53 protein-coding genes and 1 riboswitch (1 of these 54 running past the window's edge) are annotated in these 57,671 nt (G+C 36.5%); of the genes, 18 read left to right on the top strand and 35 right to left on the bottom strand.

Annotated features, from left to right (window positions below; translation table 11 throughout):
- The 6 genes from DFR57_RS14835 to DFR57_RS14810 all read left to right on the top strand — a co-directional run.
- Window positions 1-312, top strand: the 3' portion of a protein-coding gene (locus tag DFR57_RS14835) for a bifunctional homocysteine S-methyltransferase/methylenetetrahydrofolate reductase (RefSeq protein WP_281270505.1). The gene continues 1,545 nt to the left of window position 1, outside the view; the window shows 312 of its 1,857 coding nt (coding positions 1,546-1,857); its start codon lies off the left edge, out of view; its stop codon occupies window positions 310-312.
- A 57-nt stretch (window positions 313-369) separates the two neighbouring features.
- A complete protein-coding gene (metE, locus tag DFR57_RS14830; RefSeq protein WP_114354000.1) occupies window positions 370-2,661 on the top strand; it encodes a 5-methyltetrahydropteroyltriglutamate--homocysteine S-methyltransferase in 2,292 nt (763 codons plus the stop codon).
- Window positions 2,662-2,827: 166 nt separating this feature from the next.
- The gene (locus DFR57_RS14825) at window positions 2,828-4,006 is read left to right on the top strand and encodes a galactokinase (RefSeq protein WP_114353999.1); all 1,179 of its coding nucleotides are present in this window, start codon (window positions 2,828-2,830) and stop codon (window positions 4,004-4,006) included.
- Window positions 4,007-4,008: 2 nt separating this feature from the next.
- Window positions 4,009-5,004, top strand: coding sequence for a UDP-glucose 4-epimerase GalE (gene galE / locus DFR57_RS14820; RefSeq protein WP_114353998.1), 996 nt, complete (start codon window positions 4,009-4,011; stop codon window positions 5,002-5,004).
- A gap of 2 nt (window positions 5,005-5,006) precedes the next feature.
- Window positions 5,007-6,521 (top strand): UDP-glucose--hexose-1-phosphate uridylyltransferase, encoded by a 1,515-nt coding sequence (galT, locus tag DFR57_RS14815; protein WP_170132997.1) that lies wholly within the window; start codon window positions 5,007-5,009, stop codon window positions 6,519-6,521.
- Window positions 6,522-6,535: 14 nt separating this feature from the next.
- Window positions 6,536-7,579, top strand: a complete 1,044-nt coding sequence (locus tag DFR57_RS14810) for an aldose epimerase family protein (protein ID WP_114353997.1) — start codon at window positions 6,536-6,538, stop codon at window positions 7,577-7,579.
- A 75-nt stretch (window positions 7,580-7,654) separates the two neighbouring features.
- Here the strand turns inward: DFR57_RS14810 and DFR57_RS14805 are convergent, their stop codons facing one another.
- The 5 genes from DFR57_RS14805 to ade all read right to left on the bottom strand — a co-directional run bounded on the left by DFR57_RS14805 (window position 7,655) and on the right by ade (window position 13,508).
- Window positions 7,655-8,227: a hypothetical protein gene (locus DFR57_RS14805; protein ID WP_114353996.1), complete on the bottom strand. Its 573-nt coding sequence runs from the start codon at window positions 8,225-8,227 to the stop codon at window positions 7,655-7,657.
- A 187-nt stretch (window positions 8,228-8,414) separates the two neighbouring features.
- Window positions 8,415-9,611, bottom strand: coding sequence for an ROK family protein (locus tag DFR57_RS14800; protein WP_114353995.1), 1,197 nt, complete (start codon window positions 9,609-9,611; stop codon window positions 8,415-8,417).
- 69 nt (window positions 9,612-9,680) lie between these two features.
- Window positions 9,681-10,664 carry an aldo/keto reductase gene (locus DFR57_RS14795; RefSeq protein ID WP_114353994.1) on the bottom strand — a complete coding sequence of 328 codons (984 nt, stop codon included), beginning with the start codon at window positions 10,662-10,664 and terminating at the stop codon, window positions 9,681-9,683.
- A 76-nt stretch (window positions 10,665-10,740) separates the two neighbouring features.
- A complete protein-coding gene (locus tag DFR57_RS14790) occupies window positions 10,741-11,589 on the bottom strand; it encodes an NAD-dependent epimerase/dehydratase family protein (protein WP_114353993.1) in 849 nt (282 codons plus the stop codon).
- A gap of 137 nt (window positions 11,590-11,726) precedes the next feature.
- On the bottom strand, window positions 11,727-13,508 hold the full coding sequence (gene ade / locus DFR57_RS14785) for an adenine deaminase (RefSeq protein WP_114353992.1): 1,782 nt from the start codon (window positions 13,506-13,508) through the stop codon (window positions 11,727-11,729).
- Between the two features lie 194 nt (window positions 13,509-13,702).
- On the opposite strand from ade, the gene DFR57_RS14780 reads away from it, so the two are divergent.
- Complete coding sequence (locus tag DFR57_RS14780; protein ID WP_114353991.1) at window positions 13,703-14,347, top strand: YesL family protein; 645 nt, start codon at window positions 13,703-13,705, stop codon at window positions 14,345-14,347.
- Between the two features lie 127 nt (window positions 14,348-14,474).
- Here the strand turns inward: DFR57_RS14780 and DFR57_RS14775 are convergent, their stop codons facing one another.
- The 10 genes from DFR57_RS14775 to DFR57_RS14730 all read right to left on the bottom strand — a co-directional run bounded on the left by DFR57_RS14775 (window position 14,475) and on the right by DFR57_RS14730 (window position 25,861).
- Window positions 14,475-16,604: a glycoside hydrolase family 52 protein gene (locus tag DFR57_RS14775; protein ID WP_114353990.1), complete on the bottom strand. Its 2,130-nt coding sequence runs from the start codon at window positions 16,602-16,604 to the stop codon at window positions 14,475-14,477.
- A gap of 83 nt (window positions 16,605-16,687) precedes the next feature.
- Window positions 16,688-17,548: a carbohydrate ABC transporter permease gene (locus DFR57_RS14770; protein WP_114353989.1), complete on the bottom strand. Its 861-nt coding sequence runs from the start codon at window positions 17,546-17,548 to the stop codon at window positions 16,688-16,690.
- Window positions 17,549-17,567: 19 nt separating this feature from the next.
- Window positions 17,568-18,446: a carbohydrate ABC transporter permease gene (locus DFR57_RS14765; protein WP_114353988.1), complete on the bottom strand. Its 879-nt coding sequence runs from the start codon at window positions 18,444-18,446 to the stop codon at window positions 17,568-17,570.
- A 157-nt stretch (window positions 18,447-18,603) separates the two neighbouring features.
- A complete protein-coding gene (locus tag DFR57_RS14760) occupies window positions 18,604-19,956 on the bottom strand; it encodes an extracellular solute-binding protein (protein ID WP_245937485.1) in 1,353 nt (450 codons plus the stop codon).
- A 102-nt stretch (window positions 19,957-20,058) separates the two neighbouring features.
- Window positions 20,059-20,838, bottom strand: coding sequence for a response regulator transcription factor (locus tag DFR57_RS14755; RefSeq protein WP_114353987.1), 780 nt, complete (start codon window positions 20,836-20,838; stop codon window positions 20,059-20,061).
- Window positions 20,838-22,586 (bottom strand): sensor histidine kinase, encoded by a 1,749-nt coding sequence (locus tag DFR57_RS14750; RefSeq protein ID WP_114353986.1) that lies wholly within the window; start codon window positions 22,584-22,586, stop codon window positions 20,838-20,840. The genes DFR57_RS14755 and DFR57_RS14750 overlap by 1 nt, the downstream gene beginning before the upstream one ends.
- Window positions 22,587-22,707: 121 nt before the next feature.
- The gene (locus tag DFR57_RS14745; protein ID WP_114353985.1) at window positions 22,708-23,493 is read right to left on the bottom strand and encodes a DeoR/GlpR family DNA-binding transcription regulator; all 786 of its coding nucleotides are present in this window, start codon (window positions 23,491-23,493) and stop codon (window positions 22,708-22,710) included.
- A 31-nt stretch (window positions 23,494-23,524) separates the two neighbouring features.
- Complete coding sequence (locus DFR57_RS14740) at window positions 23,525-23,839, bottom strand: L-rhamnose mutarotase (RefSeq protein WP_114353984.1); 315 nt, start codon at window positions 23,837-23,839, stop codon at window positions 23,525-23,527.
- A 127-nt stretch (window positions 23,840-23,966) separates the two neighbouring features.
- Window positions 23,967-24,839 carry a Cof-type HAD-IIB family hydrolase gene (locus DFR57_RS14735; RefSeq protein ID WP_114353983.1) on the bottom strand — a complete coding sequence of 291 codons (873 nt, stop codon included), beginning with the start codon at window positions 24,837-24,839 and terminating at the stop codon, window positions 23,967-23,969.
- A 59-nt stretch (window positions 24,840-24,898) separates the two neighbouring features.
- The gene (locus DFR57_RS14730; RefSeq protein WP_114353982.1) at window positions 24,899-25,861 is read right to left on the bottom strand and encodes a ring-cleaving dioxygenase; all 963 of its coding nucleotides are present in this window, start codon (window positions 25,859-25,861) and stop codon (window positions 24,899-24,901) included.
- Window positions 25,862-26,005: 144 nt separating this feature from the next.
- Window positions 26,006-26,121, top strand: a riboswitch (TPP riboswitch).
- Between the two features lie 105 nt (window positions 26,122-26,226).
- Here DFR57_RS14730 and thiW point away from each other — a divergent pair.
- Window positions 26,227-26,727 (top strand): energy coupling factor transporter S component ThiW, encoded by a 501-nt coding sequence (thiW, locus tag DFR57_RS14725; protein WP_114353981.1) that lies wholly within the window; start codon window positions 26,227-26,229, stop codon window positions 26,725-26,727.
- Window positions 26,728-26,774: 47 nt separating this feature from the next.
- Here thiW and DFR57_RS14720 read toward each other — a convergent pair whose 3' ends face one another.
- The 5 genes from DFR57_RS14720 to DFR57_RS14700 all read right to left on the bottom strand — a co-directional run bounded on the left by DFR57_RS14720 (window position 26,775) and on the right by DFR57_RS14700 (window position 34,524).
- Window positions 26,775-27,011 (bottom strand): ferredoxin family protein, encoded by a 237-nt coding sequence (locus tag DFR57_RS14720; RefSeq protein WP_114353980.1) that lies wholly within the window; start codon window positions 27,009-27,011, stop codon window positions 26,775-26,777.
- A gap of 263 nt (window positions 27,012-27,274) precedes the next feature.
- Entirely contained in the window at window positions 27,275-28,114 is an 840-nt protein-coding gene (locus DFR57_RS14715; protein WP_114353979.1) for an aldo/keto reductase, read from the bottom strand.
- Window positions 28,115-28,589: 475 nt separating this feature from the next.
- Entirely contained in the window at window positions 28,590-30,953 is a 2,364-nt protein-coding gene (helD, locus tag DFR57_RS14710) for an RNA polymerase recycling motor HelD (protein ID WP_114353978.1), read from the bottom strand.
- A 33-nt stretch (window positions 30,954-30,986) separates the two neighbouring features.
- Complete coding sequence (locus DFR57_RS14705) at window positions 30,987-32,810, bottom strand: ABC transporter ATP-binding protein (RefSeq protein ID WP_114353977.1); 1,824 nt, start codon at window positions 32,808-32,810, stop codon at window positions 30,987-30,989.
- Window positions 32,800-34,524 carry an ABC transporter ATP-binding protein gene (locus DFR57_RS14700; RefSeq protein WP_114353976.1) on the bottom strand — a complete coding sequence of 575 codons (1,725 nt, stop codon included), beginning with the start codon at window positions 34,522-34,524 and terminating at the stop codon, window positions 32,800-32,802. The genes DFR57_RS14705 and DFR57_RS14700 overlap by 11 nt, the downstream gene beginning before the upstream one ends.
- Before the next feature lie 242 nt (window positions 34,525-34,766).
- On the opposite strand from DFR57_RS14700, the gene DFR57_RS14695 reads away from it, so the two are divergent.
- The 4 genes from DFR57_RS14695 to phnE (DFR57_RS14680) all read left to right on the top strand — a co-directional run bounded on the left by DFR57_RS14695 (window position 34,767) and on the right by phnE (DFR57_RS14680) (window position 38,095).
- Window positions 34,767-35,642, top strand: coding sequence for a phosphate/phosphite/phosphonate ABC transporter substrate-binding protein (locus DFR57_RS14695; RefSeq protein WP_114353975.1), 876 nt, complete (start codon window positions 34,767-34,769; stop codon window positions 35,640-35,642).
- A 92-nt stretch (window positions 35,643-35,734) separates the two neighbouring features.
- Window positions 35,735-36,511 carry a phosphonate ABC transporter ATP-binding protein gene (phnC, locus tag DFR57_RS14690; protein ID WP_114353974.1) on the top strand — a complete coding sequence of 259 codons (777 nt, stop codon included), beginning with the start codon at window positions 35,735-35,737 and terminating at the stop codon, window positions 36,509-36,511.
- On the top strand, window positions 36,504-37,295 hold the full coding sequence (gene phnE, locus DFR57_RS14685; RefSeq protein WP_114353973.1) for a phosphonate ABC transporter, permease protein PhnE: 792 nt from the start codon (window positions 36,504-36,506) through the stop codon (window positions 37,293-37,295). Before phnC ends, phnE (DFR57_RS14685) begins: the two co-directional genes overlap by 8 nt.
- The gene (gene phnE, locus DFR57_RS14680) at window positions 37,292-38,095 is read left to right on the top strand and encodes a phosphonate ABC transporter, permease protein PhnE (RefSeq protein WP_114353972.1); all 804 of its coding nucleotides are present in this window, start codon (window positions 37,292-37,294) and stop codon (window positions 38,093-38,095) included. The genes phnE (DFR57_RS14685) and phnE (DFR57_RS14680) overlap by 4 nt, the downstream gene beginning before the upstream one ends.
- 126 nt (window positions 38,096-38,221) lie before the next feature.
- Here phnE (DFR57_RS14680) and DFR57_RS14675 read toward each other — a convergent pair whose 3' ends face one another.
- Window positions 38,222-39,136 (bottom strand): phosphatidate cytidylyltransferase, encoded by a 915-nt coding sequence (locus DFR57_RS14675; RefSeq protein WP_114353971.1) that lies wholly within the window; start codon window positions 39,134-39,136, stop codon window positions 38,222-38,224.
- A 99-nt stretch (window positions 39,137-39,235) separates the two neighbouring features.
- On the opposite strand from DFR57_RS14675, the gene DFR57_RS14670 reads away from it, so the two are divergent.
- A complete protein-coding gene (locus DFR57_RS14670) occupies window positions 39,236-39,787 on the top strand; it encodes a hypothetical protein (protein ID WP_114353970.1) in 552 nt (183 codons plus the stop codon).
- A gap of 37 nt (window positions 39,788-39,824) precedes the next feature.
- On the opposite strand, the gene DFR57_RS14665 is transcribed toward DFR57_RS14670, so the two are convergent.
- The 4 genes from DFR57_RS14665 to DFR57_RS14650 form a co-directional block, all read right to left on the bottom strand.
- Window positions 39,825-40,427: a histidine phosphatase family protein gene (locus DFR57_RS14665; protein WP_114353969.1), complete on the bottom strand. Its 603-nt coding sequence runs from the start codon at window positions 40,425-40,427 to the stop codon at window positions 39,825-39,827.
- A gap of 115 nt (window positions 40,428-40,542) precedes the next feature.
- Window positions 40,543-41,445 carry a DUF1002 domain-containing protein gene (locus DFR57_RS14660; RefSeq protein ID WP_114353968.1) on the bottom strand — a complete coding sequence of 301 codons (903 nt, stop codon included), beginning with the start codon at window positions 41,443-41,445 and terminating at the stop codon, window positions 40,543-40,545.
- Between the two features lie 130 nt (window positions 41,446-41,575).
- Window positions 41,576-42,529 carry an aldo/keto reductase gene (locus DFR57_RS14655; RefSeq protein WP_114353967.1) on the bottom strand — a complete coding sequence of 318 codons (954 nt, stop codon included), beginning with the start codon at window positions 42,527-42,529 and terminating at the stop codon, window positions 41,576-41,578.
- Between the two features lie 172 nt (window positions 42,530-42,701).
- A complete protein-coding gene (locus DFR57_RS14650; protein ID WP_114353966.1) occupies window positions 42,702-43,079 on the bottom strand; it encodes a RidA family protein in 378 nt (125 codons plus the stop codon).
- Between the two features lie 104 nt (window positions 43,080-43,183).
- On the opposite strand from DFR57_RS14650, the gene DFR57_RS14645 reads away from it, so the two are divergent.
- Window positions 43,184-43,585 carry a secondary thiamine-phosphate synthase enzyme YjbQ gene (locus tag DFR57_RS14645; protein WP_114353965.1) on the top strand — a complete coding sequence of 134 codons (402 nt, stop codon included), beginning with the start codon at window positions 43,184-43,186 and terminating at the stop codon, window positions 43,583-43,585.
- 61 nt (window positions 43,586-43,646) lie between these two features.
- Here DFR57_RS14645 and DFR57_RS14640 read toward each other — a convergent pair whose 3' ends face one another.
- The 5 genes from DFR57_RS14640 to DFR57_RS14620 form a co-directional block, all read right to left on the bottom strand.
- Window positions 43,647-45,866 (bottom strand): alpha-galactosidase, encoded by a 2,220-nt coding sequence (locus tag DFR57_RS14640; protein WP_114353964.1) that lies wholly within the window; start codon window positions 45,864-45,866, stop codon window positions 43,647-43,649.
- 138 nt (window positions 45,867-46,004) lie between these two features.
- Window positions 46,005-46,391 (bottom strand): SET domain-containing protein, encoded by a 387-nt coding sequence (locus tag DFR57_RS14635; RefSeq protein WP_114353963.1) that lies wholly within the window; start codon window positions 46,389-46,391, stop codon window positions 46,005-46,007.
- Between the two features lie 154 nt (window positions 46,392-46,545).
- Window positions 46,546-47,124: a DUF4256 domain-containing protein gene (locus tag DFR57_RS14630; protein WP_114353962.1), complete on the bottom strand. Its 579-nt coding sequence runs from the start codon at window positions 47,122-47,124 to the stop codon at window positions 46,546-46,548.
- A gap of 114 nt (window positions 47,125-47,238) precedes the next feature.
- A complete protein-coding gene (locus DFR57_RS14625; protein ID WP_114353961.1) occupies window positions 47,239-47,646 on the bottom strand; it encodes a hypothetical protein in 408 nt (135 codons plus the stop codon).
- An 86-nt stretch (window positions 47,647-47,732) separates the two neighbouring features.
- Window positions 47,733-48,140: an Lrp/AsnC family transcriptional regulator gene (locus tag DFR57_RS14620; protein WP_114353960.1), complete on the bottom strand. Its 408-nt coding sequence runs from the start codon at window positions 48,138-48,140 to the stop codon at window positions 47,733-47,735.
- A 118-nt stretch (window positions 48,141-48,258) separates the two neighbouring features.
- Here DFR57_RS14620 and DFR57_RS14615 point away from each other — a divergent pair, with 118 nt between their 5' ends.
- Window positions 48,259-49,017: an MBL fold metallo-hydrolase gene (locus DFR57_RS14615; RefSeq protein WP_114353959.1), complete on the top strand. Its 759-nt coding sequence runs from the start codon at window positions 48,259-48,261 to the stop codon at window positions 49,015-49,017.
- Between the two features lie 98 nt (window positions 49,018-49,115).
- Here DFR57_RS14615 and uxaC read toward each other — a convergent pair whose 3' ends face one another.
- Entirely contained in the window at window positions 49,116-50,537 is a 1,422-nt protein-coding gene (gene uxaC / locus DFR57_RS14610; protein WP_211315373.1) for a glucuronate isomerase, read from the bottom strand.
- A 145-nt stretch (window positions 50,538-50,682) separates the two neighbouring features.
- A complete protein-coding gene (locus tag DFR57_RS14605; protein ID WP_114353957.1) occupies window positions 50,683-52,173 on the bottom strand; it encodes a tagaturonate epimerase family protein in 1,491 nt (496 codons plus the stop codon).
- A 378-nt stretch (window positions 52,174-52,551) separates the two neighbouring features.
- On the opposite strand from DFR57_RS14605, the gene DFR57_RS14600 reads away from it, so the two are divergent.
- Window positions 52,552-53,538, top strand: a complete 987-nt coding sequence (locus tag DFR57_RS14600; protein ID WP_114353956.1) for a LacI family DNA-binding transcriptional regulator — start codon at window positions 52,552-52,554, stop codon at window positions 53,536-53,538.
- A gap of 177 nt (window positions 53,539-53,715) precedes the next feature.
- Here the strand turns inward: DFR57_RS14600 and DFR57_RS14595 are convergent, their stop codons facing one another.
- The 3 genes from DFR57_RS14595 to DFR57_RS14585 form a co-directional block, all read right to left on the bottom strand.
- Entirely contained in the window at window positions 53,716-54,045 is a 330-nt protein-coding gene (locus DFR57_RS14595) for a hypothetical protein (protein WP_114353955.1), read from the bottom strand.
- A gap of 157 nt (window positions 54,046-54,202) precedes the next feature.
- Window positions 54,203-54,475, bottom strand: coding sequence for a YesK family protein (locus DFR57_RS14590; protein ID WP_114353954.1), 273 nt, complete (start codon window positions 54,473-54,475; stop codon window positions 54,203-54,205).
- Between the two features lie 507 nt (window positions 54,476-54,982).
- On the bottom strand, window positions 54,983-55,771 hold the full coding sequence (locus DFR57_RS14585; RefSeq protein WP_114353953.1) for an SDR family NAD(P)-dependent oxidoreductase: 789 nt from the start codon (window positions 55,769-55,771) through the stop codon (window positions 54,983-54,985).
- 181 nt (window positions 55,772-55,952) lie between these two features.
- Here DFR57_RS14585 and DFR57_RS14580 point away from each other — a divergent pair, with 181 nt between their 5' ends.
- Together DFR57_RS14580 and DFR57_RS14575 are read left to right on the top strand one after the other, a co-directional pair.
- Window positions 55,953-56,570, top strand: a complete 618-nt coding sequence (locus DFR57_RS14580; protein WP_114353952.1) for a TetR/AcrR family transcriptional regulator — start codon at window positions 55,953-55,955, stop codon at window positions 56,568-56,570.
- Window positions 56,571-56,940: 370 nt separating this feature from the next.
- The gene (locus DFR57_RS14575; protein WP_114353951.1) at window positions 56,941-57,552 is read left to right on the top strand and encodes a pyridoxamine 5'-phosphate oxidase family protein; all 612 of its coding nucleotides are present in this window, start codon (window positions 56,941-56,943) and stop codon (window positions 57,550-57,552) included.
- Window positions 57,553-57,671 lie beyond the last annotated feature (119 nt).

The following is a 57,671-nucleotide window of genomic DNA, read 5'->3' as shown; positions in this document are numbered from 1 at the left end:
ATTGAAACACCTATCTTTATTGGAATTATGCCATTAATTTCCTATAAAAACGCAGAATTTTTGCACCATGAAGTACCAGGTATGAGGCTTTCTGACGATGTTAGGGATAGAATGCAACAAGCGAGCCACAACCGGGCTACAGGCTTCAGACAGGGTATCGCAATTGCTAAGGAGCTCATTGATACAGCAATTGAATATTTTAATGGTGTCTACTTAGTTACACCGTTTATGTACTATGAGTTAACGGTAGAACTAACAGATTATATTCATGAACAAACCTTAAAGAAACAAACGCAAACACTTAATAGTTAAGCTACTCTCCATTATTAATGGAAAGCTATAAATTAAAAATTAAAGGAGCGGAAAAACATGACAAAATTTATTAGTTCAAATTTAGGTTACCCAAGAATCGGAGAAAAAAGAGAATGGAAAAATGCATTAGAAGCATACTGGAGCAAATCAATTACAGAAGAAACGCTATTAGAAAGAACTACTGCATTGCGTTTAGAAAATTTAAAAAAGCAACAAGAATTAGGAATAGATCTTATTCCAGTAGGTGATTTTTCCTTTTATGATCACGTATTAGATACAGCAGTAATGTTTGGTGCCATTCCGGAAAGATTCCAAACGAATCATAATGCGACAGACTTAGATACCTATTTCGCAATTGCGCGTGGTGAGAAAAATGCTGTTGCCGCTGAAATGACCAAATGGTTTAATACCAATTATCACTACATCGTACCAGAATTAAATAACGTCAAACCAACCCTTGTCCAAAACCGTGTGCTCCATTATTACAACGAAGCAAAAGAGGAGTTAGGGATTGAAGCCAAGCCTGTTTTACTAGGACCTGTAACCTTTATTAAACTATCAAAGGGTTATAGTGAAGCACAATTAAACGATTTAATCGATGCCTTTACCCCACTTTATATTCAAGTTTTACAAGAATTAAGTGCAGCGGGTGCCGCATGGATCCAAATTGATGAGCCGATTCTAGGAACAAACTTATCTGAGAAGGAATTAGAATTAGTAAAAGATACGTACAAAAAGCTAAAAGAAGCCGTACCAAAAAGCAAAATCATTTTACAAACCTATTTTGAAACAGTTCAAAATTATAAAGAGGTTATCCAGTTACCAGTAGATGCTATAGGCCTTGACTTTATCCACGGAGATAACCTTGAGCAAATTAAAAAATATGGTTTTCCAAAAGATAAAGCTTTAGCAGCAGGTGTTATCAATGGTAGAAACGTATGGCGTGCCGATTTGGAAAAGAGCTTAGAGCTTGTAAAGAAAATTGAAGCATCAGTGGAAAGTGAAACAATTATTATTCAGCCATCCTGCTCCCTTTTACACGTACCGGTGACAACTAAATCGGAAGCTAATATTGATAAAGTTATTTTAGATGGATTAGCGTTTGCAGATGAAAAGATAAAAGAAATATATGCTATCACGCACGCAAGTGAAAATGGCATCGAACAGGTGCAAGCAATATTCAATAAAAACAAGGAAAGTCTTCATGCTCTAAATACATCAACTTATCGTAATAATGAAAATGTAAAACAAGAGCTTGAAACACTTGATCTTGAAAATACTTATCGTTCTTTAAGCTTTAGTGAACGAATCAAAAAACAACGTGAGCTTTTACAATTACCACTATTACCGACAACAACAATCGGAAGCTTGCCACAAACACAGGAAGTTAAGCAAACAAGAAGAGCATGGCGTCAGGGTGACATTTCAAACGAAGAATATACTACATTTGTTCAAAATGAAACAAAAAAATGGATTCAAATTCAAGAAGATTTAGACCTTGATGTACTTGTGCATGGGGAATTTGAACGCACAGACATGGTGGAATACTTTGGTGAAAAGCTTGCAGGGTTTAATGTGACGGAATATGGCTGGGTTCAGTCCTATGGTTCTCGTTGTGTAAAACCACCATTAATTGTTGGTGATGTAGCTTTTGAAAAAGCAATCACAGTTGAGGATATCACCTATGCACAGTCGTTAACTGATAAGCCTGTAAAAGGAATGTTAACCGGACCGATTACCATTTTAAACTGGTCATTTGTACATGACGGACTACCTCGCTTTACTGTATTAAATCAAATTGCTCTTGCATTAGAGAAGGAAGTATTAGCGCTAGAAGAAGCTGGTATTAATATTATCCAGGTTGATGAACCAGCACTTCGCGAAGGGTTGCCTTTAGATAAACAAAAGTGGAAAACCTATCTAGATGCAGCAGTCGAAGCATTCCGTTTAGCTACCGCTACTGTTAAACCTGAGACACAAATTCATACCCATATGTGTTATTCGGAATTCGGAGAAATATATGAAGCGATTGATGAATTGGATGCAGATGTAATCTCTATTGAAACATCACGTAGCCACGGTGAGCTTATCAGCACCTTCGAGGAAAATAATTATGAAAAAGAAATTGGATTAGGTGTTTATGATATTCACAGCCCACGTGTGCCAAGTGTGGAAGAATTAAAGAAAAACATTTCACGTGCACTTGAAACAATCTCGATTGAAAAGTTTTGGATTAATCCAGATTGCGGATTAAAAACAAGACAAGAGCCTGAAACGATCGCAGCATTAGAGAATATGATAACTGCCGCAAAAGAAGTACGTAAGTTAGCCCTTACCGAACAAAAATAGTATCTCCAACTCCTTAAAACAGCCTATCCCTTAAACGGGTTAGGCTGTTTTTTATCTTTAATGGGAAACTCACCTCTTGTTAGACTTGTAATTTCTATTTGTATCGCTTAAAATAAAGTTAATAAATTAATTTAATTAAGTCTATAATTCTAGGAGGTTATTAATCATGCATACAACTCAACTAAAACAGAAATTTGATCAAGTTTTTAAAAGTACAGCTACTACACAATCCTTTTTTGCACCTGGCAGGATAAATTTAATCGGTGAGCATACAGATTATAATGGAGGTCACGTTTTCCCTGCTGCCATTTCATTTGGAACATATGCAATAGCAGCAAAAAGAGATGATCGCACCTTGCGTTTTTACTCTGATAACTTTCCCGAAAAAGGTATAATAGAAGTGTCGTTAGATGATTTAAGCTATAAAAAAGAAGATGATTGGACGAATTACCCGAAAGGAATGCTACATTACTTCCTTGAAGAAGGCTTTGAAATCAAGCAAGGTTTTGACGTTCTATTCTATGGTAATATTCCAAACGGCGCAGGTTTATCTTCATCTGCTTCAATCGAGCTTGTAACTGGAGTGATGCTTGAGCATTTATTTGGTTTAGATATTGATCGTATTCGCATGGTTCAAATCGGTCAATTGGTTGAAAATAAATTTATCGGTGTTAACTCTGGAATTATGGATCAATTCGCAATTGGTAAAGGAAAAAAAGATCACGCCATGCTGCTTGATTGTGACACATTAAAATATGAATATGCACCAATTGAGCTTGATGATCATTCGATTGTTATTATAAATACTAATAAAAGACGCGAGTTAGCAGACTCTAAATACAATGAACGACGCTCAGAATGTGAACGTGCGTTAGCAAACTTGCAAGAAACATTATCGATTCGTTCCCTAGGAGAACTCACACCTGAACAATTCGAGCAGCACAAAGATAAAATTAAAAATAGCACAGACCAAAAGCGCGCAAAACACGCCGTTTATGAGAATGCACGCACAATCGAAGCCTTGAAAAAATTAAAAGCAGGAGAGCTTGAAGCTTTTGGCGAACTTGTCAATCAATCACATATTTCGTTAAGAGATGATTACGAGGTGACAGGCACCGAATTAGATACGATCGCCGAAACCGCTTGGGAGCTTCCTGGAGTATTAGGAGCCCGCATGACCGGAGCAGGATTTGGCGGATGTGCGATTGCCATTGTAGAGAAACAAAAAGCAGATCTTTTTAAAGAAGAAATTAAGTCTGTATATGAAACTAAAATTGGGTATGCACCTACCTTTTACGAAGCAGCGATTGGTGACGGGGCAAAATTATTAACAGAGGAGGAATAAGAATGAGTATTTTAGTATTAGGCGGTGCCGGTTACATTGGTTCGCACGCCGTATATCAACTGATTGACCAAGGAAAAGATGTCGTGGTAATTGATAGCTTAGAAACTGGACACGAAGATGCTGTCCACGAAAAAGCCAGCTTCTACCGTGGTGATATTCGTGATATTGAATTTTTAAGAGAAGTGTTTAGTCATGAAAATATTGAAGGTGTTGTGCATTTTGCGGCTAACTCCCTTGTTGGAGAATCGATGGAGGTTCCATTAAAATATTTTGATAACAATGTATACGGAACACAAGTATTACTGCAAGCAATGACAGAATTCGATGTGAAAAATATTGTCTTTTCTTCTACTGCCGCTACTTACGGGGAGCCAGAACAAGTACCAATCACTGAAGCAATGCCAACATTACCTACAAGCACGTATGGTGAAACCAAGCTTACGATGGAAAAAATGATGAAATGGTGTGAGATTGCCCATGGAATCCGTTATGTTTCTCTTCGTTATTTTAATGTTGCTGGTGCACGCCAGACGGGAGAAATTGGTGAGGATCATCGTCCAGAATCACATTTGATTCCAATTGTTCTTCAGGTCGCTTTAAACCAACGTGAGCATATTTCAATTTTCGGCGAAGATTATGATACGCCAGACGGAACCTGTATCCGTGATTACGTACATGTGGAAGATTTGATTGACGCCCATGTATTAGCACTTAACTACCTCCAAAACGGTGGAGAAAGTAACATTTTTAATCTAGGAAGCTCGCAAGGATTCTCTGTTAAAGAAATTATTGATACAGCACGTAAGGTAACAGATCATGAAATTCCGGCTAAAGTAGCACCAAGACGCGCAGGTGATCCAAGTACATTGATCGCATCATCTGATAAAGCACAAAAAACGTTAGGCTGGAAACCAAAAAGAACGGATATTACTCGAATTATCGAAGATGCCTGGAATTGGCATCAAGCACATCCAGATGGCTACGGAAAGGATGCATAAACATGGAAGAAAAAATTTCCGCATTAGTGGAAGCATTTGTTCAAAAGACAATCGAATTAAATTTAATTGAAACTAGTGATCACATTTATGTCCGAAATCAAGTTCTAGGGCTACTTCAACAAGCAAGCTTTGATGTAAATGCTGTGGAGGATTTTCCGGAGTTTAAAGAGTTAGATCTACCAGATATTTTGGATGCTTTACTTTCTGCTGCGGTGGAAACAAATGTTGTAGAGGATATCTTAGACGAAAAAGAAATACTGTCATCAAAAATAATGGATGTATGCCTACCCTTACCATCTAGGGTGAATGCTTTGTTTTATGAAAAATATCAAACAGCACCGGAAGCTGCAACTGATTATTTCTATCGCTTAAGCCAGGATATTAATTACATTCAAACAAAACGAATTGCAAAAAACATTCACTATAAAACACCTTCACCATATGGCGCTCTTGATATTACAATAAATCTATCGAAGCCTGAGAAGGACCCTGAACAAATAAAACGTGAACGTGCGATGAAGCAAAATGTCAGCTATCCAAAGTGTTTGCTTTGCGCTGAAAATGAGGGATATGTTGGTCGTATTGGCCATCCTGCTCGCTCTAATCACCGCATTATAGAAGTTCCATTAGAAGGTGAGCCTTGGTTTTTCCAATACTCTCCATACGTTTATTATAATGAGCACAGCATCATTTTTGCACGTGAGCATCGACCAATGAAAATAGACCGAGGTTCATTTGCTAGATTAACTGCTTTTGTAGAAAAATTCCCACATTATTTTATTGGCTCTAATGCTGATTTACCTATAGTTGGTGGCAGTATTTTATCCCATGACCATTATCAAGGTGGAAGATATACCTTTGCAATGACAGAAGCAGATGAAGAGTTCTCTTTTACACTTGATCAATTTGCTAGCGTGGAAGCACATATAGTGAAGTGGCCACTTTCGGTTATCAGGCTTCGTAGTGAGAACCGTGAGGAGCTAGTTAATGCCGGTGAATCTATTTTAAATAAATGGCAGTCTTACAGTGACGCGGATGCTGGTATTTTTGCCTATACGGACGATACACCGCATAACACGATTACACCAATTGCTAGAAAGCGCGATGAAAAGTTTGAATTAGACCTTGTCTTACGAAACAATCGTACGTCAGATGAACATCCACTTGGGATCTTTCACCCACATGCAGATGTTCACCATATTAAAAAAGAAAATATTGGTCTAATTGAAGTTATGGGTCTTGCAGTATTACCTCCTCGCTTAAAAGATGAAATAGAAACGATTAAAAAGTATCTACTTGGGGAATCGGTTAACGTTGCAGAATATCACCAAGATTGGGTACAATCAATAGTAGAAAGAAACGCTAACGTAACGAATGAAAATGTCGACCAGTTATTAGAAGATGAGCTCGGCAAAAAATTCACCCGTGTATTAGAAGACGCCGGTGTCTATAAAACGGATGACAAAGGCCGAGCAGCCTTTAAGCGTTTTCTTGCTTATGGAAACGAAGCAAAATAGGAGGTAACAATTCAATGCAGATTAACACAGAAGCACTGACAGTTAAAGAGCAACAATGGAAAGAATTCACACTTGTAAACGATAATGGAATGGCCGTATCCATTCTTGATTTTGGTGGTATCATTACGAAAATATTAACACCAGATCGTGAAGGCAAGCTTGAAAATGTTGTCGTTGGTTTTAAGGATTATGCGGACTATTTAGTTAATCCTGGTTTTTTCGGAGCTCTGATTGGTCGCGTAGCAGGGAGAATCGAAAAAGCTCAGTTTGAAATTGACGGGAAAAGCTATACCGTTCCAAAAAATGAAGGAGAGCACCATTTACATGGTGGTAATCCAGCTTTTCATAATTCCATTTGGAAGGTTGTACCGTTTGAAAATGCACATGAAGTAGGACTTACCTTGTCACTTAATAGTGCAGATGGTGATAATGGCTATCCAGGAAATCTTCAAATGACTGTAACGTATACATTAAATAACAACAATGCGTTTACCATTACTTATGAAGGTCTTGCGGATCAAAAAACAGTCTTAACGACCACAAATCATTCCTACTTTAATTTAAGTGGGAATTTAAAAGAAGATATTCAAAATCATGAAATCACACTTGATAGTGATCAATTCGTTGAGCTTGATGAGGAATTAATTCCTACTGGTCAAAAGCTAGATGTAGCAAATAGCACGTATGACTTCAGAAATGGCCGTCTAATGAAAGATGGAATTGATTCAGATGATAAACAAAATCTAGTCGCAAATCATGGCTACGATCACTATTTTATTTTCAACCATAATAAACCAGTAAGCGCACAGGTTCGCGAAGAAAAAAGTGGGCGTGAATTAAAAGTTACGACAGATCAGCCTGGTGTTGTGATGTACACGTCTAATAATCTACCAGAGGACTTAAACTTGCGAGAACGTGAATCAGCCAAGTATTTAGGGCTATGTTTAGAGACACAAGCTTCACCTGCTTCTATTCATCATGACGGATTCCCTTCCGTTTGGTTAGAAAAAGATGAAAAGTATTTTACTAAAACAACTTTTACTTTTGGAACTTTTTAAGCTCACATTTTTAGTTGAGTGATAGGATATAAAGAAGGACTTCCGAATTGGAAGTCCTTTTTTTGATGGGGAGATTTATATGGAATCAGCAATTTTAATCAATTCTTTTTTTAATTTTTCTTTATCATTGTTAAAATTCCTTAAAACAATATTATATTCCTTCCCTTCATGAAACCAATGTAATGCTGCGCCATTCGATTCTAAAATATACTGAATTAATCCTTTTGTGTTATTCGAAATTTCAATTTCTCTATATTCACTTTTATTGGCATATCTACTAAAATATCTATCAAAATTTGCGATTGTATAACGCACATGGGGAATTACTGGTTGAACGAAAGAATCTTTTTTCCATTTAGCATCTTCTTCTGTGGAAGCATAAGTAAGAGAAGCTACAACCTTTTCCTTATCCTTTTCCCAAGCCGTTATAACCACTTTTGCTTCTTCACTATCAAAAGGTATATAGGTAGGGTACTTTATTTTAAAGGGAACAGCTTCTGCTGCAATATCTTTTTCAACAGCTTCATAATTAATATTAATATCATCTTTTTCTACTATTAGATTATCAGTTTCAAGCGCTGAACTATTAGAGGAACAAGCACTAAGGATAAGAAAAATAAGGGTAACTAATACGCCTTTTTTTAACAAAACTCCACCTCGCGATTGCATACTGAGAATTTTCACCAATTCGCATTTTAGTATATCTTGTAATTGGCAGTGAATACATAAGTACGATTACCATTAATTCTTAAAAGAAATAATAATTGCACACAAAAAGCTGCCTATTATTTCATTAGCAGCTTCTTGTGTGTGTTTGTGCACTATTATTCTATCATTAGTTGTTGAGATTAGGCTCAAACATTTCACTTAGAATGAGTGCAACAGCACCCATTGCAGATCCATATTCCCCTAATTCTGAAATTTGGACCGAGGTTTGTTGCGCTTCTTGTGATATTACCTTTGTTTGAATCATCTCTCGAATTGGCTCTAGGATATAATCTCCTGCTTTTGACACACCGCCACCAATTATAATCTTACTTGGATTGCAGATGTGAATAAGGTTTGTTAACGCAATTCCTATATATTGCCCAGCTTCATATAAAACTTGGGTAGCTAGTACATCCCCTTTTTTAGCGGCACGGTGAACCATTTCACCTGTTAAATCCTCTAGACTCCATTCTGCAAGAAGACTCGATTGCCCTTGACGAATTAATTCGTTGGCACGTTCTGCGATAGAAGGGCCAGCAGCTATAGTTTGTAAGCAGCCATCATTTCCACAGGAACATCTTTTTCCGTTTGGATCAATTGTCATATGACCAATCTCCCCAGCAATTCCATGCTCACCATGATACAGCTTACCATCAATAACAATTCCCGCACCAATTCCTCTACCAATATTGACAGCAATCATATTCTTATCTGGGGTCTCATTTTTTAGCCAAGCTTCGCCTAATGCTAAAGCCTTTGCATCATTTTCTACCTTAACATTTTGATTATATTTCTCTTCTAAATATTGCTTAATTGGGATATTACGTAGCTGTAGATTTGGAGCAAAAACCGCCACTCCTTCACTAGCATCAACAATCCCGTGCATAGCTACACCAATTCCCATTAATTCCTTTGAGGGGTGCTTCGCTATCAATCCATCGATTCCATTCGTCAATAAAGCTAAGAAGCTTTTTCTCTTCAATGCTTCCGTAATCGTTTGGGTATCCTCATCGATTACTTCACCTGATAAATCTGATAAAATAAATAAAATATCCTCAGGACCTACATCTATACCTAAAATATAAAATGCTTTTGTATTTAGAATTAACATCGTTGGTTTTCGTCCACCTTGCGAGGTTCCTAACTGACTTTCTTTCACCAGGTCTTGCTCCAACAATTCCTTTACAATTGAACCTACTGTAGGAGGCGTCAATTCTGTATCTTTTGCAATTTGGGCCCTAGAAATAGGTCCTTCTGTTCTTATTTTATTTATAATAATCGATTTATTAAGTGATTTCATCCACTGAAAGCTACCTCGTTGCATCCTGTTCTCCTCAACTTCCTTTTCATTCTGCAACCATTATATCATTTTCTAGCTAGTTACACAGGCTTTTTAATAAGGTCCACGGATATTATCATGAACTTTTTCTTGATAAAAATCACGTAAGCGCGCCAGTTCTTCTTCACTATATTCAGGAACCTTAACCGCAGCTAAATTATCTTCTACTTGCTTCACATTTTTAAAGCCTGGGATAACCGCAGAAATTGCATCATGATTTAGTATCCATTTAAGAGCGGCCCTTGTCATATTTCCACGACCCTCTGCTATCCATTCTAATTCCTTGCTGAGCTCTACCCCTTTTTCAAACGGGAGTCCAGCAAAAGTTTCACCGACATTAAAGGCTTGCCCATCTCGATTAAATTTACGATGATCATCCTTTTCAAATGTGTGATTCGTTGAGAATTTTCCAGTTAAAAGACCACTTGCTAGCGGAACACGTGCTAATATACCAACATTCTTTTCTATAGCCGTTGGGAATAATTCTGTGATTGGCTTTTGACGGAACATATTAAAAATAACTTGAAGAGCAGCTACATTTGGATTCTCCATGGATAGTAATCCTTCTTCCACCGTTTCCACACTAACTCCATAATGACGAATTTTCCCTTGTTGCTTTAGTTTATCTAGTACTTCAAAGACAGCTCCATCACGAATAATTTCAATTGGTGGGCAGTGAATTTGAATTAAATCTAATTGCTCACGCTCTAATCTTTTTAAACTATTCTCTACATAATTTGTCACCGATTTTTCAGAATATGTTTCTGGATCATTTATATCTCCAGCACGGCAAAATTTAGATGCTATGTAGATTTCAGATTCTTTTCCTTTCGTTGCTTTTGCAAGGAGCTCCTCACTATGACCATCGCCATAAACGTCAGCAGTATCAAAGAAGTTTACCCCTTCATCCATTGCACGTGCTAGAGCATTTAAGGATTCTTTATCGTTAGTTTGCCCCCACGCACCACCGATTGCCCAAGTACCAAAGCTCAACTCACTAATTTTCATATCTGTTTTTCCAAATTGACGATATTGCATAATCATTCTCCTTTTTTATTAATCAAATTATGTTGAAAGAAAGCGAAAGGATTCTCCTTTCGCATTTCTAACTATCTTATTGTTTTACGTAATCGCGCCAGTTATGAACTGGTTGCCAGCCTAATACTTCTTTTGCTTTTTTATTGCTTAGTAAGGTTTCAAAGCCTTCTAATGGCTCGCGGAAATCTGCTACTTCTGGAAATACTTCTTCCATTAAATCTTTACTTTTAATATCCATACTTGAATTATCTGCTGCTAAGTTTAATGCAACCGAACCTAATCCGTCTTTTTCAACTGCTAAACGATAGGCAGCTCCAGCATCCCTCGCATCAATATAGCTCCATAAAATAGGTTTGCGCAATTCTGGTTTATGGATAAAGTCTGGGAAGTTTTCATACATGTGTGGTGCAATTACATTACCTACACGCATCGAGACTACTTGCATTCCTGTGCGTCTATGAATCATATTAGCTGTTTCTTCATTTACAATTTTACTCAGTCCGTAGCTGTCCTCAGGCATTTGTGGATGTTCTTCATCAACAGGCACATAAAGTGGCTGTAAATTTTGTTTTGTAAATACTAATCCATACGAAGACTCACTAGAAGTAATAACTGCTTTTTTGATCCCTAAACTTCCAGCTGCTTCTAAAATATTATACGTGGACATCGCATTATTTCTAAATGTAACTTCGTTGGGATGTGAATAAGCAACAGGAATAGCTGCCAAATGAACGACTGCATCTGCCCCTTCTAACACACCATAGACTTGTCCTAAATCTGTTAAGTCAGCAATAACTGTTTTACAGATTGGGTTTTTAGGGTGCTTTTGATCTACGTTTACAACTTCATAACCGTGTTCTACGAATTCTTGTACAACAGAAGGGCCTAATAAGCCGCTTCCTCCAGTAATAACAACTTTTGTCATGTTGTGCACCATCCTTTTATTGATTACGCTTTCACAAACATTATACTCCTTGTTAAGCTTTAAGAAAAACAATCCGCTCATGCTGTAAACAACTGGTAGAATAAGATTTTCAGCATGAGCATTTTTCATAATTTTGCTTATTTTTCTATTACATCAATGAGTTGGAATTTGGTTACATCTACTAAACCTCGATTTGAAATTCGAATTTCTGGTATCACTGGTAAAGCAATGAGAGAGAATGTCATAAATGGTGCGTGGATTTTGCAGCCGAGCTTTTTCCATGCCACTTCAAGCTCTGTTACTTGATCTACTACGACATCTAACTTCGCATCAGACATTAATCCTGCAATTGGCATAGGTACATGAGCTAGTATTTGTCCATCCTTTACAACAACCATTCCTCCATTAGATTCGGCTAATGTATTGCCTGCAAGCGCCATGTCTTCTGGATTTGTTCCCATCACCAATAAATTATGACTATCGTGTGCGACAGTAGAAGCAACAGCTCCACCTTTTATATCAAAGCCTTTAGCGAACGCCAATGATATTTGACCCGACTGATGATGGCGATCAATACACGCAAGTAAAAGAATATCGTTTTCCACATCTGGCTGGACAACTCCATCATTTACCGCTAGCTTCGCCTTCATTTTTGCCGTGCGCGCATTATTTTCAATAACATGAATGCCATTAATATTTACTTCCTCTTTATTTTTATCCACTTTTAGTAGAAAGTCTTCTGCTTGAAGTTTTTGTTTTAACTTCACTGTATTTTTCGCATGATCCGGATACGTAAACGTCGGAATATCGGTTACTATTTTTCCTTTTTCAGCTATAAGCTCCCCATCTACTACGACCACTTCAGGTGTCATTTCCTCAAGGTCTTCCATTAATAAAATATCTGCTACTTTACCTGGAGCAATACTTCCAACATCTTTATCCATATGATAGTATCTGGCCACATTAATGGTTGCTAAGCTAATTGCTACAACTGGATCGACACCTTCTTCTATCGCTCTTCTTACTACATGATTTAAATGCCCTTTTTCCACAAGCGTTTGAGGATAAACGTCATCCGTTACTAGTGTTATATTCGTTGGATCAACATGATCCTCTGTGATAATTTTGATGACTTCTTTTACATCATGCCAAGCGGAACCTTCACGAATCATAATGTGCATGCCTAATCTTGCTTTTTCTAAGCCTTGTTCCCTTGTTACTGTTTCATGGCACGAATCAACGCCTGAAGCAATGTATGCTTGCAACTCTTTATCTGTTCCATCAGGGAAATGACCTGTCACAGCTTTTTTGTGACGCAGTGTTGCTTCTATTTCACCAATCATTTTCGGATCATCATAAACAACACCTGGAAAGTTCATTACTTCTCCTAAACCAACAACACCATCCCAATTTAAGCCTTCTTCAATATCCTTCACACCCAGCGCTGCTCCTGCGTCTTCAAGTTCTTCTGTTGCTGGAACACATGATGGATAAGTAGTGAAAACTTTTAATGGGAGATTCTTCCCTTCTTCATGCATGAGACGCACACCTTCTGAACCGAGTACATTTGCAATTTCATGCGGATCCATAAAAATTGATGTCGTACCTTTTACAAGTGCCGCCTTTGCTAATTCCGTCACAGAAAGCATGGTGCTCTCTACGTGCATATGACCTTCCATTAACCCTGGTGAAATATATTTACCTTTTGCATCGATCACTTTTGTCTCTTCACCTATTAGGTGAGATGCTTCTCCAACGTAAGCAATTCTCCCTTTCTTAATAGCTACATCAATATTCGGCTGTAGCTCTTTTGTCATTACATTAACAAGTGTGCCGTTTTGAATAATCATATCTGCTTTTGTTTCACCTAAAGCTACTTTTCGTAGTTCCTTACTTACTTTATATAATGGTTGATGCATGTGACATCTCTCCTATTTTAAATTTACGTTTTTACTCCGTTAGCCAATATAATAAGTTTCTCTTTTATTTTTCCTGTAGTCAATGGTTTTGCCTTTTAGATGTTCGAAAAAACTAGCAATAACAGTGTGTTAAGCCTCTATTTTTCATCAATCTATGGTACGATAGAAGTATCTTATAATTAGGAGAAATAGACATGCGACAATCTTTATTTGGAATGACAGAATGGGTTACCAGGTTTGCTTATGTGAATATACTCTGGTTAGCATTTACACTTTTAGGACTTGTATTATTTGGTTTTTTCCCAGCTACAATCGCTATGAATGCAATGATTCGACAATGGCTGCTTGGAAACACAGATGAGCCTGTCTTTAAATTTTTTTGGACGACTTATAAACAAGAATTTATTAAAGGGAATTTATTAGGACTCACACTCGTGCTAATAGCCCTATTATTCTACGTGGATCTTCAGTTTATTCAAATGAACCAGGGTGGGGTGTTCGATATTATTCAAATCCCCATTTACTTATTTATGCTAGCAATTACATTAACAGCTTTTTATGTCATCCCAACCTACGTGCATTTTAATTTGTCTATTTGGGGCATTTGGAAAAATTCTTTCTTGGTGATGCTCATTCACCCGTTTCATAATATTGGGATGGTTTTAGGTGCTTTTGTTATCCTATACATACAATATATCATTCCAGGAACTTTCTTTTTCTTTGGTGGAAGCATGATTGCCTTTGTTATCATGGGAACTTGCTTACAGGCATTTCAAAAAGTAGAGAAAAAACAAAAAGCCCAGCGTGAAGAAAATGGTACAGATAATTTAGAAAAATAGATTTATATATTTTGTAACTATTACAGTTTGTTCGTTGATGATAGCGGCATGACTATCTCTACTCAACCTCTTGCTACTCTAGTATTTTTTAATTACTGAATTCATAGTGCGTTTTCTCTACGATATTTTATTTAAAATTCTCCTCTTTCTCATCTAACCATAAAATACTAGTTACACCCCTTGGATAATATTTACTTCCAATAATTTCACCAGCTAAAATTTGATCACTCCAGCTCCAGATCGATAACTCAGGATGGGTTAACCACTCTACGTGAGCGTGATCTGCCTCTAAGCCTGCTTGGTCCCATTTAAAACCAAGGATCTCCCTAGCAATAAATTGATTGAGGTAAATCTTACTTAACCATGAATTATTACTTGTGGATGAAAGCTTCCAGCCCCCATCATCAAAAATACAAACACCTTTTTTAAGCACTGCTTGATAGTGGGTCTTTAAGACATCTAGATAAGCTTTAAAGCGACCATTTGGGTCTAACGCTTCTTTTGTATTGGTATAGTAAGGATAGACTAGCCCTTCGATTGCTGGGATAATTTTAGAATCATTGCCTTCGCCTATCACTGCCGGCACATAGCCATCTTCCGTTACATTTGCGACAATGGTTTCCGCACATTTCTCCGCTTGACCTCCTGCTTGTTTTGAAAGCTCTTCTTTTCCAGCTTCCTTCAGAATTTTCTCAAGTGCAAGATAAGCTGCCCAACTTTTACCGGCTAAATATATATTATTCCTTGCTTGTCCTAAGGATACATCTAAGCTATCATATGTCGTAATTTCTGCCCCACCCATTACCCGCGTGGAGTCTAGGCCCATTACGCCATTTCTTTTGTCCGGCTCAGGATGATCTCTATTGACCATACTTTCTAATGTTGCTTCAAAGATAGCTAAATTTTCCCCAAGCCAGGTTTTATCACCTGATTGCTCCACGTAAACACTTGCTGTTAGGATAAAATTCACAAGCTGTTCATGCGTCATATGGGAAAAGCAATCATCTAAACCATACATTTCATAGGAGGAATAATGCGGTCGTGAAATTGTATTTGCCACACCCATATCATGCGTGAAGCTTATTCCACCAGGATACTCTGTCGTATCATTTGGAAATCGTACCTTATCTGTGTAGCTAAACCGTTTAATAAAATACTCCAGCTCATTTTTTACGGTCCACGGATTCATTTTCATTTCAAAGAATAGCTGATCTACGGTCAGATCAAAGGTATTCATCATTCGGTATTCCCCTTCATTCACAATCCAGAATGGTTCTCCGTCTGTTGTTTGCATTAGTTGTGTAGAACCATAATAACTTCTTATCGCGTGTGCAAGCATGAATCGTTGATCCTCAGATAAATGATCTGCCTCAAGCATTTCATTCGAAACAAGTGCTCTTGTCTTTATTGCTTCAAAATTATCCAGCGTGAATTTCCCGACATCCTCTATATCTTTAAAATATTTCGTATAGTAATAACTTGTATCTAATCCTGCAGTAACCATTCCATCACGGAAAAAGCTCATGGCAAATTGGTACGTTTTCTTCTCACCTGCAGGAACATCCATAATTAAAGCACCAAGTGGCCCGAGACCAAACGTCCAGTTTTCCTTAAATTTATTTGCTAGAATTTTTTCCATGCTAAAATTCATAGCAGATTCTATACTAGGATCTTTTGTCGTTAGTGCTGTAATACGACCTTGCCCAATCCCACTCGCAGTTTCCATCGTGTCGTCCATTCTTCGCATTGAACTGTACACATCACTGCCTTCATAACCAAAAAAAGCACGTCTTTTGCGTTTGCCTGTTGTGTTATCAATCGTTAATTCAGCGATCACAGAAGGCACAAGGGTAAGCATCATTTCTTTATCATCCGCTGTACCCGGCTCTTGTACACTTTGGACCTGCGAATAAATGGTGAAGGTAATATCCCCTGCACGCCAGGTGTCTGTTCCTACTTTAAAATCACGTTCCACCTCTTCTTTTGAAAATGGATGGATGATTTTTTCTGTTTCCGGATTTGGATCAATATTTTCAACATCATACCTGGAGCTTTCATCTTCTCCCGCATCAAAAAAGGGTAAGGCTTGATATATTCCTTCTTCCTCTTTTGTCTCCACACCAATATAAACGCTTTTCTTAGGAGATCGACCTAATTCAAGGTCAAATCCTCCTCCTGCTCCAGGAAAACCCAACGTAAAACTTGAAAATGCACCTATTGGGGAGTGATGTGCATTAAAAAAATTATTTTTCGGCATATTATTCTTCCTTTCTTTATTTTAATATACACAAAAGCGAAAGCGTCATGTTAGAACGCTTTCACCTGTTGTTCCTATTCACTTTATCCTTTTACAGATCCTGCTGCAATTCCTTCAACGATACGGTTACTTAAAATTAAGAATGCAATCAAAATCGGGATAATACTGATCATTAAAGTGGCACCTATTGCACCCCAATCCGTTAAGTATTGACCAATGAAATTTTGAATGCCCACTGTCAACGTTTTATACTTATCGGAACTAATAAATGTATTAACAAAAACAAATTCATTCCAGTTATAAATCATATTAATAATCGCAGTTGTTGCAATAACAGGAGATGTCATTGGCAATGTAATTTGAAAGAAAATCCGGTGTACCGAACATCCATCGACAACCGCTGCTTCTTCAATTTCTCTTGGAAGTGTGTAATAAAAGCCTAATAGAATCATGATGGTAAGCGGCAGGTTAAATGCCGTATACGATAAAATAATGGATAACGGGTGATCCACTAAGCCTAATTTCAAGAAGAAATCAAATAGTGGAATTAACGCTGAGTGAATCGGAATCATTAACCCTACCATAAAAAGTCCTAACACAAGCTTGTTAAATTTCCAATGCATCCTAGTGATTGCAAACGTTACAAAGCTTGCTAGTAACACTGTTAATAATACGGACGCAAGCGTTATCCAAACACTATTAAAGAAGTAAAGATTAATATTTCCGTCTGTCCACACCCTTGCGTAGTTTTCCCATTTTGGATCTTCTGGAAGAGCAAAAGGGGATAACCCAAATACTTCTGAATTACTTTTTAACGAGAACATGAGTAACCACACAAGTGGATAGATTTGAAAAATCGCAACAATAGTTAAAACGAGATATAAAAGACCCATACCAAGCTTTTTTGCGATAGATTGGTCTGTCTCTTGAATTTTTTTTGCCATCGTGACCGATCCTTTCTATTTAGTATTGGACTTCATCTTCTGAAGCAGTTAATTTACGTATCAGCCAAGTAACAATAAGCGTAATGATCAATAAGAAGAAGGCTACAGCGCTTCCGTAACCAAAGTTATAGCTACCAAATGCTTGACGATACATATAAGAAGCAATTACCTCACTAGCTCCATTCGGTCCTCCACCTGTCATTACATAGATTAAATCGAAGTACTTTAAGGAACCCACGATTGCTAGAACAATTGTTACTTTAATTACCCCTGCAATTAAGGGAACTTTAATTTTATAAGCAATTTGTATAGGATTTGCACCATCGATTTTTGCCGCTTCTACCAATGATTCTGGGATTCCTTTCAGCGCTGCATAGTAAATAATGATGTAAAACCCCGCATACTGCCACAATATAGCTACAAAAATTGCATATAAAACTAAATCAGGATCAGCAAGCCATGTCGGTGTATTCTCTACACCTAAAACCTCAAGTAAGCTGTTTAATATCCCGTTATTCGGGTCGTATATTTTTAACCATAGTTGCGCAATAGCAACAGAGGATAAAAGCATCGGAATTAAATAAATCTTACGAAGCAAATTTGCTCCTTTAATTTTTCCTGCTAATACTAATGATATTAATAGATAAATAATTAAGCTTAAGGATGAAAACAAAGCTAGTAAAAAGGAATGTTTAGCACTCTGCCAAAATTTAGCGTCTTGCAGTAGCTCTGTATAATTTTCTAATCCAATAAAGGTCATTGCACCAATACCATTCCAGTCCATTAGCCCGTAATAGCCTGTTAAAATAATTGGAACATAGATAAGTGCTACAATTAGTATTAATGCTGGTAACACATATAAAGCAATGACTAGTTTATTTGACATTACTTTGTTCATGGTAAAGCTCCTTCCCCGTGGTGGTAAGATTAAGAATGAGTGGCTTAGCACTTTTCAATGTGGTATAAGCCTATGATTTTTTCTGCTCTAATCGAAATAAAGTGTAAGAAAAGGACATATCTGAAGAAAATATGTCCTTTTCATTCACATTCTTTAATTATTCTTCATCTGCTAATGCTTGTTCTTGTTCGCTTGCAAATTCCTCTGGGGTTGCAGCATCACCAAATAGTGCTTGAATCATATCTAGGTGAACCTCTGCCACACTTGGGCTCATTTGCACATCAGCAAATAATGTAATATTAGATGCATCGTTTAAATCATTTAAGATATCAATGTACATTTGTGGTAAGTCTGTGCCTTCTGTATCAACTTTTGTTGCTGGAATAACACCGGCTTTTGTTACAGCCTGTTGACCCCATTGTTCTACAAAGAATGAAACAAATTCTTTTGCTTCTGCTTGAACGTCAGAATCTTCTGCAACAAATAGTCCGACACCAGGACCACCTACAAAGCTATCAATATCCCCTTGTCCACCTTCTACAGTAGGGAACTTCATGTATTCGATTGAATCTCTGAATTCTTGTGGATTATCTTCATTTGTTGTCCATTCTGGTAAATCCCATGTACCCATTAGATACATTGCCGCTTGTTCATTGATGAAGTAACCTTTAGCCTCATCATTTCCAAGTCCATTAAATCCTTTTAAGAATGCATCCATTTCAACTAAATTTTTAATTTCTTCTGCTGCTTCTACTAATGCAGGATCTTCAAATGTTCCTGAGCGATTAATAGCATTTGTTAATACTTCTGGTCCGCCAAAACGGTCAGCTAGATACATGTACCACATTGAACCAGTCCAGCGGTCTTTATTTCCTAGTGCGATTGGTGTAACACCATTGTCTACTAACGTTTTTACTACTTCTTTAAATTCGTCTAACGTTTCTGGAGCTTCTAATCCATGCTCATCGAAAATTGCTTTATTGTAATATAAAGGCGTAATATTAAGCTCTAGTGGTAAACCATACGTAGTTCCTTCTAGTGCATATGCTTCTGCGGTTCCTGGAACAAATTGATCATTTAATGGTCCCTCTAATAAATCATCTAACGAAGCAAACATATTACCGCTTACATAAGGCTCCAAAAATCCAGCAGCCCAAGTCATTCCTACGTCTGGTAATTCATTTGAAGTAGAAAGAACTTTTAATTTTTCCTTATATTGTTCATTCCCTAAGATTTCAACCTCAACGGTTACATTAGGATTATCTGTTTCATACTGATCAATAATGCTTTCTACGATTTCATAGTGTTGCTTTGAACTTCCTTCTGGCCATAAATGCATGAACTCAATTGTTTTTTCTTCACCTTCACTTGAACCGCTTTCATTTTCTTCAGTTTCTCCACCTGAATTTGAGTCTGAACCAGCTTCTTCTTCATCGTTACCACAAGCAGCCAGTGCTAAAAGTGCAATAAGTGCGAATGCCATGAATACTTTATACCATTTACTTTTCACAATTTTACCCCCTAATATTTTTAATATCGCTTACATTTTTAATTCTAGCATCGCACTAGTCATCCTGTAAGGTAACGCTGATTGGGTAAAATGCCACTTATTTTAGAAATCGCTTTCATATTTTTTTCGATAAACATGGGGGGTTATTTCTTCCGCTTGTTTAAAGATTTTAATGAAATATTTCGGGGTATTATAGCCTACCTTTTCAGCAATTTCTGTGATCGTAAAGTCTGTAGTTAATAATAGCTTTTTTGCTTCCTGCACCCTTCTTCTCGTTACATAGTCACTAAAGGTTAGATCCAACTGTTCCTTAAATAATGCACTTAAATAACTGGCATTTAAGTGAACATAATTTGCGACATCCTTTAAACTAATCTCTTCATAAAAGTGTGCTTCAATATACGTAATAACTTCTTTAATCACACCTGAAAATCTGCCAACCTCATTAATTTCTATTAATTTATCATCCGCAATTTCTTGTAATAGATCTGTCTGGAGTTTTTGATTATCGACATTTATGGCTTTCTCAATTGCTTCCATTAGCTTTTCTTTAGAGATTGGTTTTAATAAATAATTCACTACTCCAAGCTGCAGTGCTTGATGGGCATATTCAAATTCTGAATATGCTGACATAATAATAACCACAGGATCATCTTGATTTTCTTTCAACACTTTTAGTAATTCTAAGCCTGTCATTTCAGGCATTCTAATATCTGTAATAAGGAGATTAATCTTATGCTTTTCAATCAGTTGGATTGCTTCTTTTGCATCGTTTGCTGTCAACACATCGAAGGCTCCAATTGCTGACTTTTCAATAGTTTTCTTTACCCCTTCTCTACTGCGTGGCTCATCATCAACTACTAAAATAGTTTTTCTTAGCATTACAGATCCCCTCCTTGTTGCATCGGAATTTCAATCTCTACCATCGTTCCTTTTCCTACTTCACTTTTTATTTCTAGTCCTTTAACAAATTCACTACCATAATATAACCTGAGTCGTTGCTCTACGTTATTCAGCGCAATGCCTTTTCCGGTTTTGCTAGAAACATCCGCTTTTATTCGCTCAAGTATTTCTTGTACTTTTTCTTTTGTCATACCAGGGCCATTATCATGCACACTAATTCTTATCCGTTTACTCTCACTAATCTCTCGCACTACCACAGAGACCATACAATTTCCTACTACATTACCTGCGCCGTGTAAAATAGCATTTTCTACTAGTGGCTGAATGAGAAGCTTTGGAATGGATACTCCTAGTAGGTTGGAATCTATTTCTTTAGAAAAAAGTAATCGTTCCCCAAAACGCATCCGCATGATTTTCATATAGCGTTCCACGTGTTCTAATTCATCCTGAATACTCACCCATTCATCCTGATCCTTTCCACTTATGGTATAGCGAAACAAATCAGACATAGCTAGTACGATTTCTGCTAGGTCCTCTTCTTCTTTTTCATCTAATGACCAGTACAAGGCATCTAACGTATTGAATAAAAAGTGTGGATGAATTTGTGCTTGTAGCGCTTTTAATTCTGTCCTATTTTTCATAATCTCTTTTTCATAAACCATCTGGATTAAATAATTTGTCTCCTCAGCAAGCTGGTTATAGGTCTGGTTCAACTCATTAATTTCATTGGTTGAATTCATAATTGGATTCGGTGCAAGTGTACCTTTACTGGCCTGGCGCATCGTTGTGGTTAACTTCACGATCGGTTTTGTGATAAAGGTAGACAAGAAAAAGGAGGTGATTAAAAAGATAATTAATCCGATTACCCCTGCCACAATTATTCCCGAGCGCAAAATAGGTATCCCGCTTGTAAGTGTTTGTACTGGAGTTAATATCGCAAGTGTCCAACCTGTTTCAGGAGAGGTTTCTTTAACTAACATATAATCTTCACCGTCTACATTTATCATTTCTTCCGTGCTCTCTAAAACTTCTGCAATATTATCCTTTTCATAATTTGTTGAAATGGGCTGCTCATTTTTATCTACTAGAATCATATACTCATCACTATCTTCTAGTTGTTGCTCTGGTTTTACATCAAAGTGATTTTTATTTAATCTTAAAATTAAATAGCCACTATTATTAAAGTTTTCTTCCATTAAATTAATTCTTCTTCCAACTAGGTAATAAGGGTCCTCTAATGGATCTTGTCCAATCCAAATTAATCCCCCTTTTGCATTATTCATTTCAATAATTGCTTTTGCATCTAAGCGATTACTTAAATCCGTAGAGTCAATTGGAATTAATCGTTGATAATCCTGGGTATAAATCTCCATCGAATAAATACCATCTGCATTTGCCTGGATAATATTCGTTACTTTCATAAGTGTCTGTTTTTCGTTGAACGTTGCTGGTGTCCCGTTATGCTCTTTTTGCATGATAGACTGTATATCTTCATTTGTTACCACTTGTTTCGTAATTACATTTAATTGTTCTAATAAGGAATCATATCTACCACTTGAAGCAATTGCCGTTTGACGCATTTGCATTTCTGCATTGTTTTGAAGTAAGTAGGAAACACGGTTGAAGGTGATTGCGCTTACAACCAGTAACACGATAATCATCACAACTAAATATACGACTAGTAACTGGTTTCTTAACGTATTCCATTTAGAAAAAATGTTGCGCATGACTCACACCTCCAACTAAAGCTTAATATTAATTGATTTATAACTTTGTTTATCTATTATCTAAACTAATTATTATAATTATACCACCATCTTTTAATAGAAACAAAAAACCACAGCCTCTTCATGATAGGCCATGGTCGTAATCGTTTTGTATAACATGAATTCCTTTTTCTTCTAGTTCTAAAATCATTTCCTTAGGTGCAGCACTATCTGTAATCACACGGTCAATTTTGGATAGGGCACTGACATGCGCAAAGCCCTGTACCTCATATTTATGATGATCGGCTAACACATAAGTAGTGTCAGTAATTTCAATCATCTTTTGTTTGACTCTTGCCTGTTGTTCGTTTGATTCACTAATCCCTCGAACAGGATGAATACCTTTGCAGGAAAGAAAAGCTTTATTAACATGGTAAAAATCAAATGCATTCTCTGCAAGTGGACCTACATAAGACAATGAGCGATTGAGCAGTGTTCCACCGGTTGAGATAACGGTAATTTTATTTTTTTTACTAAGCTCTAAGGTGACTTTTACTGAGTTTGTTAACACGGTTAAATTCATATTTGGAAGATTTTTAGCTACGTACCAAGCTGTGGTACTGGCATCTAAAATAATTTTATCTTCTTCTACAATATGTTTTACTGCTTTTTTAGCAATTTCTTTTTTCTCTTCCACATGCATTATTTCTCGTTCCTCATAAGTCATTTCTGGTGTATCTTGTTGCGATTCTATACTAACAGCCCCACCATGACTTCGCGCCAACTTCTTGTCGCGCTCTAGCTTTTCTAAGTCTCGTCTAATTGTTTCATCTGTTACTGAAAAAGCTTTAGATAGTTCTGTTACACGTACACTTTTTCTATCATTAACGATTTCTATTATTTTTTGGTGACGTTCGGCCACAAGCATTAGATTGCCCCGCTTTCTAAACTAGCTATTTCTAATTTAATCGGAATACTTCTTGATCTATTAAATACATTTTTGGATCGCCTTTTTCATCCATACTTAGTATATCACTCATAAAGGCTTGCCATTTACGGTTTGCTGGATTATTTTCTAATTTCTTCATGGCACGATGATAATCATCAACTTCCATATAGGCGTATAATTGATTGCCATCCATAAAAATACTATAAGTTGTTATTCCCACTTCTTTTAATGCTTCCAATAACTCTGGATGAACAGCTTTATGTCTCTCGATATATTCTTCTTCTTTACCTTTTTCACATTCCATAAGAAATAAATACCTTGCCATACGCTCGCCTCCTATTTTTGTAAGCACTTACAATGATGCGAAATCTTTATTTATGTCTGTTTATTTATTCTACCATACAAATCTCTTTTGATTAAGCGTAATTTCAAATACAAACAAAAATCGAGAGCTATTCACTCTCGATGTCTGCTAAATCAAAATATTTCTTTAAATACTGATAAACTCCATCTTCATGGTTGGAAAATGCCGTTTCATCCTTTGTTATTTCTTTGATTTCATCTGTGGCATTTTTCATCGCCACACCATAACCTACATATTCCATCATAGGTATGTCATTGTTACTATCTCCGATTGCCATGGTATCTTCACGATGGATATTAAAATGATCAAGCAAAGCCTTAATACCAGAAGCTTTATTTATACCTGTCAGCATCACTTCCACATTATGTGGAGAAGAGGATGATGTTGTGAAATCTGTCTTCTTTTTTAGTTCATTTAATTCTTTTATCCAGTTCGCCATTTTTTCACTATCATTTGAAAAGCAATACATTTTAGAATATTTATCTTCTGGTAATGCCTTTTGCCAATTGATATCGGTCTTCATAGCCATTTGACGTTCAAGCCACTCGTGCATACCTACATCTTCTGGTTTCTCTCCTGTTACCATTTCCTTCATAAAAGGAGAATCTTCTTCTAATGCAATACGTAAAGAATCGTTCGGATGCACTTCATAATATATATTATTTTCTCTAGCAGACGTTATAATATCATGGATTAGCGGGAGCGGTAGGTATTCTTCTTTTATTTTCCCACCATCTCTATAGGTAACCATACCATTTGCTGTAACAAAGCCATCAAGTATGATCTCCTTTGGAGCAGAGTCAAATATTTCATTATAAGATCTACCTGTCACGATAAATACCTTGATTCCTCTTTTTCTAATCTCTTGAATCACATCAATTGTTCTAGCTGATAATTCATTGTAGTGATTGAGTAAGGTTCCATCCATATCTAAACAAATTGCTTTTGGTTGAAATGTCATTGTTATCCCCCTAACTTTTTGCCAATAATAGTATAGCACAGAAAGTAGCGGGATTCCCTCTATTTAATTGGTGTTAAGTTAGCTTCAATTTCCTCTCTATTTTCCTCTAGAAATGGTGGTAGGGCTAAGCTCTCACCTAGTTGATCTAAGTTTTCATCGGTAGCAAAACCAGGTCCGTCGGTTGCAAGCTCAAATAAAATACCATTTGGCTCTCTAAAATAAAGAGATTTGAAATAATAACGATCTACTAATCCTGAATTAGGGAGTCTTCGTTTGCGAACTTTATCTCGCCAAGCCTCTAATTCTGCTTCATCCTTCACACGAAAAGCAACGTGATGCACACTACCTCTTCCAGGTCTCTCTTTTTCTAAATCGGTTCGATGCTCGACATGGACTTCTGCACCTGTACCACCCTCACCAGTTTCATACACTTGTATGTCTGGCTGGCCATCTTCATATGCAGGGTATGTGCCTGCAAAGCGAAAGCCTAGTACTTCTGTTAATATCTCACTAGTAGGTCCGGGATTTGGGACAGTTAAACGAACTGGGCCTAAGCCAGTAATCCCAACATCAGCAGGTACCGGGCTGTGTTCCCAAGGTGTTCCGCTTTCTACCCCATTATTAAATTCATCTGAAATAAGCATGAGGCGCTGGCCCTCATCATCCTTAAAAAAGATTACTTTACGTCCCATTAAGTCTTTGATGGGTTCATGTGCGACCCCGTATTCCTTAAATCTATCAAGCCAATAGTTAAGCGCCTTATCATTTTTAACCCGTAAACCACTGAATGAGATACTATTATTCCCTTGATAAAAACGAGCTGCTTGTTTTATTTCAAAAAAAGTAAGATCAGTACCAGGATTCCCTGCTTCATCCGCATAAAATAAGTGATACATACTTGTGTCATCTTGGTTAACCGTTTTTTTCACCAAGCGCATTCCTAAAATTTCTGTATAAAAACGAACGTTATCCTTTGCCACAGCAGTTATTGCTGATACATGATGAAGTCCTTTTAATTCCATTTTATTTTCCTCCTTGTTTTGCTTTATCTCTATTATCGACAATTCCTATTCTTAGTATAAGTTTAATTTATCTCGAATTCAAGATAAATGATTTCCTTTATTTTTTTCGTGAGATATGCTATTCTTAAAAAAACAAATAGGTGATAGCACTACTAGGGGTGCCTATAAGCATAGGCTGAGAGAAAAGCGCCGTTAAGCTTTTTAACTCTTATTGACCTGATCTGGTTTATTCCAGCGGAGGGAAGTAGCAACTTCTTACGTTCATTAACCAGGTCCTTTTTTAGGGATCTGGTTTTTTACTTTCACACTCCTTTTAGGCACACTAAGTAGCTTGTCATCAATCCATTTTAGAAGGAGTTTTTCAGATGAATCGAACAACCTTATTAACAACGATGGCATTATTTGTTGCTATCGGAACGCTCGCGGCACAATTTTTATGGTTTCCAACAGGTATAGCAAAAGCATATCCTGTGCAGCATGCTGTAAATGTTATGGCTGCAGTTATCTTAGGCCCGGGACCAGCTGTTGTAATTGCACTTATGATTGGATTATTACGTAATTTATTAGGCCTAGGTACATTACTCGCTTTTCCTGGTGGATTGATCGGCGCATTTTTTGCCGGATATTTATACAAATTAACGAAGAAAACATGGTCAGCAGGTGTTGGAGAAATAATTGGAACTGGTATCATCGCTTCGTTACTTTCTGTTCCTTTTGCAAATGTATTAATGGGGCAATCTGTCGGCGCTTTAGCATTTGTTCCAGGTTTTCTTATCAGTAGTATTTCAGGTGCCATCATTGGTTTATTCGTGTTATCTAGAGTAAAAGAATCAAATTTCATCAAGAGACATGCTTTTTCCAAATAAAATAAGCACGTACGAAGTGATTGATTAACTTCGTACGTGCTTTCTTTTTATTTCGCGAAAAAGGCTTCAGCTTTTTCTAAGTATACTTCCTGATCGGGTAATAAATCGTATTCTTCCTCGATCGCATCTACTGGACACACTGCCTTACATGCTCCACAATCGATACAAATATCTGGATCTATATAAAATTGGTCTGTTCCTTCTACAATACAATCTACTGGGCAAACTGTTGTGCATTCTCCTGCTTTTTCTGTCTCGCAGGGTGCTGTAATTACAAAGGCCATGCTATTATTTCCCTCCTAGCTAGTGTTTACACTATTAATCTTAACATATATTAATCTTTTTTCTATAATGACTTGTTTTATTCGAGATGGGTGGTGAATTCCGCCAGCGTTGTTTGGTATTCCGCCGCGTTATCCCTTTATTCCGCCACGATATCGCTTTATTCCGCCGCTCTATTGCTTAATTCCGCCACACTATCGCTTTATTCCGCCAGTCGCACAGAAAAAAGCACTTAGCTGTGAAAATAGCTAAGTGCTTGTATTTATTATCTGCGGTTAAATTCATCTGGATCTGGGCCACTGCGCTCATCTTGATTTAATTGATCAATAAGTGACATTTCTTCATCTGTTAGTTCAAAATCAAATACGTCCGCATTTTCAATAATACGATGCTCTTTCACTGATTTTGGAATCGTAACAACGCCGTGCTGGAGATCCCAGCGAAGAATCACTTGCGCTGTAGTCTTCTCATGGCGTTTTGCAATGTCTGTTAAAGTAGGATCAGCTAGTACCTCACCCTGCTTTAATGGAGACCAAGCTTCCATTTGTATATTGTGCTCTTTACAATATGCTAATAATGATTTTTGGGTTAAGTGTGGATGAAATTCCACTTGGTTAACCATTGGCACAATTTCAGAATCTTTAATTAAGTCATCTAAGTGATGCTCTTTAAAGTTACTTACACCAATCGCTTTGATTTTGCCATCTTTATATAGCTTCTCCATTGCTTTCCATGACTCTTTATATTTATTTAACTCTGGCACTGGCCAGTGTATAAGATATAAATCTAAATATTCTGTGCCTAATTTATCTAAAGTGGTTTCAAAAGCCTTAAGTGTTTCTTCATAGCCTTGATCACCATTCCATAGTTTGGAGGTAATGAATAAATCCTCACGATTTACACCTGATTCTTTGATGCCTTGTCCTACTCCTGCTTCATTTTTATAGATTGCAGCTGTATCAATGCTTTTATAACCATGTTTGATTGCCCATTTAACAGAGTTTATTACTTCTTGTCCATCTTCTACTTGGAATACACCTAAGCCAAACCAAGGCATTTCCACTCCGTTATGAAGCTTTGTTGTAGATTGTAAATTTGTAACCATACGATTGCCTCCTTCAAATTTAACGCTCCCTATTATATTTACACAAATTTCGTATATTTTAAACATTTCTGCTTGAAACGCTTTCATATCTCTTTAAAGGTAAGTATAAACTTTTAACACTTCCTATTATCTATAAATAATGGAGCGGATCTAGACGTAATTTTACTATTAATTTTATTAATAGGCGGTTCGTCTTTAAATAAGACTTCGAAAAATTGCTTCCTTTTCCTCTGAAGCATTATAATCTTTCGAAGCTTTATTAATTGTCTCTAATTTATTTATAGGATTTAAAATACAGAAAAACGAAAGTGAAAGGCGACTCCTACGGGATCAGCACGTCTCCAAAGAGCCACTTGGTAAAAGTTTATTCTTTAACTAGTTAGCTGGGTTCGTGCCCCGCAGAAAGCGACCGCCTGAAACTGTAGTGGAATCCTCTTTATTTTCACTTATGATTTCAAGAAAAAAAACAGCAGTTTTACCTACTGTTTTTAAAAATAGCATGTACTTTATAATGCTTGTAATGTTTCGTTGGGACATCTTGGATAAATGCACTTGGTTCTCCAATGGAAAGTAATACTAATTCATGCTGTGCTCTTGTACAAGCGGTATAAAATAAATTACGTTCGAGCGCATTCTGATAATTTTCATTTGATGCATTTGGAATAATGACTGCATCAAATTCGATTCCCTTGGCTAGGTATGCTGGAATAATAGCGACTCCTTTGCCAAAGTTTTGTGTTTCTTGTGTCATCAGCTCTGCATCTACTCTATCCTTTAATAATTCATAAAGCTCTTTGCTCTCTGCTAGAGTTTTAGCAATCACAGCAATAGTCTGGTGCCCCGCTTCTTGATACATTTCGATAAAGTCTAATGTTTTTTCCTCGACCATTTTTAAGTTTTCCACTTCCATAACAACAGGCAAGCTTCCATCTCTTTCGAACGGTTCGATTAAATGGCCATTCGGCATAAAGGATTTAGTAAAGGAAACGATTGGTTCTGTTGATCTGTAGCTACGGGTCAGCTCTACTCGCTCATGCTTCTCTTCCAACTTTTCTGATAATAAGCTTTCTTCATGTAGGGCATGCGCATAGATTGCCTGGTTAATATCACCCAACAAAGTCATGCGACTAACAGGGAAAAGTTTTTTAATAAAAGCAAATTGGAATGGCGAGTAATCCTGCGCTTCATCAATAAAGACATGCTTAATCGTTCGAACATCATTAAATCCGATTAGTTCTTTCTCAAAATAGACATAGGCCGTAGCATCCTCCCATGTCAATTGCTTATCCTTCAAGGATTGAGCGGTTAAATCACTTATAGCTTCCCATGCATTTCCTAAACCTTCCGTTTTTCGTTGATAAGCTGTTTGTTCAAATAACTGACGATAGGTTTTTAAGCGATCCACAAATGCTTTTCGCTTAATTTTCGTTTTTAACGGGCGCAGTTTTCTTGTTAATACTTTCTTACGCAATAATTCTTCTTCTTTGGTATAGTCATTAAACGAATCTTCTTCAAATGGCTGGCGATCTTCAAGGCGTTGGTGAACGTCAAGAAAATCTTCTTTATCGAGTAATTCAATTTCATCACGAAGCCAGTCTGCTCCTACTTCTTTCTTTTCAAAGCTTCGAACTTCTTTTGTGATCCATTCCATCGTTTCTTCCACTCGGTCTGAAAGTGAAATATGATCATCTAGGCTATAAAAGTATTTAGCTATATCCTCTTTTTTCACAATTGCCTTCCCGCGGAATGTCACGTTTCGGAAAATAATACCAGCTTCACCGAGCTGATCGAGGTAATCATCAATAAAAGCTTTAAAAGCTAAACTTGCTTTAATATGCATGGCTTCTTTACGGGTTTTAAAATTTTCACCTTCACCATTTAAATAATATTCCATTTGTTCAAATGGTGACTCTAATGCAATGCTTTTTGGTAATTGACGATTTAAATATTGATAAAATGTCATTTGCTGCATATTATCTTCGCCTAATTCAGGCAGAACGGTAGCTACATAGCTATTAAACAATGGATTAGGTGAGAATAATACGATTTGTTCTGATGTTAATGTCTCACGGTAACGATACAACAAATAAGCTACACGCTGCAGCGCTGCTGATGTCTTTCCGCTACCAGCTACACCTTGAACCACTAATAATTTGCTTTTCTCATTCCGAATTATTTGATTCTGTTCACGCTGAATAGTCGCTACAATACTTTTCATTTTGGTACTCGCCTGATTGCCCAACACCGCTTGTAATAAACTATCTCCAATTGTAAGTCCTGTATCAAACATTCCCTTTAATTCACCATTTCGTATCATATACTGACGTTTTAACAATATTTCCCCGGAAATATTTCCTTCCATGGTGTCGTAATTTGCAGGACCAGGTGGGAAATCGTAGTACATACTAGAAATCGGAGCGCGCCAATCATAAACAAGAAACTCTTCATCATTCTCATCCATTACAGATGCTAAACCAATGTAGATTGGCATCTCTTCTTTTTCATCATCTTCCTTAAAATCAATACGCCCAAAATATGGAGAATCCTTTAATCGTTTTAGTGTATCAATCCGTTCACTAAACTGACCGTGACTTCTTTCCCGTTCACTCAAAAATTCTGCTTGTTGCTTGATACTCGCTTCCGTTTCGTAAAAGTCATCTAACTCTTCCAAGTTAACGGTAACGTCTTCCCAGAATTCTCTTCTTATATCAATGACACTTTCTTTTAAGTCTTTAACGTTTTCACTTAAATAATTTATCTTCCTTGTGATCTCTTTAACGACGTGATCAACACGGATTTGCTCTTGTTTTTTTTCATTATCTTGTTGTCCATTCGTCATTATTTACACCTCCATGACGATTATTTCCATACACTATTGAGCTCTGGATTTTTGTTGTGTGTGAACAAGGTTGGCATAGAAACCGTCATCTAATAATAGAGACGTGTGTGTTCCCTGTTCAATTATTTCTCCTTCATCTAACACAAGAATCAGATCTGCATGTTCAATCGTATTTAATCGATGTGCAATCACAAAACTTGTTCTATCTCTCATCAGGCGTTTTAATGCCTCATTTATTCGGATTTCTGTAATCGTATCAACACTACTTGTAGCTTCATCTAGTATTAATATGGACGGATCTGATAGCATTGCTCTGGCTATAGATATTAGTTGGCGTTGCCCTTGACTAATACCACTTCCATTCCCTTCTAACACTGTATCATATTGATCAGGTAGTTGCTTAATAAACGCATGTGCATTCGCAAGCTTTGCTGCCTCTTCCACTTGTTGATCCGTGGCATTTAAATGTCCATATCGAATATTTTCCCGGATAGTGGTATCAAATAAGTACGCATCCTGTAGAACTATACCTAATTGACTTCGTAAGTCACCACGTTTTATATTTGCAATTTCTTTTCCATCTATCCATATCTTACCCGATTTTGGCTCATAAAAACGAGCAAGCAGTGAAATAATTGTCGTCTTTCCAGCTCCAGTAGGACCTACTAACGCAACTGTTTGCCCTTGTTGTGCCTCAAATGACACGTTGTTTAGTACCTGCTCTTCTTCATTATAATAAAAAGAAACCGAATCGAACCTAATATTTCCTCTAATAGTAAAATGATCTTTTTGATCCTTTAACAGGTTATCGTCTTCTTTTTCTTCATCTAATACTTCAAAAACGCGTTCCGCACCAGCTACTGCTGAGAGAATAACATTAAACTGATTGGCTAAATCATTTAATGGTCGTGTGAATTGTCTCGCATATGTGGTAAAGGTTACAATTATACCAATTGACACAACATTATTAGCTGATATTGCAAGTAAGCCACCAACGCCAACAATGACTGCAAAACTGAAATTGTTTAGAGAGTTCATCAGTTTGGGAATAAATCCCGAGTATACCTGAGCCCAGTAACTCACCTCTCTAAGCTTTTCATTATTTTTGGCAAATTTATCAATCACACGCTCTTCCTGATGAAACAATTTTACCATTGTATGACCAGAAAGTGTTTCCTCTAAATAGCCATTCATTTCACCAAGCTCTTTTTGCTGGGCTTTAAAATATGTTCCTGTACGTTTTGTAATCCACTTCATTCCATAATACATCACAGGGACAATAGTAAGTGTAAGTAATGTTAATAATGGACTTAACAAGAGCATTACAATAATTGTCCCTATCAGTGTTAAGATACTTGTTGAAACCTGAATGACGGCTGTATTTAATGTTCTACTTACATTTTCAATATCATTGGTTAAGCGACTCATTAAATCACCGCTTTGCTTTCGTTGGAAATATAACATTGGTAAGGTAATAACATGCTCAAATAAATCCTTACGCATAGAAAATACAGTTTGTTGGGAGATATCTATCATCCAATAATTCTGTAACGCTAACGAAATCGAATGAAATACAAATACAAGCGATAATATAATAAGAAGCGTTGTTAACGAAAAAGAATTGCTTTCTCCTATTAACGTATCTACAGACAAGCCAATAAGATAAGGGCCGAGCAACGAAAGAGCAGAGCTTATAAACACAAGTAGAATAACGACCCAGAATAATACCTTATCTGTCGCCATATAACTCCATATACGGCTAACCGTTCCTCTAAGATTTTTTATTTTTGGTTTCTTCTTTAAAGGTGGATGATGAGGAGACTGCGCTCTGGCAGTTACTGGTTGTTTAGACTTCATCAATACGCACCTCCTCTTTCGTTTGTGAATCCCAGATCAATTGATATAGCTGATTATTTCTTAGCAATTCTTCATGCTTACCAAGACCAACAATAGCACCCTTTTCCAATACTAGTATTTTATCTGCATCGATAACAGAACTTATTTTTTGTGAGACAAGAAAAGTTGTACAGGCGCGTTTTCTAATTGCTTCGAGTACAGTTTCCTCTGTTGCTGCATCTAACGCGCTCGTACTATCATCCAATAATAATATTTTCGGATTATCCGCGAGCGCTCTAGCGATTGATAATCGTTGCTTTTGCCCACCAGATAAATTTACACCCCTCTGACCAACTAAGGTATCGTACCCGTCTGGTAAACTCATAACAAAGTCATGTAACATCGCATCTTTTGCTGCTAGTGTGATTTCCTCATCCGTTAAATGTTCGTTTCCCCATGCAATATTTTCTTTTATCGTACCAGAAAAAAGAAAGCCTTCTTGCGGCACAAGGGTTATACCATGGCGTACCTGATTGCCCCAATCTGTTATTGGTTTATCGTCGATATATATACTGCCATCTGAAGCGGTATATAAATATGGAATAAGATGAAGTAAGGTGGATTTACCCGACCCCGTTTCACCAAGAATCCCAATTTTTTCTGAAGCATTCACGGAAAATGTTAAGTCTTTTAAAACAAGCTGCTCTGTAGTTGGATATACAAAATCTACCTTTTCAAAACTAACCTTGCCAACGATTTCTGCAGTTCCACCTGAATTAGTAGTTACATCATCCGGTTCTTCGTCAAGTACATCATTGACTCGTTTTGCTGATGCTCTACCTCTTGAAACATTCATTAATAAAAAGGAGAATACACCGAATGAAGCGAGCATGCGTGTTGCATAATTAATAATGGCAACGACTTCACCAGCCTGGGCCTCTCCCGCATTTAATTGTATATTTCCAAACCACAATAATGCGATCATCGCTATGTTCATAATAAGCATTGTAATTGGAAGCACGATTTCCATAACCCATAATGCCTTTTTATTCTTGTCCTTTAACGATGTATTTACTTTTTTAAATCGTTTATTTTCAAATTTCATTCGATGAAAAGCTTTCACAAGGCGAATCGCTAACAAATTTTCTCTGATAATTCCATTCACCTGATCAATTTTTTCTTGTACTAATTTAAAATATTTCATGCCTTTTAACATGAGCCAAAACATAATAAAAAACAGCACTGGAATAGTTAATAACAAAATCCATGCCAAAGGCGGATGAATAATAAAGGACATCACTATACCAAGAATAATAAATAAAGGCGCCCTAAGCATAATACGCATGAACGCAAATAAGAGGCCTTGAATCTGCGTTACATCATTCGTCATCCTTGTTAATAAGGTAGATGTTGCAAATTGTTGCACCTTCATCGCGGAGAACATTTGAATGTTACGATACATGTCGCGGCGAAGGTCATGACCTACCCCTTGACTCACATCCGCAGCAAAAAATGAACTACTCACACCACCAATAAACGCAATTACAGTAAGTACTAATAACAATGCGCCATATCGATACACTACACCAAGATCTTCAGCAACAATCCCATCATCAATGATCCTCGCCATAATAAGAGGTTGAACTAACTCTACAATCAACTCTACGATCATTAAGCTAAGCGCAATAATCATCGATTTTCTATATAAATGTATGTATTTCCACATTTTTCTCATGATGAACCTCCGAATTTTCAAACCAATAAGCTCACTTGTAAGTTTCGCTTCTTACCATTATACAGAAAGAAAAACGTTTGCTCCATTTTATTAGTTCATTTTAACGAAAAAGATGAAGCACACGTAAAAATTATGAAGCCTAAGATAAATTTGTTAAGTATTGGTAAATAGTATGGCGAAATGCCTATAAGCAGTGCATAATTGCGATAGAAACACACAAAAAAGTATTTGGGGGATTAAATATGAGAAAATTAACAATTGTTTTAGCAAGCCTTTTAATGATGGTAATCATGGCCGGTTGTAGTGAAGATGACGCATTAGTAATGGGATTTGTTCCTTCACAGGAATCCGATACAATCGCAGATACTGTCGAACCTTTAGCTGAACAACTCTCAGAAGAATTAGGAGTGGAAGTGGAAGGAAAAGTAATGACAAATTATACCGCATTAGTCGAAGCAATGGGTACAAATGAAGTGCAAATCGGGTTTATTCCTGCTTTTGGATATGTTTTAGCCAATGAAAAGCATGACGTGGAAGTCATACTTAAATCAGAACGATACGGAAGCGGTACGTACAAAGCTCAATACTTAGTGCAAGCAGATTCAGGTATAGAGAGCTTGGAAGATTTAGAAGGAAAAACTTGGGCATATGGCGATCCAACTTCTACTAGTGGGTACTTATTTCCAGCAGCTCAGATAATGGATGAATTCGATGTTGCAGATCCTGAAACAGAATTTTTCGCAGAATCAATACAAACAGGTGGACATGATAACTCAGCGATTACCGTTTATAACGGGGAAGCGGATGTTGCGACTACCTTTGATGATGTCCGTGGTGAGTTAGAAGAAGAATATCCCGATATTATGGAAAAGTTGGTTGTTCTAGATTACACAGCTGAAATTCCAAATGATACGATCTCTGTTTCAAGCGATGTAGATGATGAATTAAAAGAAGAGATTAAACAAACCTTCTTAAGCTTCAATGACAATGATGAGATGATAAAAATCATGAACGATGTTTATAATTGGGATCGCATTATCGAAGCTGACGACAGTGAATATGATGTTGTTCGCAGTACCTATGAAAAATTCGGTGATTCTATCAGCTTAGACGAATAAGAGCTTCATAGCTTCATAGTAAAAAAACGAGGAGAGAAGCTATTTTTCTCTCCTTTTTTACATCGTTAGATACTTAACTGGAGGTAAAATGTATGATTACATTCGAAAACGTGTCATTGGTTTATCCGAATGGAACCCAAGGACTTAAAGATATAAATATTCAAATTAACGAAGGAGAATTTGTTGTCATTGTAGGCTTATCTGGTGCTGGAAAATCAACCTTTATTCGCAGTATTAATCGTTTGGTAACTCCTACGAGTGGAAAGTTAATGGTGAATGGAGACAACATTTTATCCTTTAAAGGAAAAGAGCTTCGTCATTTACGAAAAAAAATTGGCATGATCTTTCAGAGCTATAATCTCGTTAAAAGATCTACTGTAATGAAGAATGTTATCGCTGGAAGACTTGGCTATACAGATACATGGAAAAGTATATTCCATTTATTTTCTGAGAAAGATCGGCAGCTTGCCTATGAAAACTTAAAACGCGTTAACATCGAAAGCAAATTATATAGTCGTGCTGATGAGCTTAGTGGAGGGCAACAACAACGGGTAAGTATTGCGAGGGTGCTAACTCAACAACCAACCTTATTATTAGCGGACGAGCCTGTTGCTAGTCTAGATCCACCAACTTCACACCAGGTAATGAAATATTTAAAGCAAATAAACAAAGAGGATAATATCACCACCATCGTTAATTTACACTTCATTGATATGGCGATGGAATATGCAGACCGGATAATTGGGATGCGTGATGGCGAAATTGTATATGATGGTCCCGCTTCAAGTGTGTCAGAAAAAACCTTTGAAGAAATATATGGGAGATCGATCCGTGAAGACGACATTATCGGAGGAGAAGAGCATGAATAAGCACGTTCCTTCTAGCCTCTATCCAAAGAAAACAAAACTGATTATCACCATCTCCTTTATTCTCGTGATCAGTCTGTACCTAGTTAGCTCGATAATTACAGAGTCTTTTATCCTCAATTTTTTTATAAAATTACCGAACATATTTGGTTTAATAACAGACTTTTTCCCACCACAGTGGAGTTATGTATCAAATATTTGGCCGAAGTTATTTGAAACACTACATATGGCGATTATTGCAACAACGATTGCTGTTATTATTAGCATTCCTTTTTCCTTATTAACTGCAAATAATGTCACAACGAATCATTTTCTTTATCAGATTATGCGTTTTTTGTTAAACATTATTCGAACAATTCCTGATATTATCCTTGCTGTTGTTTTTGTTGGACTATTTGGCATTGGTGTTTTCCCTGGAATCATAGCTCTGATTATTTTTGCAGTAGGAATTTTAGTAAAGCTCATGAGCGAAGTAATAGAAGCAATCGATATGAATCCATCTGAAGCAATCCGCGCCTCGGGTGGAAATACGCTTCAGACGATTTGGTATGCGGTTGTGCCACAGGTTCTTCCACAATTTATCTCATTTAGCTTGTATGTATTCGAAATAAATATTCGTGCATCCGTTGTGCTCGGCCTTGTAGGAGCAGGTGGGATTGGCCAATTAATAAATAAAGAGATCAATTTTATGAATTACCCTGCTGTTAGTACCATTGTTCTAATTATATTTGCAGTAGTTGTTGTTATTGATTACATTAGCGGTAAATTAAGGGAGGGGCTTGTATGACAAAGAGACACACTATTCCTCCTAAACCAAAACAAACAATGACCCTAGTTAAAAGAATTGCTGCTATTGTGATTTTGCTCGCTATTTACACATGGACTTTTACAAGCATTTCAATCAAATGGGATACGATTTTTAGCACACGAACCCTTGATAATTTCGATCGTATTATTCCTAAATTTTTCACACCTGCAATAGAAGAAACAGGTAATATTTTAGAAATGATGCTAGAGACGATATTTATTGCCTATACAGGTTCATTAGCAGCAGCAATCCTTGCGATTCCTCTTGCCTTTTTATGTGCGTCGAACATGGTTAAAAACCGTTATCTAAATACGATTGGCATGTGGATCTTAGGGGCAGTAAGAGCATTCCCAGAGATTATTCTGGCGATTTTATTTGTCGCAGCAGTGGGACCGAATCCCTTTGCCGGGGTTCTTGCAATTGCCATTGGATCAACTGGAATGCTTGGAAAATTATACGCGGAAGTTATTGAATCCATTGATATGCATGTAATTGAAGCATTTGAAGCAAGTGGGGCTAACAAACTTCAAATTTTATTCTATGGAATCATGCCTCAGGTTCTACCTGAATTTATGTCCTATGCCATCTATCGATTTGAAATTGATGTGCGTGCCTCTTCTGTATTAGGAATTGTTGGTGCTGGAGGTATTGGCACACTAATTACTTTTGCATACCTAAATCGAAATTGGGAAGAAGTTGGGATGATTTTACTCGTAATTATTGTGACCGTCACGATTATTGACCAAATTTCAGGCGCCATTCGAAAACGATTGGTGTGATGAGCAGCAAAAGGGCAATAGCTAAACATCGACTATTAAAGAATGCATTAGTCAAACTAATCGAAAACTTGATAGGTCATGTTTAAAGGGACCAGTATTGGTCCCTTTTGTGCTTTCTATGCTTACTCACATAAAATCAAAAAAGTAACGAATGATGTGAAAAAAGACTGGAGACGTGTAGGTTAAACTATCAATTCTACTTAGATATCGTCCCTTTAGGGTTTCAAACTTCTTTTTATCCCCGATTAATAGATCCCGCTTTAAAACCGATACTGTTAAACTTCCAACAAAACCAGCGGTAGCTATAATAACTCCAGACAAAATTCCAAACGTAAGTCCAAATGGCGTTAAGTATGGATAGATAAAGTAAGAGATAAGTGTTGTTAAGACTAACGCAGCAACGAAGCCCTCCCAGCTCAGGAATGCATTCGCAGATGGAACGATCTTATGCTTGCCGATATAGACAGAAAAAAGATAATGCAAGACATCGTTTAATTGTGTAAGGACAATTAGAAATAATACGAGATTGGCTCCATAGGTAGGCGTGGCAAACTGAAAGTATGCCAAATGACTAAGCCCAAAGACCATTAGCATCAAGCCCCATTGCGTGAAGCTTACCGACCTTAAAAAACCAACCGTTCCCTTTCCAATAATACGGGGAAGTGGTAAAAACAAAAAAACGTAAATCGGTATAAAAATAATAAACATGCCATACCATCCAATATAGATCCAATAGAACTGAAGCGGTATAGCTAGATAAGACCATAAGAATATCCTTCGATCAGATTTCTTTGTCTCGAGCATAGAGTAATATTCTTTTAACGCAAAAAAAGATAGAATCAATAGCGAAAGAAGAGAAACAAGTGGGTTAAATAACGTTGCAAAACAAAAAATAGCAAACATGCCCCACCATGTTTTCACTCGAACTTGAATGCCTGAAAAATCCCTTTTCGGTTGTTGTTTTTTGAAAATATAAAATAGAATCGTTGCACCTAATAACAATAGAAAAATAATAAATAATGTCCACAATGTTTCCTTCAAATTCTTCACCCAATTCTTTTAAGAACTGCATTCATTATAAGGAAATTACTGTATAATGAAAAGAGAACATAGATAATTATTTTTTGTGGGGGATTTCGAATGGAAAAACAACATTATGTTTATATTATGTTGTCTGATACGGGAACACTTTTTACAACCATCATTAAAAGATATACAAAAGCACCTTATAACCATGCTTCACTATCTTTTGATCCAGAATTGAAGGAAATGTATAGCTTTGGTCGAAAGAAACCGAATAACCCCTTACATGGTGGATTTGTAAAAGAGGATATAATGACCGGAACGTATAGTAAATATAAAGATACCTCCTGTGTGATTTATCAGCTAGCAGTCACCGAAAGAGATTTGGTAAAGATGCATAGAATACTAGAATTCTTCATAAAGAATAATAATAGATTTCTTTATAATATTCTTGGTGTAGTAGGCTTATCTGTTAATGAGCCGATTGAATTTAGCAACTCTTATTTTTGTTCGCAATTTGTTGCAGAGATTCTAAGTCGTTCCGGAATTAAGCTTTGGGATAAGATTCCAGCACTTGTTACTCCTGAAGATTTTCAGAAGCACCCAAGTCTTGAACTTATCTATGAAGGCAAGCTGTTCGAATTTGAGCCGATAAAAATACAACTTTGAAAATAGGAAAATCAGAATCTAAATACTTTAACCTGATTTAAAAGATTTGATTCTGCATTTTTTTGTCTGTCATATCTAGATGTGTGACTTGATTGTAATTCGCAATTTCCCATTTATTTTCTTTGTAGGAAATATTACTGAGGCACGCATTCATTAACTGCGTTTTTCCAGAGCCAATTTCTCCTTCAGAAAACACAGACAAAATAGCATTAATTACTGCGCCATGAGCAACTAACAGGACTCTTTTATTTTTGTAGCGATCATTTATTTTTTCTAAGCCCATTTCTAAACGCTTATGGAGGGTTTCCACTTCCTCTTGGTTCGGATATATTCTACCTGGAAACCTCTCTGTCCTTTCCTCTGGAGTCATTCCTTCTGCATCTCCAAATGAACGCTCTTTAAATTCCGCCATCTCTTCAAGTGGCATATCCATGTATGTATTAATTATTTCTGCTGTTTCTTTTGCTCTTTTTAACGGGCTTGTAATTAAGACATCCCAATCTGTTCCTTTCAAAAATGCACCACATGCTTCCGCCTGTTTTTTCCCTGTTTCGTTTAACGGAATATCGGTTGTACCTTGAATCTTTCCTAAAGCATTCCAGTCAGTTTCTCCATGTCTTACTAAGCAAATTTGCGTCATATTATCACTCCTGTTTTCTGCATGAACATTTTAAAATTCGGTGTCAGGCCTTCCTTATTACTCTCGAGCTACCTTATAATAAAAACGCCATGAACGAATCCATGACGTTTATCTATTAATTAAAAATCGCACGAATTGAATCTGCAATGTTTTGGAAAAAGCTTTTGACAGTTTGCCAAAATCCATCAATATCTTCTTCACTGACGCCATCAATTTTCCCTTGAATATCTCCAAGTAAATCCTCTAATTGATTAGCAACCTTCCCAAAATCAATATCTAAGTTTCGCATTTTATCGAATAAATTGGTTAACATTTCGCGATCTTCTGGGCTTAATTCAATATTGAGCTTGTCTAATTGCTCACTGACAATTCGCTCTACATCCTCTTTAGTTGCAGGGTTTTGTTCTGAAATTTCTTTTTTGATCTCACTTAATAGTTCACTAACTTTTTCTTGATCTAAACCTGCCTCCTCAGCAAGGTCAGTTGCAATATTTAACTCTTCATTGGCAACTTCCATTCGATCTTGATCAAGTGCCTCTCCATCGACATTAAAAGCTTTGTAGATACCTGTTAATGCAGAATGTCCACTTACCTTTAATGGAGAAGCAACTTCAACGTCAGCATTCTCCACTCCTGCAGTAAGGAGTGCATTGGCATACATTTCGTTTGTCACTTCGGTTATATTTTCTGAATTCACAATATTTACAACGAGTCCATGCCCTTCCCCTTTACGCGTTATTTTTGCAGAGGAATACATATTTGAGCTTGGGTCGCCACCAATATAATTTACTAAATCTTCTGCTGTTACAATATATTCTTCAACCGTTTCTGGATCTTCTGCATCTAAGAGCTGTCTTACTGCATTTTTTTGATCCTCTGATAACGCTTCTCCGAGTACTACCTTAGGCTTGCCAAAGCGTTCGTCAATGCCTTCATCACCAACACTTGCAAATGTAGTAGAGGTAAAGATGAGCATCCCCATAAGAAATAGGGTAAAGATTGATAGAATTTTTTTCATTCATTATATCTCCTTTTTATAAGCATGTCTTACTCTTCTATTATGCAACTAATTTGCAAATATGAAAAGAAAAATACGTTTATATACTTTTCGTTTCAGAATTTATTTAATGACTTTTTCTTTTTAAATATTATAACCCTCTGACCTCTGATAACGTCTCTAGTGTGACTGGGTCTATCTTTGTCCCAACAGCTTTTAATGCATCTGTTAATTGCTCTGTCGTGCGAAATCCAGCTACGGGAATCGAGCAAAAGTCATGACTTTGAATATATTTTAAATTAAAGGTGATGGGCGAATATTGATATTCTTTTATGAGTGAAAAAAGTTCTTCCGTCACCTTATTTTCATATTTACGCTTGAGTGCTTCGGTTAATGTTCCTGCAAGCTTTTTTTCAAAAAAACCAGATGCTAAAGGCATATAGGCCATTGTTGTAAGCTTCGTATCTTTTGTATAGCGATACATGGACTCGTCCATTACCACCAGCTGATCATCCTCGAGTGATTCCTTATTAATCTTTGCTAAGCTCCACAATAATTGATTTATTTGGATGCCACTAAACCTTCGTTCTACTGCATATTTCTGTGCCTCTATTATTCTTTCTAACCGCCAATTTGAAACACCGTAGTATCTGACCTTCCCCTTCTGCACTTGCTCTTCTAAAAAATCAATAATGACCTCTACCGGAATACGCTCGTCATCGCGATGCAGCATATAGAGATCAATATAATCTGTCTGAAGCATTTTTAAACTATGATCTAAATCTTTTTCAATTTCCGCAGGATTTACTCGAGCTACCTCTTTTCTATCTAAGAAAGGATGAGCCCCTTTTGTCGCAATAATTTTCTTATCTCTTTCTCCAGTTTCCTTTAACCACTTTCCGATGATGTATTCGCTTTTAGATTCGATGCCAGGTTCCCAAGAGCCGTATACTCGCGCTGAATCAATGAAATTACCATTTTGATCATAAAACGTATTGAGTTGTTCCACTGCTTCCGCTTCTGATATGGATGTGCCATATTGCGCTGTGCCAAGGCAAAAGGAAGATACATGCAGTTCTGTGTTCTGTAGCTTGACTCTATCCATTTCCACCAATCCCTTTTATCATTTTTGTTAAGCATACCAAAAAATGAGCAATCAAACCTCTCATCATACGAATGATTTTTTAAATTCATTTAAAAAACGAGGGAAGCCCCCCCGGTCCTTTTTACGTATCAAAAAAGCCTCCACCTAATTTCGGCAGAGACTTAGCTTTTCCTTATTTCTTCGCGATAACATCCATTTCTACGCCTACACCTTTTGGAAGTTTGCTTACTTCTACTGTTGCACGTGCTGGATATGGCTCTTCTAAAAATTTTGCATAGGTTTCGTTGATTGCTTGAAAATCATCCATATTCGTAATATAAATCGTGAACTTCGCCACGTTTTTAAAAGTGAGGCCTGCTTCTGTTAAGATAGCCTGCAAATTTTTCATTACTTGCTCGGTTTGAACTGTAATATCTCCTGCTACTACCTCCATTGTTTCTGGATCTAACGGTATTTGACCAGAAACAAAGATTAAATCCCCAACATCAATTGCCTGTGAATATGGTCCAATAGCTTGTGGAGCCTGATCAGTATGTATCTTTTTAACCAAATTTATCGCTTCCTTTCTATTCTTCATTACATAAAATTTTAACATAGAATGATTCTTTAGTAGACTATTAGGTGATGAAGCTTTTTAAAAAGGAGAGGTTAAAGATGGAAACGACGCTGTCTGTAAGAACAAATAAGCACGATGAAATGATTGACATTACATCTAAAATTGAAGCTTATCTTCATGATCAAAATGTAAAAAATGGTATCGTTATTGTGTCCTCTTTGCACACCACCGCCGGAATTACCGTAAATGAAAATGCGGATCCGGACGTCAAAACTGATTTCCTTCGTCGTCTAGATGAAGTCTATCCATGGGATCATCCAAAGGATCGTCATATGGAAGGAAATACTGCATCACACTTAAAGGTAAGTACGGTTGGTCATAATCAAACACTTGTGGTCTCAAACGGCAGTCTTGTGCTTGGCACATGGCAAGGTGTTTACTTCTGTGAGTTTGATGGCCCAAGAAGCAGAAAAGTGCATCTAAAGGTGATAGAAGGATAATTATTTTAGAAATAGCAAAAGGGTTGATCGATAAAAAATTGATCAACCCTTTTTGCTTATATTAATTTACAGCTTTTATATAGAATAATTCAGACTTGTAATCATGTGGGTGAACATCCTTTGTGCCTAGAATACGTGGATGGAGAAGTGAAATCCCGATATGCATCAGTTCATCTCCAAAGAAAGTCCCGTCTACCCCTTCAATCTTATACTCAAATTCCTCATTCAAGCCTGTAAAATAGGTGCGAGGAAAGCCTGTGTTTGGTTGTTCCGACCACTGATAGCGAGCGAGAATTGCTTCTTTTTGATCACTTGATACTACCGTCCAGCTCGTAATGTTATCTTCAAACGGACTAGAAATACGGTGGAAAATCCCAAATTGGAATAGCTCTCTCGTTTGTTTATAATAGGAAATCTGTTCTTTCATTTTCTGTTTTTCTTCTTCAGACATAACCGTGACATCGAGCTCATATCCAAATGCACCAAAATATGCAACATGTGCACGTGTGTCAATGGATGTCATTCTTCCCACTTGGTGATTCGGTACAGCAGAGACATGGGCTCCAATCGAACTAATCGGATACACCATAGATGTCCCGTATTGAATTTTTAAGCGTTCCATTGCATCTGTATCGTCACTTGCCCAGCCTTGTGGCGCATAATAAAGAATACCTGGATCAAATCTTGCTCCGCCACTTGCACAAGACTCAAAAAGCACCTCAGGGAATGCAGAAGTCAAGCGCTCATATAATTCATATACACCTAATATATAACGGTGTGATACTTCCTGCTGACGTGATGCGGGAAGGTGTGCCGATCCTATTTCAGTCATATAGCGATTCATATCCCATTTCACATAGGAAATATCAGCTGCTGACAAAATTTCAGCCATTTTATCGTAAATGTAATCTACTACATCTTGCCTTGAAAAATCGAGTACATGCTGACTTCTGCCAGGAGATTGTGTTCTATTTTCCACCTGAATAAGCCAATCCGGATGCGCTTTATACAGCTCACTAATTTTAGAAACCATCTCTGGCTCAAACCAAAGTCCAAAGTCCATGCCTAAGTCCGTTACTTTTTTTGCTAATCCAGAAATGCCATTTGGTAATTTTTCCTCGTAAACGAACCAGTCTCCTAACGAAGTTGTATCATCATCTCGTTTTCCAAACCAACCATCATCTAAAACAAATAATTCTACACCAAGCTCATGCGCCTCTTTTGCCATAGAAACAATTTTTTCTTCATCAAAATCAAAATACGTTCCTTCCCAGTTATTCACTAGAATTGGACGCGCAAGATCTCTCCATTTTCCTCTTGCCAAACGTTTTTGATAAAGCTGATGATAGGTTTGGCTCATTCCATTTAATCCTTCATCAGAATATACCATCACAACTTCCGGGGCTTGGAATGCTTCCCCTTTTTCCAATAACCAGTTAAAATCAAACGGATTAATCCCCATCGATACACGTGCAGTACTATAATGATCTACTTCTATTTGCGCTAAAAAGTTACCACTATAAACAAAGCTGAAACCAAATACTTCCCCATTGAATTCAGTTGTATCCGGTCGTTTCATTGCTAGGAAAGGATTTTGCTGACTACTACTAGAACTGCGTGTACTGGTGATGCTTTGCAATCCAGTTTCTAACTTTCTATTTTTCACATGACGCTCTCGTCCCCATGCACCTGCTAAATGAAGCATGTCGTAATCAGCGTCTGGGAAATCTACATTCATACTTAAGGCGCGTGTAAGTGATAAAGAAGCTTCACCGTGATTGATGAATTTAACAGACCTTGTAATTGCATTCATTTTTTCAAATACGGTATAAGAAAGAATGATTTCTGCATCAATTTCCTTATCAACTAAAGAGATTTCTAATGTCTCAGCTTCAGAATCCGCTTCAACATAAGTAGCAGGCAAACCGTCTAATTTCTTTTTACCTTGAAAAATTTTATGATCTTTATATTTAAAATCGGTTATTCTACTTCCATTTTCTTGCAGGATTTGAAATGCTGGCTCTCTGAAATCCGTCGTTCCATAGGAAGGAAATTCCTGTTTAATTAATTCAAGAGAATAAGCCGTATCATCCTCGATCACATTCGATACAGTTGCCCTGTAACCAAGTGCTAGTAAATGATCAAACGATTCCCGATGCTTTACTTTTTTCCCGTAATATAGGTGTCCTAATTGTTCATTTCGTAAAATATTCAGTATATAGCTCGTATTTTCTGTTTGAAGATGAAACTCTTTTGCTTGCTCATTAAAGTATATCGCCATTTGTCATCCTCCAATAGTTAGTTAATTATCTTAATTAATATAGTATACCAAAAAAATAAGATGCGCTCCATAATTTCAAAGACGCATCTTAGTATTACCTATAATTTTAGTTGTATTGAAAAATTATTCTTTCTTGCTCTATTCTTTTTCATCCTCATTAAACCATAGTGGATCGTTGTTATCGACTTCACCATTATAGTTAATCAGCATTTCTTCTCCCGCTTTAACATCTGTATAAGCATAAAAATCAAATGTATGATTATCGAAATTAATCTCATACCTTGCATTCGGCTCATAGGAATGGTTAAAAAGCATACCATACCCGAGAAGAATAGCAGAATGGTTTGATCCGTATTCAAAAGCATAGTCAGCAAGAATCGTTTTTTCAATGTGTGGATGTTGATCATTTGGATATGCAATCACTGGCGCTTCATGAAAAAGTTGACCCTTTTTAATATCGCAAGTAGCAAATACACCTCTATTAAAATCACCATCACTTATCGAAGAGGTTTTTATCTCTATCATATTTTTCACCTACTTTATTTTCAATAATCTCTTTTTACTGTAACATTAATTCAAACGATGGGCACTTTTAACTTAGAAAAGATAGATGCTATTATTGCCATCTTCATTCGTTGCATTCATTCATCCTTGCTAAATTATCTTATTCAAACCACAATTAGACTCTTAAGGAGCCACGGAAACCTCTTGCACCATAGTAGGATTCTGCTCCATTGTGATAAACAAAGACAGTGTCATAGCGACGATCGCAAAAAAGAGCACCGCCTAGATCTCTTATTTTAGATGGAGTCAATATCCAACTAGAAGTTTTCATATCGATATTTTCTTGTCTTTGCAGCAGGCGATATTCTTCTTCTGATAAAAGCTCAATACCCATATCAGTAGCCATATCAATAGCGCTATTTTCTGGTTTGTGTTTTTTCCTTGAGTCCAGTGCTTTGCGGTCATAACAAACGCTTCTTCGACCTTTTGGACTTTCTTTTGAACAATCATAAAAAATGTATTCGTCGCTCTTTGCATCATAAGCAACAATATCCGGTTCACCACCAGTTCTTTCCATCTCATGGAGTGACCAAAGTTTTTCGGGATTAGCCTCCAATTTTTTTTGAACGTTTTTCCATTCAATATCTTTATGACGATGTTGATTGCTTTCAAATCGATCCTTCAACAAACTGAGTAATTCTACCTGTTGTTCTTGTGACAGTTCTTTTTTACTGTTTGCTTTTTCTTCTGACATGTTATTTTCCTCCCTCTTTATTAAAAACCTTATTAAAGAATTCTGATCTAATAGTGAAAACGCGTATGCTTTTTCCTGATAAGCTATCCATTAATGATTTAGATTTGAAATATCTCATTCAAACTTTGTGTGATGTAAATTTTGATAGAGTATATTATCACCAACAATTGAATAGCTACCTGCATAACCAAAATGAATACCTGTTTCTCCTAACCCTATATCATAATTCTTTTTATTAGTATGAATTATGATAAAGTAATCGATAGATGGTGTAACATTTTGTTCTTTTAATTCCATCTCTTTTGGCTTATGTGTAATCCTTTCAATTAACTCTTTATCCTTTATAGTTACCTTTGTATTATCTATTTTATTTTCAATGGTAATTTCTTCAACTTCCTCCGATTCATCAATCATTTCTAACATTACCTTATCATATGTTGTAACGCGTAATTGATTATAGACTAAGAAAATAACTATCCCAAAAATAATAAGTGATGTAAGAATTATTAATTTTTTCTTCAAGAAAACATCCCCTTACCCATAGACAATACCTTTGTGCAAGATTTTTTCAAACATCATCATAAAATTTATTATGTTCCATATAAGCACTATCTAATGACAATGGTTAGCTTATAATTCACATATAGATTTAGTTCAAGTAAAAACTGATCTAATTCTTCATTTGTTGGAAATTTGCATTCTAGTAGATAACAGCCTTGTCCACTAACTTTATAATTGCGAATGACATAAGCATGGTGAGAGGCAACGAAGGATAAGTACGGCTTATGATGAAGGTTTTTGGTGAAAATTTCTAGGAAGGCATGAACATGGTAACCCATCTTTTTATCATTTGTTTTTAAAGTATAGCCTTCAATTACTCCTTTTTCCTCTAGTTTAATTACTCTTGATGCAGTTGCTTGACCAGTTAAATGAACTTTTTCCCCTAACTCTTTCATTGGTATTCGACTATTCTTGGTGAGCTCTTCGATGATCTGTCTATCTGTTTCATCAAGCATTATTTCTACATCCTTTCAGAAATCAAGTGTATATCATCAAAGACTTGATTTATTCTATGTACCCGCTACTTTCTATATTTTATACTATTTCTAGTTATTCAAAAAGGAGGAATTTTACATGAATCTTACGTTAATTAGAAATGCAACCTTAAAACTAAACTATGGAGGTAAAACTTTTTTAATTGATCCATTTTTAGCTGAAAAAGAAACGATACCACCTTTTCCGAAAACACCAAATCAAGATAAGTCGAATCCAATGGTTAGTTTGCCAACGTCGATTGAAGAAATTGTGAAGGCAGATGCCGTAGTTGTTACTCATCTACATCCAGATCATTTTGACGAAGTGGCAATTAAAAATATTCCAAAAGAAATCCCGATTTACGCACAAAATGAGAAAGACGTTTCAGAAATTAAAAAATATGGATTTCAGGTAATAGAAGCTTTAAGTAAGAATACAAATTTTAAAGGAATTACCTTATCAAAAACAAATGGTAAGCACGGCCGTGGGGAAATTTTAAAGTTTACCGGGGAAGTATGTGGTGTTATATTTGATCACCCCTCCGAACAAAAATTATATATTGCTGGCGATACCATTTGGTCTAGTGATGTGGAGGAAGCAATAACTACACATGAACCTGAAGTTATAGTAGTAAATTCTGGCGCTGCTCAATTTTTAGAGGGTGGACCTATCACGATGACAAAAGAAGATATCTATGCGACAAATAAAGCAGCTCCTGCAGCTAAAATCATAGTTGTACACATGGAATCCCTTAACCATTGTTTATTAAGTCGAAGTGAATTACAGCAATTCCTTTTAGAAAATGAGCTTACAAAAGATGTACTCGTACCATCAGACGGAGAAACTTATACATTATAGCAGGCATAGAACAACACAAAAAATGAATTTGCTTTTTCAGTTGATTAGAATATAAAGAAAGCACAGACTATTTATTTAGCCTGTGCTCATTTTTCTCCTTAAAAATCAAAGTATTCATTCGCATTGAAGTAAGATATATTTTTAACAATCTCTGCTAAAGTTTCCTCGTCATTTGGATATTCTCCATTTTCTACCCATTCACCGATTAAATTACACATAGTACGGCGGAAATACTCATGACGTGTATACGATAAAAAGCTTCTTGAGTCTGTTAGCATACCAATAAAGCGACTGAATACACCGATGTCAGCAAGTGTTTCCATTTGATTAATCATGCCAAGCTTTGTATCGTTAAACCACCAAGATGTACCAAATTGAATTTTACCTGGTACGCCACCACCTTGGAAGCTTCCGACAATTGTTGCAATCGTCACATTATCACGTGGGTTTAACGAATAAAGAATTGTTTTAGGTAGTGCGTCCTTTTGGTCTAAAGAATCAAGCAATTTAACTAGAGGTTTTGCAATTAATTCGTCATTCATAGAATCGTATCCTGTATCAGGACCTAGCTTATTAAACATACGTGTATTATTGTTTCTGTGAGCATTAATATGGTACTGCATCGCCCAACCCTTTTCGTGATACTGTTGCCCTAAAAAGGTAAGAGTGTATGATTTAAATTGTTTCTCTTCTTGTAAGGATACTTTTTCACCTTTTCTTGCTTTTGAGAAAATGGCCTGCACATCTTCAGCAGTAGCCTCCTCATACATCATCACATCAAGCGCATGGTCAGAAACGCGGCCGCCAATTTCATGGAAATAATCAATTCGATTTTTAAGTGCATCTAAAAAGTCCTGATAGGAATTAATTGATACGGATGCAGCTTCAGAAAGCTTATCTACCCATCCATTAAAACCTTCTCTATTAATCTCAAGCCCTTTATCTGGTCGATAACTAGGTAAAACCTTCACATTAAAATCAGAATCAGCTTTTATTTTTTTATGATATTCCAAGCTATCAATTGGGTCATCTGTTGTACAAACTACCTCGACACCTGATTTCACAATAAAGTCGCGAACATTCCATTCACCACTTGTTAAGAGGCCATTGATTTTATCCCAAATAGCAGGTGCAGTATGTTCATTTAGTGTTTCTTCCACTCCAAAGTACCGCTTCAATTCTAGATGCGTCCAGTGATAAAGTGGGTTACCGATTAACATCGGCACTGTTTTTGCCCAAGCCAGGAATTTATCGTAATCACTTGCGTCACCTGTAACATATTTTTCTTCCACACCGTTTGCACGCATTGCACGCCATTTATAGTGATCTCCATATAACCAAACTTTTGTGATATTTTCAAATTGCTTATTTTCATAGATTTCTTGTGGACTTAAATGGCAATGGTAATCAATGATAGGTAAATCTTTTGCATAGTCATGATATAATTTTTCGCCAACTTTATTGTTCAACACAAAATTTTCATCCATAAAAGCTTTCATACTATCCCTACTTTCCTTCATTTTATCAATTGTTTATTTCCTTCTGACTATTGAATCTTTTAGTCTATAAAGCTATTTTTCACTTCGCTCATTGCGGAACTGTTTAAAAATTGCTTATAGAAAAGTAGGCTTAGTCCCACAACTAGCAGGCTAAGCCATTTTCTTTTTAAAGTCCCAATAACTCTAAATGACGACCGATATGCTTAACAAGTGACTGACGATAAGCATCTTCATTAGTTAGCAATGTTTCAAAAAATTCATTACGGAACAGGTCTGCTCCTGCTTCGTCCTTAGCAGTTAATAAGATTCCATAAGTAACGTGGAATAATTGACGGGATGCATCATGGTCCATGTACTTCGGAAGATCTGCATCACTTGTATCCTCAAGCTTTGCTACACTGTCAAGGTCTGGTGTTACATGGTAATACTTCAACGTTTCCTCAAAATGATCCTCAGCATACACATGCATGCGGCGATAAAGCTCTGGATTTACTTGTGCGATTACACGAACAGCCTCTAACCAGTTTGTTCCTGCTGTTTTAATATGAAGGAGTCCATCTGTGTATTTACCAATGATAGGGAATACACTGAATTTATCACTACCAGAGTGAATGCTTAGCTTATAGCTAAAGTATTTTGCAATTTCAGCGTGCTCCTTAAGTTCCTTTTCAAATTGATTAATATCCCCAATATAATCGATTCCTTTTTGGAATTCACCACAAAATCTTGGTGCTAGACTTTGCACGGTTACACCACGTCTTCTTAACTCTTCTGCTACAAAGAAATGTTCTTCTGGCTTTGTAATGGTTTCTGTTTCGTCAATCGAAATTTCAAAATCGATTGCTTTATCTGAAGTCTCAATATATGTTTTAAATACATGCTCCATAAAATCAATCGCTTCGCCATAAACCAATACATTTTTAGCTAAACTTGCATCATCATAGCCTACTTCGATTCCGTTCACATCAAATGTTTTGTTTAAGTAATGTTGATTGTAATGTTCTTTTTGGTCTACTGGAAAATCCGCATATTCTTTTTGACGTTGATCATCATCCATACCTTCTACATCGTTACGAATCTGCTCGGAGCAATCTAACGTAAGGAAAGAGAATCCTAGTTTTAATGCATGCGCGATATCTTCTTCCAGCTTAATATGGTCGGCGTCTGCCCCATATCCATCCTTATATCCCTCTTGGAATACTGCAAATGCTGCCGCATCTAAAATATCTTTCATCGTACGATTTAATAGTGTTAATTCACGGATACTCTGCTGTGCTAGAATTGGTTTTACACGATGCTTTTTAACTGTTTCAATATGTCCTGGAGAAGCGACACCTAAACGGTCACCAAGTCCCATTGTTGTAATTTCGGTACCAAAGGCTTTTGGCGCTGTATAGTCAAAATATTCATTGAGCACAAGACGATTCTCGTGAGTTAAGGGACAAACTTTTGCCTCACCGTTTTGCTCACCTTGAAGTGCACCTAATAGAGCACCATTTCCTGCCGCTACTAAATATTTAACCGTTCCCTCTTTCACCATAACAATATTCGTTCCATCCTTTTGTTCAAAGGAAGCTTCATATACCTGCACTTCGCTTGTTGACTGTGGTGCTGTTCCTTGTTGTAATGCTTCTACTACATTTTGAAATTTACTCACGTGATCACTCACTCCTTTATAAATTATCCGCCTTATGATAGCGGTTTCAACCAGAAAAGACTTAAACTGTTCCTATTTCTACATATGTGACAACGATTTATTAAAAATAAATTTCACGCATTAATAACAACGTTGTTATTTTTATGATATACTATTTTTAATACGATCTCAACTATTTTCCAGTGAATTTTAGAAAAACTTGCCTTATCACCAAGTCTTTATGGTGAAAGTATTAGTTTTACTTATATCATAGTACGTTAAAATATTTTTTATCTTGGAATAAAAACTTTACTTTTTTCTGTTAGATCGTGTGAATTTCTTATATGATAAAGAAATTAGGGGCTACAGTTTAAAAATATATAATTATGGGTGATAACGATGACAGTTACAATTAAAGATATTGCTTCGGTGACCGGTGTGAGCTATTCTACAGTTTCCAAAGCATTAAATGATAGTCCGCTTGTAAAGGAAGTTACGAAGCGAAAAATATTAGAAGTCGCAAAAGAAATGGGCTATGAGCCTAATTTAGCTGCAAAACAATTAGTTCGTAAAAAAACAGAGGTGGTTGGTTTAATTTGGCCAACCATTGAACGAATTGTTCTCGCAACTCTTGTAACCAATATTACGCAAGCGTTTAAAGATACACGCTATTCCATGATTCTTTCCATTGACCCAATGGATACTGCTATGGAAACCTTCAGAAAGTTTCAAGTTGACGGCATGATTATTTTTGAGGATGATCATTCTAAAGTTAATGAGGAAATTACAATGCCATTTGTATCCTATGGTGTTTCAGGAAAAAAGCATGCCAATCATCCGGTGATTGATGCTAACCATGAAGCCTCGATGATGAAAGCTGTTGAACACTTGGTGAAGCTGGGTCACAAACATATTGCATACGCTGGATTGCTTCAAACCAAGGATCAATTGCAGCTTGAAAAGTATCAAGGTTATAAAAAAGCGATGAAAGAGCATAGTCTTGAACCATTTATAAAAGAAGTAGAAACAGAGGGATTAGATTGGTTTGACGGGTACAGTGCGGTGAAAACCTTGTTAGAAGAACAGGAACGACCTACCGCCATTATTGGAGGTAGTTATGATATAAGCGGTGGTATTTTACGAGCACTTCAAGAACAAAACGTTGAGGTACCTAAAGATATTTCTCTAATCAGCTATGATAATATCCCACAGATGGCAAACATGGAAATTCCAATGACTTGTATTGGCGTTCCGGTAGATGTTTTAGCACAGGAAATTGTAGAATCTGTACTCCATAGAATTGAAGCACCTGAAAAAGAAGCTACCGTTAAAAAGCTTGCTCCTACTTTAGTCGAGCGCGAGACATGTGGGAAAGCTAATAGATAATATTTTAATAAATACGAGACTTAATTGGTTAAGACTGATTAGGTCTTGTTAAATGTAATCACTGGTAATAGATTAAGCTTGTTAAGATGATACGAAATTTAACTTTCATATAGTTAAAAGGTGATTGATTATTCCATGAATCTTCTAATTCATTTCAGATCAGGTTATATTCCTAGCTTAAGAATTAACGGCAAACCACAACAGACAAGCGGATACGCCTAGCATGATGATTGTAGTTATAAGTAATAATGTGAAATGTTCTTTCTTGTTGCTCACCAACATTTCTATAAGCTGCACAACATAAGATAATGCTAAAGAAAAGATCATCCCAAAAGTCAAATAACCCGGATAATTAGTTGAATATATAGAATTTGTTAGACCTGAGATAGATATCACTAAAACCCGAACAGCAAAATATATTACAAATACAGTTAGAATAAATCTCAATGCTAAAAAGACCTTATTACTTTTTCTATATCTTTCTTGAATTCTGCTTAACATTTCCAACTTTTCCTCACCCCTATTTCAAAAATGACTGACTAGTTGTATATGGAACAACGATAATTAAACTCCCTATGAACATTTCCCCTTCAGAGTTTTATTTAATTCTTATTGATAAATTAGCAATCATTCATTATAAAACAGCATCTATTACACAAATCTCTTACCGTACTACATTTCTATCACTTTGCCCTACTACAAAAGATATAATAGAAAAGATGATTATAAAGAAGCCAAGAAACCCGTAACTACCACCTTCGAATCCTCTAATGTTAACGAAACCAATATAAAAGAAAATGACAGCGACTATAAGCGATATCATTCCAGGCAGCATTCTTACAAATAATGAAAAACCTTTTTTGCTAAACCAATAAGTAAGCGTCAAAATAATAATCCCTGGTATAAGAGCTGTCAGAAAAGGTACTAAAAGCATCATTTAATACACCCCTACTCATCACATCAACATTATTTCATGTTGTTTAGAACTGCTTCGAAAATTTAGTCTCATTTCCTCAAAATATCCATATACACATTTTAACATAATTATCCATATATCCTTGAGAAAAGAATTTTTGTGATACTCACATAATATTTCTACACATGAATTACCATGCAACCGTGTAGAAAAATATGTAACCATACACACTCGCTTTTAACCTAACAATTTCAAATGCAATCCACATTTAAAGATAATTATTACACCAAGTAAATTTTCACAAAAAAAGAGACTACTAATTTGAAAACCAATTTAATAGTCACTGTATGTATATCTTATGTTAGAAAAACGGTATTAAATCTGTGAATCTTATAGCGACCTTTGCAAGAATTACAAAAGCTCAATCACTTTTTTTGTAGATAAAATCATTTTTTTACCAGTAGTTATCCACAATTTTTAATATAATTACTTCTCATGCACCTCAGAGTGAAAACTGTATTGATCGATTTATTTATGTGTTGGACGTATTATATCGCTGACTGCTTTTAGCATTACTTTTTTTGGAACAAAGCGATTAACTTGTGAGGCCAGATAATTCATACGCCCTGAAACCACATAAGACCGACTTGTTCCAAGCGACTTTAGTGCAACATCTACAACATGTTTGGGACTAGCTTTTTTTCCGACAACTGCATCATTCGTACCTACAGCATCAAAGAATCCTGTCTCTGTTGAACCGGGGCACAAAGTAAGGAATTGAACACCACGATTACGATTTTCTTTCCATAACGCTTGTGTAAACGAAAGCACAAAGGCTTTGGTTGCACCGTATACTGCCATATAAGGACTTGGTTGAAATGCCGCTGTAGATGCAACATTAATGACTGCGCCTTTTCGCTTTTTCAACATTTCCGGTAAAAATAAATGTGTAAGTTCTACGAGAGCCATTACGTTAAGCATAATTTGATCATGGTTTCTATCTAAGGGCTGGTCTTCAAAAAAGCCATGTGTAGCAAACCCAGCATTATTCACTAATAGAGCAACACTGTGCCCACGATCTTGACATTCTCTATAAAGTGCTGAAGAAGCACCAGAATGGGAGAGATCAGAGACAATAACCTCCGTTTGGATCCCATATTTTTTCTTAAGTTCACTTGCGATTGCAGTAAGCTTGGTTTCTGATCTAGCTGTTAAGATCAAGTTACTTCCTTTAGCTGCCAATTCGCGAGCAAATACTTCACCTATGCCTGATGAAGCACCTGTAATTAGAGCCCATTGTCCATTTAATTCTTTCATACCATCAACCCTTTCAGTTATTTAATCCTTAACAGAAACATCGTTTCTATTTAGAATCATTGTAACCGTAAAGGAGATTATTGTCTAGCTTAATTTGACTAGTTATTATTTTATGGAGTATAGTACAGGGGCAGAAACAGCGTATCTATTTAATCCGAATGATTTGAGGGAGAGACATCTGATGAAGATTAAAACCTATGCAGAATCAAAACAACAGCATGCTGATAATTTAAAACAATCCATTGTGGAAGCTGCTGCAATGATCTTACAGGAAGAAGGACCTGAGGCAGTTACGATACGTAGAGTCGCGGACAAAATGGAATGTTCGACCAAAATCATCTATAATTTATTCAACAATAAGGATGGATTGATTAAACTATTATATATAGAAGGCTGTAATGTATTGGCAACATCCTTCAAATCAGTAAGCAAACAGGAAAACATGGAAAACTACCTTCGAGATTTATGTGAAACCTATTGGGATTTCAGTCGTAACAATAGAGGTTACTATCAGTTGATGTTCGGTGGAGCTTTTCATGATTTTAAACCCGGGGACGAAAGTATACATGCTACAAATACTGCGTTACAACAGTTTATCGAGATTATTACTGAAGCTATTGAAGAAGGACTGATCATGGAAGATGATCCACTGCAAGTGGTTCGTGTTATATGGGCATCCTTACATGGAGTGATTCATCTCTACCTTGGTGGCCACATCCAAAGCATAGAAACAGCAAAATGTTTATACGATACAACTGTAACAAATTTAATTCGTACCTACCTGAGGAAATATACTTGATAGTCTTGAACACAAAACAGCCATCCCTTGTGGAGTGGTTGTTTTTTTAATCTTCACCAGAGAAATTAGATGAGTAGTTATTGCATCGAGGGTTACCTGCTCTTGTTCTAAAGCTTATAGTTTATTTGATGAAATTTTTCTGCTCAGATCGATGGTGTTAGTGCATTAATTAAATACTTTCTCCATAAATGTTTTTATACTTGTTCAAGTTATTGAATGGCTTTAAGAATGTCAGTCGTTATCACGGTTTTCAATTAAGCCCCCAAAAGCATGACAGATTATCTGACAAATAGTTAGATAATCTGTCATTTTTCATTTATGATCAAAAGAAAAGCAATTTTTACACATAGATTTTAAAGAGGGCGGATCAATGATGTCTAATGGAGAACGACTCTTACAAAAGAAGTACGGTACAGAGAAAAAAGCAACAGCCTTTTACGATAATCAATTTCTTTCTTATCTAAATCAACATATGAGTTCCTTTATTGCAGAACAAGAGATGGTATTTATCTCTACTTCTGATCGATCAGGAAACTGTGATGCTTCATTCCGAGCAGGGACTGCAGGTTTTGTAAGAGTGGTCGATAATAAAACGCTACTATATCCGGAATACCAAGGAAATGGTGTGATGGCGAGTTTAGGAAATATTAGTGAAAATCCTCATATCGGATTAATGTTTATTGACTTCTTTGATCATTCTATCGGCTTACATGTAAATGGAGAAGCCTCTATTTTGGAAAGGGATCAGCTTTCTTCTCTAGCTTTGTCAGCAGAAAAAATAAAAGAGTTAAATGAAGTAGAAGGAGATAGAGCATTGCAATGGGTAGCAATTCGCGTTGAGGAAGCTTATATCCATTGCTCCAAACATATTCCTAAGCTCAAAAAAGAAGACAAAGAAATACGATGGGGCACAGACAACAATAAATTTAAAGGTGGAGATTTTTTTAAAGCGAAACTATCAAACAAAGATGATAATTTTTAAAATATTAAAAAGCCTGTATCCAATTAAAGTGTACCCTTTGTAAAGGACTTTTTAAAAAAAGACTATGCTACACTGGAAAGGTGATTCCTGTATTGTACAGGAGTCATCTTTTTTAGATT

This window comes from Saliterribacillus persicus (assembly GCF_003337485.1).
Classification (GTDB): Bacteria; Bacillota; Bacilli; order Bacillales; family Amphibacillaceae; genus Saliterribacillus; species Saliterribacillus persicus.
The sequence above is the reverse complement of the archived record's forward strand: the minus strand, read 5'-3'. Positions and strand labels throughout refer to the sequence as shown.

Bases quoted from the DNA above. Each gene is read 5' to 3' on its own strand.
- metE (WP_114354000.1), top strand. From the start codon at position 370: ATGACAAAATTTATTAGTTCAAATTTAGGTTACCCAAGAATCGGAGAA.
- DFR57_RS14825 (WP_114353999.1), top strand. From the start codon at position 2,828: ATGCATACAACTCAACTAAAACAGAAATTTGATCAAGTTTTTAAAAGT.
- galE (WP_114353998.1), top strand. From the start codon at position 4,009: ATGAGTATTTTAGTATTAGGCGGTGCCGGTTACATTGGTTCGCACGCC.
- galT (WP_170132997.1), top strand. From the start codon at position 5,007: ATGGAAGAAAAAATTTCCGCATTAGTGGAAGCATTTGTTCAAAAGACA.
- DFR57_RS14810 (WP_114353997.1), top strand. From the start codon at position 6,536: ATGCAGATTAACACAGAAGCACTGACAGTTAAAGAGCAACAATGGAAA.
- DFR57_RS14800 (WP_114353995.1), bottom strand. From the start codon at position 9,611: ATGCAACGAGGTAGCTTTCAGTGGATGAAATCACTTAATAAATCGATT.
- DFR57_RS14795 (WP_114353994.1), bottom strand. From the start codon at position 10,664: ATGCAATATCGTCAATTTGGAAAAACAGATATGAAAATTAGTGAGTTG.
- DFR57_RS14790 (WP_114353993.1), bottom strand. From the start codon at position 11,589: ATGACAAAAGTTGTTATTACTGGAGGAAGCGGCTTATTAGGCCCTTCT.
- ade (WP_114353992.1), bottom strand. From the start codon at position 13,508: ATGCATCAACCATTATATAAAGTAAGTAAGGAACTACGAAAAGTAGCT.
- DFR57_RS14780 (WP_114353991.1), top strand. From the start codon at position 13,703: ATGCGACAATCTTTATTTGGAATGACAGAATGGGTTACCAGGTTTGCT.
- DFR57_RS14775 (WP_114353990.1), bottom strand. From the start codon at position 16,604: ATGCCGAAAAATAATTTTTTTAATGCACATCACTCCCCAATAGGTGCA.
- DFR57_RS14770 (WP_114353989.1), bottom strand. From the start codon at position 17,548: ATGGCAAAAAAAATTCAAGAGACAGACCAATCTATCGCAAAAAAGCTT.
- DFR57_RS14765 (WP_114353988.1), bottom strand. From the start codon at position 18,446: ATGAACAAAGTAATGTCAAATAAACTAGTCATTGCTTTATATGTGTTA.
- DFR57_RS14755 (WP_114353987.1), bottom strand. From the start codon at position 20,838: ATGCTAAGAAAAACTATTTTAGTAGTTGATGATGAGCCACGCAGTAGA.
- DFR57_RS14750 (WP_114353986.1), bottom strand. From the start codon at position 22,586: ATGCGCAACATTTTTTCTAAATGGAATACGTTAAGAAACCAGTTACTA.
- DFR57_RS14745 (WP_114353985.1), bottom strand. From the start codon at position 23,493: ATGCTTGTGGCCGAACGTCACCAAAAAATAATAGAAATCGTTAATGAT.
- DFR57_RS14740 (WP_114353984.1), bottom strand. From the start codon at position 23,839: ATGGCAAGGTATTTATTTCTTATGGAATGTGAAAAAGGTAAAGAAGAA.
- DFR57_RS14735 (WP_114353983.1), bottom strand. From the start codon at position 24,839: ATGACATTTCAACCAAAAGCAATTTGTTTAGATATGGATGGAACCTTA.
- DFR57_RS14730 (WP_114353982.1), bottom strand. From the start codon at position 25,861: ATGGAATTAAAAGGACTTCATCATGTATCAGCAATAACTGCTGTGGCA.
- thiW (WP_114353981.1), top strand. From the start codon at position 26,227: ATGAATCGAACAACCTTATTAACAACGATGGCATTATTTGTTGCTATC.
- DFR57_RS14720 (WP_114353980.1), bottom strand. From the start codon at position 27,011: ATGGCCTTTGTAATTACAGCACCCTGCGAGACAGAAAAAGCAGGAGAA.
- DFR57_RS14715 (WP_114353979.1), bottom strand. From the start codon at position 28,114: ATGGTTACAAATTTACAATCTACAACAAAGCTTCATAACGGAGTGGAA.
- helD (WP_114353978.1), bottom strand. From the start codon at position 30,953: ATGACGAATGGACAACAAGATAATGAAAAAAAACAAGAGCAAATCCGT.
- DFR57_RS14705 (WP_114353977.1), bottom strand. From the start codon at position 32,810: ATGAAGTCTAAACAACCAGTAACTGCCAGAGCGCAGTCTCCTCATCAT.
- DFR57_RS14700 (WP_114353976.1), bottom strand. From the start codon at position 34,524: ATGAGAAAAATGTGGAAATACATACATTTATATAGAAAATCGATGATT.
- DFR57_RS14695 (WP_114353975.1), top strand. From the start codon at position 34,767: ATGAGAAAATTAACAATTGTTTTAGCAAGCCTTTTAATGATGGTAATC.
- phnC (WP_114353974.1), top strand. From the start codon at position 35,735: ATGATTACATTCGAAAACGTGTCATTGGTTTATCCGAATGGAACCCAA.
- phnE (WP_114353973.1), top strand. From the start codon at position 36,504: ATGAATAAGCACGTTCCTTCTAGCCTCTATCCAAAGAAAACAAAACTG.
- phnE (WP_114353972.1), top strand. From the start codon at position 37,292: ATGACAAAGAGACACACTATTCCTCCTAAACCAAAACAAACAATGACC.
- DFR57_RS14670 (WP_114353970.1), top strand. From the start codon at position 39,236: ATGGAAAAACAACATTATGTTTATATTATGTTGTCTGATACGGGAACA.
- DFR57_RS14665 (WP_114353969.1), bottom strand. From the start codon at position 40,427: ATGACGCAAATTTGCTTAGTAAGACATGGAGAAACTGACTGGAATGCT.
- DFR57_RS14660 (WP_114353968.1), bottom strand. From the start codon at position 41,445: ATGAAAAAAATTCTATCAATCTTTACCCTATTTCTTATGGGGATGCTC.
- DFR57_RS14655 (WP_114353967.1), bottom strand. From the start codon at position 42,529: ATGGATAGAGTCAAGCTACAGAACACAGAACTGCATGTATCTTCCTTT.
- DFR57_RS14645 (WP_114353965.1), top strand. From the start codon at position 43,184: ATGGAAACGACGCTGTCTGTAAGAACAAATAAGCACGATGAAATGATT.
- DFR57_RS14640 (WP_114353964.1), bottom strand. From the start codon at position 45,866: ATGGCGATATACTTTAATGAGCAAGCAAAAGAGTTTCATCTTCAAACA.
- DFR57_RS14635 (WP_114353963.1), bottom strand. From the start codon at position 46,391: ATGATAGAGATAAAAACCTCTTCGATAAGTGATGGTGATTTTAATAGA.
- DFR57_RS14630 (WP_114353962.1), bottom strand. From the start codon at position 47,124: ATGTCAGAAGAAAAAGCAAACAGTAAAAAAGAACTGTCACAAGAACAA.
- DFR57_RS14620 (WP_114353960.1), bottom strand. From the start codon at position 48,140: ATGCTTGATGAAACAGATAGACAGATCATCGAAGAGCTCACCAAGAAT.
- DFR57_RS14615 (WP_114353959.1), top strand. From the start codon at position 48,259: ATGAATCTTACGTTAATTAGAAATGCAACCTTAAAACTAAACTATGGA.
- uxaC (WP_211315373.1), bottom strand. From the start codon at position 50,537: ATGAAGGAAAGTAGGGATAGTATGAAAGCTTTTATGGATGAAAATTTT.
- DFR57_RS14600 (WP_114353956.1), top strand. From the start codon at position 52,552: ATGACAGTTACAATTAAAGATATTGCTTCGGTGACCGGTGTGAGCTAT.
- DFR57_RS14590 (WP_114353954.1), bottom strand. From the start codon at position 54,475: ATGATGCTTTTAGTACCTTTTCTGACAGCTCTTATACCAGGGATTATT.
- DFR57_RS14585 (WP_114353953.1), bottom strand. From the start codon at position 55,771: ATGAAAGAATTAAATGGACAATGGGCTCTAATTACAGGTGCTTCATCA.
- DFR57_RS14580 (WP_114353952.1), top strand. From the start codon at position 55,953: ATGAAGATTAAAACCTATGCAGAATCAAAACAACAGCATGCTGATAAT.
- DFR57_RS14575 (WP_114353951.1), top strand. From the start codon at position 56,941: ATGATGTCTAATGGAGAACGACTCTTACAAAAGAAGTACGGTACAGAG.